The sequence below is a fragment of the Streptomyces tailanensis genome (assembly GCF_008386495.1).
GTDB lineage: Bacteria > Actinomycetota > Actinomycetes > Streptomycetales > Streptomycetaceae > Streptomyces > Streptomyces tailanensis.
This window is the reverse complement of the sequence record NZ_VTHJ01000019.1, coordinates 39775-96410: the sequence shown is the minus strand read 5'-3', so window position 1 is coordinate 96410 and position 56636 is coordinate 39775. Positions and strand designations below refer to the sequence as shown.

General features: G+C 69.9%; 51 protein-coding genes and 5 pseudogenes (1 of these 56 running past the window's edge). 18 read left to right on the top strand and 38 right to left on the bottom strand.

Annotation, left to right across the window (positions count from 1 at the left end; translation table 11 throughout):
• The 5 genes from F3T56_RS17935 to F3T56_RS17910 all read right to left on the bottom strand — a co-directional run.
• Positions 1 to 175: the start of an MBL fold metallo-hydrolase gene (locus F3T56_RS17935; RefSeq protein ID WP_149826178.1), read on the bottom strand. 632 nt of this gene lie to the left of the window's left edge; 175 of the gene's 807 nt are visible here — the first part of the coding sequence; its start codon is at positions 173 to 175; its stop codon lies beyond the left edge, outside the window.
• A 44-nt stretch (positions 176 to 219) separates the two neighbouring features.
• Positions 220 to 840, bottom strand: coding sequence for a DsbA family protein (locus F3T56_RS17930; RefSeq protein WP_149826177.1), 621 nt, complete (start codon positions 838 to 840; stop codon positions 220 to 222).
• A 165-nt stretch (positions 841 to 1005) separates the two neighbouring features.
• Positions 1006 to 1536 carry a MarR family winged helix-turn-helix transcriptional regulator gene (locus F3T56_RS17925; RefSeq protein ID WP_149826176.1) on the bottom strand — a complete coding sequence of 177 codons (531 nt, stop codon included), beginning with the start codon at positions 1534 to 1536 and terminating at the stop codon, positions 1006 to 1008.
• Between the two features lie 645 nt (positions 1537 to 2181).
• A complete protein-coding gene (locus F3T56_RS17915) occupies positions 2182 to 2832 on the bottom strand; it encodes an NAD(P)-dependent oxidoreductase (protein WP_149826175.1) in 651 nt (216 codons plus the stop codon).
• A 41-nt stretch (positions 2833 to 2873) separates the two neighbouring features.
• Positions 2874 to 3377: an allene oxide cyclase barrel-like domain-containing protein gene (locus F3T56_RS17910; RefSeq protein WP_149826174.1), complete on the bottom strand. Its 504-nt coding sequence runs from the start codon at positions 3375 to 3377 to the stop codon at positions 2874 to 2876.
• Between the two features lie 125 nt (positions 3378 to 3502).
• On the opposite strand from F3T56_RS17910, the gene F3T56_RS17905 reads away from it, so the two are divergent.
• The gene (locus F3T56_RS17905; RefSeq protein WP_149826173.1) at positions 3503 to 3940 is read left to right on the top strand and encodes a MarR family winged helix-turn-helix transcriptional regulator; all 438 of its coding nucleotides are present in this window, start codon (positions 3503 to 3505) and stop codon (positions 3938 to 3940) included.
• A gap of 79 nt (positions 3941 to 4019) precedes the next feature.
• Here the strand turns inward: F3T56_RS17905 and F3T56_RS47895 are convergent, their stop codons facing one another.
• Positions 4020 to 4535, bottom strand: coding sequence for a transposase (locus tag F3T56_RS47895; protein WP_246203674.1), 516 nt, complete (start codon positions 4533 to 4535; stop codon positions 4020 to 4022).
• Positions 4532 to 5182: a transposase gene (locus F3T56_RS47890; protein ID WP_484422099.1), complete on the bottom strand. Its 651-nt coding sequence runs from the start codon at positions 5180 to 5182 to the stop codon at positions 4532 to 4534. Before F3T56_RS47890 ends, F3T56_RS47895 begins: the two co-directional genes overlap by 4 nt.
• A 966-nt stretch (positions 5183 to 6148) precedes the next feature.
• Between F3T56_RS47890 and ltrA the strand changes: the two genes are divergently transcribed.
• Positions 6149 to 7513, top strand: a complete 1365-nt coding sequence (gene ltrA, locus F3T56_RS17895) for a group II intron reverse transcriptase/maturase (RefSeq protein ID WP_149826172.1) — start codon at positions 6149 to 6151, stop codon at positions 7511 to 7513.
• 322 nt (positions 7514 to 7835) lie between these two features.
• Here the strand turns inward: ltrA and treY are convergent, their stop codons facing one another.
• Both treY and glgX read right to left on the bottom strand, forming a co-directional pair.
• Positions 7836 to 10178 (bottom strand): malto-oligosyltrehalose synthase, encoded by a 2343-nt coding sequence (treY, locus tag F3T56_RS17890; RefSeq protein ID WP_149826171.1) that lies wholly within the window; start codon positions 10176 to 10178, stop codon positions 7836 to 7838.
• Positions 10179 to 10368: 190 nt separating this feature from the next.
• Positions 10369 to 12495 (bottom strand): glycogen debranching protein GlgX, encoded by a 2127-nt coding sequence (glgX, locus tag F3T56_RS17885; protein ID WP_149826170.1) that lies wholly within the window; start codon positions 12493 to 12495, stop codon positions 10369 to 10371.
• A gap of 263 nt (positions 12496 to 12758) precedes the next feature.
• On the opposite strand from glgX, the gene F3T56_RS17880 reads away from it, so the two are divergent.
• The 3 genes from F3T56_RS17880 to F3T56_RS17870 all read left to right on the top strand — a co-directional run bounded on the left by F3T56_RS17880 (position 12759) and on the right by F3T56_RS17870 (position 15338).
• Positions 12759 to 14006, top strand: coding sequence for an SAV2148 family HEPN domain-containing protein (locus tag F3T56_RS17880; RefSeq protein ID WP_149826169.1), 1248 nt, complete (start codon positions 12759 to 12761; stop codon positions 14004 to 14006).
• 127 nt (positions 14007 to 14133) lie between these two features.
• Positions 14134 to 14856 carry a 3'-5' exonuclease gene (locus F3T56_RS17875; protein ID WP_149826168.1) on the top strand — a complete coding sequence of 241 codons (723 nt, stop codon included), beginning with the start codon at positions 14134 to 14136 and terminating at the stop codon, positions 14854 to 14856.
• Positions 14853 to 15338, top strand: a complete 486-nt coding sequence (locus F3T56_RS17870) for a GNAT family N-acetyltransferase (RefSeq protein ID WP_149826167.1) — start codon at positions 14853 to 14855, stop codon at positions 15336 to 15338. Before F3T56_RS17875 ends, F3T56_RS17870 begins: the two co-directional genes overlap by 4 nt.
• Before the next feature lie 12 nt (positions 15339 to 15350).
• On the opposite strand, the gene F3T56_RS17865 is transcribed toward F3T56_RS17870, so the two are convergent.
• On the bottom strand, positions 15351 to 16214 hold the full coding sequence (locus tag F3T56_RS17865) for a phosphotransferase enzyme family protein (RefSeq protein ID WP_149826166.1): 864 nt from the start codon (positions 16212 to 16214) through the stop codon (positions 15351 to 15353).
• A 169-nt stretch (positions 16215 to 16383) separates the two neighbouring features.
• Here F3T56_RS17865 and F3T56_RS17860 point away from each other — a divergent pair, with 169 nt between their 5' ends.
• From F3T56_RS17860 to F3T56_RS17850, 3 genes are read left to right on the top strand one after another with little or no spacing between them, the layout of a single operon-like run.
• Complete coding sequence (locus F3T56_RS17860) at positions 16384 to 17286, top strand: carbohydrate ABC transporter permease (protein ID WP_149826165.1); 903 nt, start codon at positions 16384 to 16386, stop codon at positions 17284 to 17286.
• Positions 17283 to 18116, top strand: coding sequence for a carbohydrate ABC transporter permease (locus tag F3T56_RS17855; RefSeq protein WP_149826164.1), 834 nt, complete (start codon positions 17283 to 17285; stop codon positions 18114 to 18116). The genes F3T56_RS17860 and F3T56_RS17855 overlap by 4 nt, the downstream gene beginning before the upstream one ends.
• A complete protein-coding gene (locus tag F3T56_RS17850; RefSeq protein WP_149826163.1) occupies positions 18116 to 19399 on the top strand; it encodes an ABC transporter substrate-binding protein in 1284 nt (427 codons plus the stop codon). The genes F3T56_RS17855 and F3T56_RS17850 overlap by 1 nt, the downstream gene beginning before the upstream one ends.
• Here the strand turns inward: F3T56_RS17850 and F3T56_RS17845 are convergent.
• The gene (locus tag F3T56_RS17845) at positions 19390 to 20652 is read right to left on the bottom strand and encodes a hypothetical protein (protein WP_149826162.1); all 1263 of its coding nucleotides are present in this window, start codon (positions 20650 to 20652) and stop codon (positions 19390 to 19392) included. The two genes, F3T56_RS17850 and F3T56_RS17845, sit on opposite strands and share 10 nt — an antisense overlap.
• An 85-nt stretch (positions 20653 to 20737) precedes the next feature.
• Between F3T56_RS17845 and mgt the strand changes: the two genes are divergently transcribed.
• Positions 20738 to 21964 carry a macrolide-inactivating glycosyltransferase gene (gene mgt, locus F3T56_RS17840; RefSeq protein WP_425473585.1) on the top strand — a complete coding sequence of 409 codons (1227 nt, stop codon included), beginning with the start codon at positions 20738 to 20740 and terminating at the stop codon, positions 21962 to 21964.
• 22 nt (positions 21965 to 21986) lie between these two features.
• Positions 21987 to 22121, top strand: a pseudogene (locus F3T56_RS17835) (CDP-alcohol phosphatidyltransferase family protein); the annotation flags it as partial.
• A gap of 23 nt (positions 22122 to 22144) precedes the next feature.
• Here the strand turns inward: F3T56_RS17835 and F3T56_RS17830 are convergent.
• Together F3T56_RS17830 and tnpA are read right to left on the bottom strand one after the other, a co-directional pair.
• Positions 22145 to 23353, bottom strand: a complete 1209-nt coding sequence (locus tag F3T56_RS17830) for an RNA-guided endonuclease InsQ/TnpB family protein (protein ID WP_149826160.1) — start codon at positions 23351 to 23353, stop codon at positions 22145 to 22147.
• Positions 23350 to 23784 (bottom strand): IS200/IS605 family transposase, encoded by a 435-nt coding sequence (gene tnpA / locus F3T56_RS17825; RefSeq protein WP_425473584.1) that lies wholly within the window; start codon positions 23782 to 23784, stop codon positions 23350 to 23352. The genes F3T56_RS17830 and tnpA overlap by 4 nt, the downstream gene beginning before the upstream one ends.
• 155 nt (positions 23785 to 23939) lie before the next feature.
• On the opposite strand from tnpA, the gene F3T56_RS17820 reads away from it, so the two are divergent.
• Together F3T56_RS17820 and F3T56_RS17815 are read left to right on the top strand one after the other, a co-directional pair.
• Positions 23940 to 24488, top strand: coding sequence for a DUF1697 domain-containing protein (locus F3T56_RS17820; protein ID WP_149826158.1), 549 nt, complete (start codon positions 23940 to 23942; stop codon positions 24486 to 24488).
• 67 nt (positions 24489 to 24555) lie between these two features.
• Positions 24556 to 25146, top strand: a complete 591-nt coding sequence (locus tag F3T56_RS17815) for a TIGR03086 family metal-binding protein (RefSeq protein ID WP_149826157.1) — start codon at positions 24556 to 24558, stop codon at positions 25144 to 25146.
• A gap of 10 nt (positions 25147 to 25156) precedes the next feature.
• Here F3T56_RS17815 and F3T56_RS17810 read toward each other — a convergent pair whose 3' ends face one another.
• The 17 genes and pseudogenes from F3T56_RS17810 to F3T56_RS47885 all read right to left on the bottom strand — a co-directional run.
• Positions 25157 to 25894 carry a sirohydrochlorin chelatase gene (locus F3T56_RS17810; protein ID WP_149826156.1) on the bottom strand — a complete coding sequence of 246 codons (738 nt, stop codon included), beginning with the start codon at positions 25892 to 25894 and terminating at the stop codon, positions 25157 to 25159.
• 42 nt (positions 25895 to 25936) lie between these two features.
• Positions 25937 to 26857 (bottom strand): ABC transporter permease, encoded by a 921-nt coding sequence (locus F3T56_RS17805; RefSeq protein ID WP_149826155.1) that lies wholly within the window; start codon positions 26855 to 26857, stop codon positions 25937 to 25939.
• Positions 26844 to 27632 (bottom strand): ABC transporter ATP-binding protein, encoded by a 789-nt coding sequence (locus F3T56_RS17800; protein ID WP_149826154.1) that lies wholly within the window; start codon positions 27630 to 27632, stop codon positions 26844 to 26846. The genes F3T56_RS17805 and F3T56_RS17800 overlap by 14 nt, the downstream gene beginning before the upstream one ends.
• Positions 27633 to 27698: 66 nt before the next feature.
• Complete coding sequence (locus F3T56_RS17795; protein ID WP_149826153.1) at positions 27699 to 28802, bottom strand: aliphatic sulfonate ABC transporter substrate-binding protein; 1104 nt, start codon at positions 28800 to 28802, stop codon at positions 27699 to 27701.
• A gap of 211 nt (positions 28803 to 29013) precedes the next feature.
• Positions 29014 to 30342, bottom strand: a complete 1329-nt coding sequence (locus tag F3T56_RS17785; protein ID WP_149826151.1) for a sulfate adenylyltransferase subunit 1 — start codon at positions 30340 to 30342, stop codon at positions 29014 to 29016.
• A 2-nt stretch (positions 30343 to 30344) separates the two neighbouring features.
• A complete protein-coding gene (gene cysD, locus F3T56_RS17780) occupies positions 30345 to 31283 on the bottom strand; it encodes a sulfate adenylyltransferase subunit CysD (RefSeq protein ID WP_149826150.1) in 939 nt (312 codons plus the stop codon).
• Positions 31280 to 31816: an adenylyl-sulfate kinase gene (gene cysC, locus F3T56_RS17775; protein WP_149826149.1), complete on the bottom strand. Its 537-nt coding sequence runs from the start codon at positions 31814 to 31816 to the stop codon at positions 31280 to 31282. Before cysC ends, cysD begins: the two co-directional genes overlap by 4 nt.
• 38 nt (positions 31817 to 31854) lie before the next feature.
• Positions 31855 to 32610, bottom strand: coding sequence for a phosphoadenylyl-sulfate reductase (locus tag F3T56_RS17770; protein ID WP_246203673.1), 756 nt, complete (start codon positions 32608 to 32610; stop codon positions 31855 to 31857).
• A complete protein-coding gene (locus F3T56_RS17765) occupies positions 32607 to 32822 on the bottom strand; it encodes a hypothetical protein (protein WP_149826148.1) in 216 nt (71 codons plus the stop codon). Before F3T56_RS17765 ends, F3T56_RS17770 begins: the two co-directional genes overlap by 4 nt.
• Positions 32819 to 34510 carry a nitrite/sulfite reductase gene (locus F3T56_RS17760; protein WP_149826147.1) on the bottom strand — a complete coding sequence of 564 codons (1692 nt, stop codon included), beginning with the start codon at positions 34508 to 34510 and terminating at the stop codon, positions 32819 to 32821. The genes F3T56_RS17765 and F3T56_RS17760 overlap by 4 nt, the downstream gene beginning before the upstream one ends.
• A 124-nt stretch (positions 34511 to 34634) precedes the next feature.
• Positions 34635 to 34718, bottom strand: coding sequence for a putative leader peptide (locus tag F3T56_RS49735; protein WP_332836426.1), 84 nt, complete (start codon positions 34716 to 34718; stop codon positions 34635 to 34637).
• 116 nt (positions 34719 to 34834) lie between these two features.
• Positions 34835 to 35401: a GNAT family N-acetyltransferase gene (locus F3T56_RS17755; protein ID WP_149826146.1), complete on the bottom strand. Its 567-nt coding sequence runs from the start codon at positions 35399 to 35401 to the stop codon at positions 34835 to 34837.
• 46 nt (positions 35402 to 35447) lie between these two features.
• Positions 35448 to 36800: a hypothetical protein gene (locus F3T56_RS17750; RefSeq protein WP_149826145.1), complete on the bottom strand. Its 1353-nt coding sequence runs from the start codon at positions 36798 to 36800 to the stop codon at positions 35448 to 35450.
• A gap of 144 nt (positions 36801 to 36944) precedes the next feature.
• Positions 36945 to 38222: a helix-turn-helix domain-containing protein gene (locus F3T56_RS17745; RefSeq protein ID WP_149826215.1), complete on the bottom strand. Its 1278-nt coding sequence runs from the start codon at positions 38220 to 38222 to the stop codon at positions 36945 to 36947.
• Between the two features lie 294 nt (positions 38223 to 38516).
• Positions 38517 to 40163: an acyl-CoA dehydrogenase family protein gene (locus tag F3T56_RS17740; RefSeq protein WP_149826144.1), complete on the bottom strand. Its 1647-nt coding sequence runs from the start codon at positions 40161 to 40163 to the stop codon at positions 38517 to 38519.
• 116 nt (positions 40164 to 40279) lie between these two features.
• Positions 40280 to 41126, bottom strand: a pseudogene (locus F3T56_RS17735) (pyridoxal-phosphate dependent enzyme); the annotation flags it as partial.
• Positions 41057 to 41380, bottom strand: a pseudogene (locus tag F3T56_RS47885) (phosphopantetheine-binding protein); the annotation flags it as partial. The pseudogenes F3T56_RS17735 and F3T56_RS47885, both read right to left, overlap by 70 nt.
• 162 nt (positions 41381 to 41542) lie before the next feature.
• Between F3T56_RS47885 and F3T56_RS17730 the strand changes: the two are divergent.
• On the top strand, positions 41543 to 43546 hold the full coding sequence (locus tag F3T56_RS17730) for a zinc ribbon domain-containing protein (protein ID WP_216372970.1): 2004 nt from the start codon (positions 41543 to 41545) through the stop codon (positions 43544 to 43546).
• Position 43547: 1 nt separating this feature from the next.
• Here the strand turns inward: F3T56_RS17730 and F3T56_RS17725 are convergent.
• Positions 43548 to 44013, bottom strand: a pseudogene (locus F3T56_RS17725) (non-ribosomal peptide synthetase); the annotation flags it as partial.
• A 106-nt stretch (positions 44014 to 44119) separates the two neighbouring features.
• Between F3T56_RS17725 and F3T56_RS17720 the strand changes: the two are divergent.
• Complete coding sequence (locus F3T56_RS17720; protein ID WP_172638996.1) at positions 44120 to 45253, top strand: YihY/virulence factor BrkB family protein; 1134 nt, start codon at positions 44120 to 44122, stop codon at positions 45251 to 45253.
• A gap of 145 nt (positions 45254 to 45398) precedes the next feature.
• Positions 45399 to 46088 (top strand): helix-turn-helix domain-containing protein, encoded by a 690-nt coding sequence (locus F3T56_RS17715; protein ID WP_149826143.1) that lies wholly within the window; start codon positions 45399 to 45401, stop codon positions 46086 to 46088.
• Here F3T56_RS17715 and F3T56_RS17710 read toward each other — a convergent pair.
• A complete protein-coding gene (locus tag F3T56_RS17710; protein ID WP_149826142.1) occupies positions 46068 to 46469 on the bottom strand; it encodes a VOC family protein in 402 nt (133 codons plus the stop codon). The two genes, F3T56_RS17715 and F3T56_RS17710, sit on opposite strands and share 21 nt — an antisense overlap.
• A gap of 147 nt (positions 46470 to 46616) precedes the next feature.
• On the opposite strand from F3T56_RS17710, the gene F3T56_RS17705 reads away from it, so the two are divergent.
• Complete coding sequence (locus tag F3T56_RS17705; protein ID WP_149826141.1) at positions 46617 to 47276, top strand: hypothetical protein; 660 nt, start codon at positions 46617 to 46619, stop codon at positions 47274 to 47276.
• Between the two features lie 387 nt (positions 47277 to 47663).
• Positions 47664 to 47940, top strand: a pseudogene (locus F3T56_RS17700) (ThuA domain-containing protein); the annotation flags it as partial.
• Between the two features lie 2 nt (positions 47941 to 47942).
• On the opposite strand, the gene F3T56_RS17695 reads toward F3T56_RS17700, so the two are convergent.
• From F3T56_RS17695 to F3T56_RS17670, 6 genes are all read right to left on the bottom strand, one after another.
• On the bottom strand, positions 47943 to 49772 hold the full coding sequence (locus tag F3T56_RS17695; protein ID WP_149826140.1) for an alkaline phosphatase family protein: 1830 nt from the start codon (positions 49770 to 49772) through the stop codon (positions 47943 to 47945).
• 104 nt (positions 49773 to 49876) lie between these two features.
• Entirely contained in the window at positions 49877 to 50926 is a 1050-nt protein-coding gene (locus F3T56_RS17690; RefSeq protein WP_149826139.1) for a LacI family DNA-binding transcriptional regulator, read from the bottom strand.
• A gap of 122 nt (positions 50927 to 51048) precedes the next feature.
• Positions 51049 to 52653, bottom strand: a complete 1605-nt coding sequence (locus tag F3T56_RS17685; protein WP_149826138.1) for a glycoside hydrolase family 43 protein — start codon at positions 52651 to 52653, stop codon at positions 51049 to 51051.
• A complete protein-coding gene (locus tag F3T56_RS17680) occupies positions 52650 to 53612 on the bottom strand; it encodes a carbohydrate ABC transporter permease (protein ID WP_149826137.1) in 963 nt (320 codons plus the stop codon). Before F3T56_RS17680 ends, F3T56_RS17685 begins: the two co-directional genes overlap by 4 nt.
• Complete coding sequence (locus F3T56_RS17675) at positions 53612 to 54496, bottom strand: carbohydrate ABC transporter permease (protein ID WP_149826136.1); 885 nt, start codon at positions 54494 to 54496, stop codon at positions 53612 to 53614. The genes F3T56_RS17680 and F3T56_RS17675 overlap by 1 nt, the downstream gene beginning before the upstream one ends.
• A gap of 10 nt (positions 54497 to 54506) precedes the next feature.
• Positions 54507 to 55847, bottom strand: coding sequence for an ABC transporter substrate-binding protein (locus tag F3T56_RS17670; RefSeq protein ID WP_149826135.1), 1341 nt, complete (start codon positions 55845 to 55847; stop codon positions 54507 to 54509).
• 597 nt (positions 55848 to 56444) lie between these two features.
• On the opposite strand from F3T56_RS17670, the gene F3T56_RS46975 reads away from it, so the two are divergent.
• On the top strand, positions 56445 to 56636 hold a 192-nt coding region (locus F3T56_RS46975; protein ID WP_216372969.1), incomplete at its 3' end, for a hypothetical protein.

Below are 56636 nucleotides of genomic sequence, written 5' to 3'. Positions count from 1 at the left end.
TGGTCAGCTTCTTGCCCGAGTCGAGGATCTCGGCGGCCAGGCGGTGGCCGTCGGCCCGGGTGAAGGCGGCGTCGACCAGCAACGCCTCCTGCTCACCGGTGACGAGCGTGGCGGTCTTGTTCTTACTGCCGGCCGGGAAGTCGAGGTCGAGGACCTTGAAGGACAGGGTGCTCATGCGGGGCCTCCTGGAGGGGACGGAATTCAGTGGGTGGGGCGTGGTCAGGGCGCGGTGGTCAGGGCGGCCAGTCGCCGGTCGATCTCGTCGGCGGTGGCGTGGCCACGGGCCAGGACGGCGACTCGGTCGCCGTCGACGGCGAGCAGCGTAGGGAAGCCGGTGATACCCAGTTCGGCGGAGCGGTGGAAGTCGTCCGCCGCCGCGTCGTGCGCCTCCGGCGCGTCGAAGGCGGCGACGACGGCGTCGGCGTCCAGACCGGCCTCCTCGGCGACCTTCCGGTAGGTCGCGGGGTCGGAGAGGCTGAGGCCGTCGACGTAGAAGGCATGCTGGACGGCGCCGGCCAGTTCCGCCACGCGGTCGGGGGCCACCCGGCGCAGGGCTACGACGCCGCGCGCGGCAGCCTCGGAGTCCATCACGAACGATCCGTCGGCGATCAGCCGCTCGTAGCCCTCGCCGAACTCGGCGCCGGTCAGCTCGGCGATCTGGGCGTTGGCGCCCTGGACGTAGCCGAACTCGCGGATCGGCACCCGGCGTGGCCCGGTGAACAGGCCGCCGGAGACCACCTCGACCGGCAGCGCGGGATGACGGGAGACGGTCTCGCGCAGAGTTCCGGAGAACCCGTGCGACCAACCGCAGTAGGCGTCGAAGACGTAGACGAGCTTCATCGAAGGTCCCAGCAAAGGTGTGGCGCCCGCCGAACGCGAGCGATTCGTCTGAGAAAACAGTAACTGACGCGTCAGATATTTCTCTAGATATGTGACGCCCGCCACATCTCAGCCCTGCTGTCGGTGCATCAGTGAAGCCGCACGGCCGCAGCCCAGAGGGGCCGTTCAGGGCAGGCGGGGCAGCTCGTCCCGTGCGGAGTGGCTCAGGATCCGCAGGTCCTCGGCGAACCGTTCCCGGTCCTCGGGAGGCAGTGGCGCCAGGAAGTGACGCCGGATGTTCTCCACGTGCACCCGGGACGCCCGCACAGTGGTCTCTTCCCCCAACCGGGTCAGCCGTACCAGCCGCCCGCGCCTGTCACCGGGATCCTCGGCGCGCTCCACCAGCCCGGCCGCCTCCATCCGGTCCACCAGGCGCGTCGCCCCGCCTGTGGTCAGCACCTGCTCCTGGGCGATGGCCCGCATCGACAGCCCGGGATCGCCCGCCCGCCCGAGGATGAGCAGCACCTCGAACATCAGATGGCTGATGCCGCACTCCAGCTCCAGCGACCGCCCGAGGATGTACTCCAACCGGTTCGCCGCCCCCTGCAACCGCCCGAACGCCAGCACCAGCGCATTGTCCGCGGCCTCCTTCGGCGACGAGATCTCCGTCGGCTCTTCCACGTTCCCCCCACCCGACTGGTCCTCCACACCTTGCATCCACTGATCATGCCTCGCACGGACCTGGGCGCTCACCTCGCCGGAACACGTCAGTCACGGGCCGCCAGAACACACCGCCCAGGTGCACGGACAGGCCGACAAGCGGAAGATCCGGATCTTGTCGCCGGATGGCGAGGACGTCACGTTCCGCGTGGCGGGTTGATCCAGCAGCGCCAAGGCGCACACCTTGGCCCATACCTGCCGGGTGGACTCCGCCAGCCCCTACCTCGTACTGAGCCGCCGCCGAGGCCGCTGCGCGGCAGGCCGCGCAGCGGCCTCGGCGGCCGTCAGCGCCTGCTGTACGGCGTCGGTGGCGCCGGGCCGGCACGGTGCCGTCCTCGCCGGCCCCGTCGGCGGCCCGCTGAAGTGCCCCACCCACGGCGGTCGCCGCGCCTTCGGTATCCAGCCGGGCCTTCTTCGCCTGCTCGGCCTGTTCCTGGGCAGCTCGGGAGCTCTGCAGCAGCCGACGCAGCGCGGCGGCGTAGGGGTCGCCGGCCGTCTTCTGGCGCGGTTCGGCGACTCCGGTGACTCCACCGGTGCAGGCGAAGCGAGAGCAGCAGGCGCTTCACATCGGCCTGCTCGCGTCGCCTTGGCACTGCCGGTCAGCGTGACGTCGAACGGACGCCCTCGATCGAGAGGCGTCCGTCAGTACGCGACGGTGATGCGGCGACGGATCGCGGTGCTCTTCTCGGCCTCGTCGACCAGGGCGACCGCGTAGTCCTCGGCACTGATGAAGCTGGTGCCGTCCTCCGCGATCAGCAGGTCGTCGCCGCCGAGGCGGAAGGTGCCGGTGCGCTCGCCGGGGGCGATCTCGTCGGCCGGGGAGGCATACGTCCAGTCGAGGTCGGTCATCTCGGTGCGCAGTAGGCGCAGCACCTCGCGCTGGGCGAGCGACTCGGCCTTGTACATCGCGGGGAAGTCCGGGGTGTCGACCCGGTCCTGGCCCGAGGCGGTCTTCAGGCTGCCCGCCCCTCCGACCACCAGCAGGCGGTGTACGCCCGCGATGCGCAGCCCCTCGACCAGGGACTTGTACGTCGCCAGCAGCGGGGCGGCGGGGTCGGAGCCGTCGCGGGGCGGGGAGACGGCGGAGATGACGACGTCGTGTCCGGCAGCGGCCTGGGAGACCTTGCCCGGCACGGTGGCGTCCAGGGCGAGGACGGTCAGTGCCTGGTTCTCCGGCAGGGCGTCCGCACGGCCCGAGCGGGTGGCGGCGGTGACTTCGTGGCCACGGCCGAGCGCTTCCGCCGTGACGCGGGAGCCGATCATGCCGGTGGCGCCGATCAGGAGGATCTTCACAGGTGACTCCGTTCGTACTCGTTTCGTATGCGTGGGTGTGGTCAGCGCTGGATCTCGAAGGTGACCTTCGCCTGCTCCACCGTCTCCTGCACGACGCGCACCTCTCCGGAGGCGTTCTTGTACTTGCCGGTGCCGCCCGTGATGGCGAACCGCTCGTCGAAGACGGGTCCGGAGGCGGAGAGCTTCGCCGTGCCGGCCGTGGTGATCTTGCCGCCGGGCAGTTCGTAGACGAAGGTCAGCAGCTCGGCGGTGCGCGGCTTGGCGTGGGTGGAGACGCCGCCGAAGCTGCTGGTGCCCAGCTTGCGGCCGTCGCGGCCGGTGAGGTCGCCGGTCCCGATCAGCTGGTCGCCGAGGGCGGAGTCGGCCGGGGCGACGTCGACCATGTTGATCGCGGTGCCCTTCTCGACGGCCTCGATGGTGATCGTGCGGTGCCTGTGCGAGGCGGGGGTGGCGTCCGCCGAAGCGGGCGCCAGGGACAGACCGAGGGTGAGGGCGCCGGCCGTGGCGGCGGCGACACCGAACGCGGGGAGGGTGCGCTTGCTCATGATCGGGCTCCACGTGTGTGGGGGCGTACAGGGAAAAGTATCTGCTGAGGCAGACAATATATCTGTAGGTACAGATATTGCAACAGCAGCTTCTTCTGCTCTCGGCTTTCTGTCATCCTCATGGAGTGAACGAGCAACTGCTGAATGACGACGATGTGACGCTCTACGGCCTGTTCGTGGAGGCGTTCGCTCGCCTCAAGCCCCTCGTACACCGCGATCTGGGAGTTCCGGACACCTGGTTCGAGGTACTGCTGCGGCTGGGCCGCACGCCCGGGCACCGGCTGCGCATGACAGACCTGGCGGAGGCCGTGTCCTTCAGCTCGGGCGGCTTCACCCGGCTCGCCGACCGCATGGCGAACGAAGGGCTGATCCGCCGCGACCCCGACCCCACAGACCGACGAGCCGCACTCGCCGCACTGACCGACAAGGGCACCGAGGCGCTCGACCGCGCCCTGACCGCCCACGTCCGCCATCTCCGCAGCCACGTCACCGGACCGCTCTCGGCCCAGGACCGCCGCCACCTGGAGCGCATCCTGCGCACGCTCCGCGACGCCAACGAGTGAAGTTCCGCGCGGACGCGCAAACCCTCAGCTTGACTCTGTCGGGGATCTTGGATGGTCGGGCTCAGCTACCGAGGGTTCGCTAGGACTTCGGCCGGGGGATCTCGTTCTGATCCAGGAAGGTCTGGAAGGCGGTCGGCGGTCTCGGTGAAGAGTTTTCCTCGGTCACTGACCGGCCGCTGAGGCGTCCGATGTTCACGGCGATGGCCGTGAGTACGTGTTGCAGGTGGGCTTTCGGCCGCCCTCGGTAGCGGCAGCGGCGCATGCCGTGTCCGTGGGCGAACTCGTTGATGGTGCCCTCCACTCCGGAGCGGACCGCGTAGCGGGCCTTCCACTCGGTGGTCGAAGTCGATGTGGAGTCGTCCCGGTCGAAGCCTTCGTTCCTGCGGTGCTGGCGGGTGGGGTTGCCCGGCAGTGGCCCGCTGACGGTGACCTGGTGTTCGCGGGCGGCTCGTTCCAGGTGGACCAGCGAGGTGTAGCCGCCGTCGACCAGGTGCTCGGCAGGCAGCAGCCCGCGACGCGCCAGGCGGGTGTGGATGCCGGGCAGGGCCTGGCCGTCGTTCGTGGCGGCCGAGGTGGTGGCCACGTCCGTGATCACGTTGGCGCTGTCGTGGCACACGTCTCGGTGACATGCGCGGCGAACCCCTTCCAGCTGATGATGTGCCCATGACGGACGTAGCGCGCCGTGGTGTCGTAGGGGGAGACGATCGCCGACGAGGAGGGCGGCAGGCCGCCGTCGGCGGCGGTGCGCCAGCGCAGGCGGCCTGCCGCGTCGCGGTAGTAGTTCTGCACCACGATCTGCCGCAGCGCCTCGGCCTGCGGACCGGGCCGGTATCCCGGTCCGTGCCGGTGGAGGCGTTCCAGCAGTCGACAGGTGTCGTCGCCGGCGGCGAGGATCCTGGTCTTGGGCCGGGTGGGGTTCTTGCCCAGACGGACCGAACGGCCGTAGCGGCGCCCCCAGTCCTCGTCGACCAGGCCGGTCAACAGGTGCGAAGCGGTGCGGGCCACTTCTTCCAGCACGGCACGGACAGCCTCGGTGACCAGCTCCAGCCGGGTCAGGTCGCGCACTGCGGCCAGGACGTGGGTGGAGTCGGTGCGCCGCGTGGTGCGCTCGCGCACGAGTCCAGCCTCCTTCAGACGCGCGAGCGCCAGATCGAGTAGATGGTCGGCGCGGTCGTCCTGGGCGAGGCGCTCGCGGAAGTCGGCCAGGACGCCATGGTGGAAGCCGGGATCGTCCAGCTCCATCGCCAGGGCGTACTTGAAATCGATGCGGCAGCGGACCGCTTCCGCTGCCTGCCGGTCCGACAGGCCGAGCAGGCCTGCAGCACGCAGACGGTGGCCAGCTGGGCGGGCGAGATGCCGGGGCGTCCATCACGCGGGTACCAGCCCGCAAAGTCCTCGTCGCGCCACAGCCCGTCCAGCCGGTCTCTCACCCACATCGCCGTCGTACCGCCCGGATTGCTCGCCCGCGCGATCTGCGCGGTCAGAGACGGGACCTGCTCACCGGAACGGGGACGGAGCGACAACGGACACCTCGGCAACTGCATCGGCCTTCGAAACAGCACCGAGCATGCCCGCTGATCATGCTGGCACACCGGGAAACTCCAAGATCCCCGACAGAGTCAAGCGTACGTCCAGCAGTCCGGACGTCTTCCCAGCTCAGAAGGGATATGAACGATGTAACCGGGCGACAAGCTCAGGATAGCCAGCCGGTGGAAGTCCGGTCCGGGGAGACGCCAGGGTCCCCGGTAGCTGACTCCCGGCGTCACTTGAAATGGTGACGTCGAAGTGGAGTGACAAGCGCCCTTCGGGGGTGTGCAACCGGCCAGTCCGCAACATGAAGTGAAGCCTGCAGCGTCGTTATTTAAGCCCGCCGGAAGGCGGGACCAAGGAGGTGCCGAGCCTGTGCTTGTTCGGCGAAGGCCATGGAAGGCGATCTCGGACCTGGAGCGGTCGCCGAAGAACCTCCCGGCGTAAGGGGCGTGGAATGGTCGGACGGTTGTCCTGGGAACTGGAGAGGGCCTCCTCGGCCCCGCGAAGTGCGGTGCGGGAAGCGTGGCCCGCCTATAACCGGAAGAACCGGGAAGTGGCGGGTTGTCGAGAGGCAGTCGGAGGGGGCCGTAGTAGTGGTGATCGGCGGGACAACACAACCCGCCGGGAGCGAAGGGCCCCTGCTTCATCGATGCGTTTCGTGAACAGGGAGGGACCCGGGTGAGTGCCGTTTCGGCTAGTTCCATCCGCCGGGAGGAAGGCGCCGCGGGACCGGGTGGCCGTCCTCTGGACAAGGTCCGAGCCCTGCAGCGGACGCTCTACCGCTGTGCCGAGCAGGAACCCGAACGCCGGTTTCATGCCCTGTACTGCCATGTCCACCGCATGGACGTTCTTCGGCGGGCATGGGCCGAGGTGTGTGCGAACCGGGGAGCCCCCGGCGTGGACGGCATGACCGTCGACGCGGTGGCGGCCTCGGGGGTGGACGCGTTCCTCCAGGACCTGGCCGAGCAGTTGCGGACGTATACGTATCGTCCGTCGGTGCTGCGGCGGGTTGAGATTCCCAAGCCGGGGCGGCCGGGGGAGTTCCGGCCGCTTTCGATTCCCACCGTGGCGGACCGGGTGGTGATGACGGCCGCGAAACTGGTCATGGAACCGGTCTTCGAGGCGCAGTTCACCGAGGCGAGCTACGGATTCCGGCCGAAGCGGTCCGCGATCGACGCGTGCGAGGCCGTGCGCGTCGCGGCGAACCAGCGGCGGGAGTGGGTGTTCGAGGCCGATATCCGGGACTGCTTCGGGACGATCGACCATGACGCGCTGATGGCCCAGGTGGCCCGGCGTGTGGTGGACCGGCCGATGCTGAAGCTGATCCGGGCCTGGCTGCGGATGGGAGTTCTGGAGTGTGGGGTGACCTCTCCAACCGGGGCGGGAGCCCCACAGGGCTCACCGATTTCACCTCTGCTGGCGAACATCGCCCTGCATGTCCTCGACGAGGTGTGGCAGGACGAGGGCCGCCGGCTGGGAGTGCTGGTGAGGTACTGCGATGACTTCGTGGTCCTGTCGCCGACCAGCCAACGGGCTGAACTGGTCCGGGAGTTGGCGGCGAGGGTGCTGGAACGGCTCGGGATGCGTCTGCATCCCGAGAAGTCCGGGATCACCTGCCTCAGTTGGGGCGGGCGAGGCTTCGATTTCCTCGGTTTCCACCATCGGAAAGTCGAGTCGTGGAGATGGCGGGGCAAGTTCTGCTTGCAGCGCTGGCCCTCGGTCAGAGCGATGCGGGTGCTGCGGGACAAGGTCCGCGCGGCCACCGGACGCTCCAAGACCGAACGGCCGGTGGCCGCCGTGGTCGCCGACCTCAACCCCGTGCTGCGGGGCTGGGGTGCGTACTTCCGCAACGGGAACTCCGGGCGGAAGTTCAACGCGGTCGACGGCTATGTCCACGAACGGCTGGCGATCCTCGCCAGCCGGAAACACGGACTGCGGGGCCGGAACTGGGCCACCCGTTTTACCTACGGGTGGATCACCCGGCTCGGGGTCTACCGACTCACCGGAACCGTACGCAGGGCGGCAGCGCATGCCAGACGGTGAACGATGTCGGAAAGCCGTATGAGGGAGAACCGCACGTACGGTTTGAAGCGGCGGGGACTGGAAACGGAGCATCAGCCACCGCGCCAGTCCCCGACCCTACTCAGGGGGTGTGGTGAAAGTCCCGCACAGCACCCGCGGCGCCCGGCACGCTCCCCCACTCTCGGCTTCGCTCGAGCGGGGGGACCCCCCATCGAGGGCCTTCGTCCGGCACGCCGAGGGCACGCACCGGCTGTGACATCAGCCTCCCCCACTCTCGGCTCCGCTCGAGCGGGGGACCCCCCGCGGCGGGCGCGGGCACCGCACGGGACTTTCACCACACCCCCTACCCGGCGTCGACCCGCTCCAACAACGCCACCGGCAGCCCGTCGAACAGCTCCGCGACCCGCACCCGACCGGCGAACTCCCGCTCCCCACTGAGCACTTCGACCCATCGCCCCTCGGGCAGGACCAACCGCGTCTCCCCCCAACCCCCCGCCTCCGCGAGCCGCAGCGACAACCGCGTGACAGCCGTGACCACCGCCCCCGACCGCACGAACGCCACACAGTGCCCGGCCGCCGCCCCCTCGACCGCGAGCGGCGCATACGTCGCCGCGTCCCCGAAGACCTCGGGCCGCCGCCGACGCAGCCGCAGCGCGCCCGCCGTGAGCCGGAACTTCTCCGACTCCGCCTCGTCGTCCTCCCGGGGCGCGAAGGGCAGCCGATTGTCCGGATCCACCAGCGCCCGGTACTCACCCTCCGTCCCCTGGTAGACGTCCGGGACCCCGGGCATGGTCAACTGCACCAAGGCCACGCCCAGCACATTCGCCCGCACATGAGGCTCCAGGGCGTCCCGAAGCCCCTCCGCCACCCGCGTGTCCACCGCCGGCCCCCGCCCGACGAAGTCGGCCACCGCACGCTCGTACGCCGGGTTCTGCTCGGTCCACGAGGTGTGCAGCCCCGCCTCCCGCACATGCTTCAGCAGCGCCCCCTGGAGCCGCTCCTCCGCCGCGGGCCCCAGTCCGAACGCCGTCTGCCACGCCGCCCACGCCACCTGCGGATCCGGCACACCCGCACCGTCCCGCGTCACCTCCGCCAGCACGTCCGCCCACCGCCCCGGGCACTCGCTGAGCACCGCGATCGCCGCCCGCACATCCGCGCTGCGCTTCGTGTCGTGCGTCGACAACACCGTCCCCGTCACCGGCCAGTCCCGCTGCACACGCGCGCAGTACGCGTGGAAGTCCGCCGGCGACACCGCCGGACTCCCCGGATTCCCGCCCACCTCGTTCGCGCTCAGCAGCGGCACATAGCGGTAGAACGCCGTGTCCTCCACCGACTTGGCCCGCAACGCCGACGACGTCTGCGCGAACCGCGCCCGGAACTCCCCATGCCCGTCCCCGTCCCCGAACCGCCCCAGCAGCAGATCGCGTACGACATCCACCGACCGCGCCTCCTCGGACACCACGAACGCCGTACGCGCCTCGGCCGCCGCCTCCTCGGTGACGACCAGGGAGGCGTCCTGGGAGACGTACGGCCGATAGACCTCCATCCGTACGAGGAGTTCGCACAGCGCGGTACGCAGCGCCCACGGCGCATGATCGCGCAACGCGAGCTCGGGGGAGCGCTCGCACAACCGGTGCGCCACCCGGGTGAGCCGGCCCACCTCCGTGGCCAGCTCATGCGTCAGCACCCGGTACGCGGCCCGCCGCACCGTCGACTCCCAGTGCCCGCCCCGGTCGCCCTGCGCGTCCGTGAACCGCCGATACTGTCCCAGCAGCTCCCCGGCTCCCGCCGGATCCACGAACAACCCATCCACCTGCCGCAAAGCGTCGTACCCGGTGGTCCCCGCCACCGGCCACGCCGCCGGCAGCGCCTCACCCTCCGCCAGGATCTTCTCGACGACCGTCCACCGCCCACCCGTGGCCTCATGCAACCGCCGCAGATACGCATCAGGATCGGCGAGCCCATCAGGATGATCGATCCGCAGCCCGTCGATCACCCCCTCCTCGACCAGCCGCAGAATCTTCGCGTGGGTGGCCTCGAACACCTCCGGCTCCTCCACCCGCACCCCGATCAACTCCGAGATGCTGAAGAACCTCCGGTAGTTCAACTCCGTACGCGCCAGCCGCCACCACACCGGCCGATACCACTGCGCGTCCAACAACTGCGGCAACGGCAGCTTCTCGGTCCCCTTCCGCAACGGGAACACATGCTCGTAATACCGCAGTTCCCGCCCATCGACCACGAACTGCTCGGCCTCACCACCGAGCGGCCCCCCGAGCACCGGCAACAACACCCGCCCGCCGCCCGCCTCCCAGTCGATGTCGAACCACCGCGCGTACGCCGACCCAGGCCCCTCGCGCAGCACCTCCCACAGGGCCCGGTTGTGCCGGGGGGCCATGGCCATGTGATTCGGCACGATGTCCACGACGAGCCCAAGCCCGTGCTCCCGCGCGGTCCGGGCCAGCCCCCGCAGCCCCTCCTCACCGCCGAGTTCCCCCCGCACCCGCCCGTGATCGACCACGTCGTACCCGTGCGCCGACCCGGGGACGGCCTCCAACACGGGGGAGAGATGCAGGTGCGAGACCCCGAGCGAGGCGATGCACGGCACGGCAGCCGAGGCAGCGGCAAAGGGAAAGGAGGGCTGAAGCTGAAGCCGATAGGTGGCGGTAGGCACGACAGGCGTCATGCAGACCTACGTACCCGCCGAACGGCGGTTGGAGCGCCTGGACACGCAAGGACGCTACTGGCTTTTGAGGGGCGCAGCCCCGAAAGGGGCGCGGGGCCGTATCGATTTGCGGCTCCGCCGCGTGGGCGCGACCAGCCACAAACGACCCGCAGCCAGCAACGTACCGACGCCCCTACGGCGAACAGCGCGCTCACGCCGGCCGCTGCAACACCGCCATGCTCCTGTCCACCAAGGTCACCCGATCCCCAGCCTGCACCTTCGGCCCATCCTCAGGCACCGGATCCCCAGCCCCCGTATCCACCACCACCTGCCACTGCCGCCCATGGTTCACCGGAACCACAAACTCAAGCGGCAGCGCAGACGCATTGACCATCAACAGGAACGAGTCATCCGCGATCCGCTCCCCCCGCGCCCCCGGTTCGGAGATCGCGTTCCCGTTGAGAAACACACTCAACGCGCCCGCCTGCCCCGAGTCCCAGTCCTGCCGAATCATCTCTCGCCCCTCGGGTGTGAACCACGCGATGTCGGACAGCTCGTCATGCGTCCCCTCCACCGGCCGCCCATGAAAGAACCGCCGTCGCCGAAAAACGGGATGGTCCTTCCGCAGCCACACCATCGCGCGCGTGAAGTCGAGCAGGTCACCGAATACGCCGTCGTCGTCCTCGGAGTCCTCGGGCCAAGGAACCCAGGACACCTCGTTGTCCTGGCAGTACGCGTTGTTGTTGCCGCCCTGCGTCCGCGCGAACTCGTCCCCATGGCTGAGCATCGGCACGCCCTGCGACAGCATCAGCGTGGCGATGAAGTTCCGCATCTGCCGGACCCGCAACGCCAGCACATCGGGGTCGTCGGTCTCCCCCTCGGCCCCACAGTTCCAGGACCGGTTGTGGCTCTCGCCGTCCCGGTTGTCCTCCCCGTTCGCGTGGTTGTGCTTGCCGTTGTAGGAGACGAGGTCCCGCATGGTGAAACCGTCGTGGCAGGTCACGAAGTTGATGGAGGCGAGCGGGCGCCGCCCGTCGTCCTGGTAGAGGTCGGAGGAGCCGGTCAGCCGGGACGCGAACTCCGCGAGCGTGCGCGGCTCGCCCCGCCACAGGTCTCGTACGGTGTCGCGGTACTTGCCGTTCCACTCCGTCCACAGCGGCGGGAAATTGCCCACCTGGTAGCCGCCCTCGCCGACGTCCCAGGGCTCGGCGATCAGCTTCACCTGGGAGACCACCGGGTCCTGCTGCACCAGGTCGAAGAACGACGACAGCCGGTCCACCTCGTGGAACTGCCGGGCGAGGGTGGCGGCGAGGTCGAAGCGGAAGCCGTCGACGTGCATCTCGGTCACCCAGTACCGCAATGAGTCCATGATCAGTTGCAGGACGTGCGGGGACCGCATGAGCAGCGAGTTCCCGGTCCCGGTCGTGTCCATGTAGTAGCGGGGGTCGTTCGTGAGCCGGTAGTACGACGCGTTGTCGATGCCCTTGAACGACAGCGTCGGCCCCAGATGGTTGCCCTCGGCGGTGTGGTTGTAGACCACGTCGAGGATGACCTCGATCCCGGCCTCGTGCAGCGCCCGTACCGCCGACTTGAACTCCAGCACCTGCTGCCCGCGGTCGCCCCAGGAGGCGTACGCGTTGTGCGGGGCGAAGAAACCGATCGTGTTGTAGCCCCAGTAGTTGCTGAGGCCCATGTCGACCAGACGGTGGTCGTTCACGAACTGGTGAACCGGCATCAGCTCCAGCGCCGTGACGCCCAGTTCGGTCAGGTGCTCGATGATCGCGGGGTGGGCGAGCGCCGCGTACGTGCCGCGCAACTCCTCGGGGAGCCCCGGGTGCCGCATGGTGAGGCCCTTGACGTGGCCCTCGTAGATGACGGTGTGGTGGTACTCGGTGCGCGGCCGCCGGTCGTCGCCCCAGTCGAAGTACGGGTTGACCACGACCGAGGTCATCATGTGCGGCGCCGAGTCCAGGTCGTTGCGCTTGTCGGGCGCCCCGAAGTGATAGCCGTACACCTCCTCGCCCCACTTCACGGAGCCGCTGATCGCACGCGCGTACGGGTCGAGGAGTAGCTTCGCGGAGTTGCAGCGCTGCCCCCGCTCCGGCGCGTACGGGCCGTGCGCGCGGAAGCCGTACCGCTGCCCGGGCATCACACCGGGCAGATACGCGTGCCGTACGAACGCGTCCGTCTCGCGCAGTTCCACCGCCGTCTCGGAGCCGTCGTCGTGCAGCAGACACAGCTCGACTCGGTCCGCGGCCTCCGAGAAGACCGCGAAGTTCGTGCCGGCGCCGTCGTACGTGGCACCGAGTGGATACGCCTGTCCAGGCCAGACCTGCATGGATACGACTCTTCCAGTTGTCGCGCGCCGCCGGGGCCCACTTCGCGGGGAGTCTCCCCCGAAAGTGATGGAACCACCACTCCCTTCTGCCCAGGGCCATGAACCGGCTCACCCCCGACGCGGTGGCAAACCGGAACAGCCGGGACACGTGCGGTAGTTGGGAAACGACCTGTCCATCGGGCTGCACCGTCGGCCGCTCGCGGAGTACCCTTCCTTGATCGTTGAGTAGGGGTGACCTCGGGGGAGCGGAAGGCGGTGCGTGGGTGGGCTCGGGAGGGCTGGAGTTGCCTCCTGGTGACGCGGGCGATACGGGTCACGAGGGGAACTCCACAGATGTCCCACCCGGCGCGGTGTCCCTGGCACGGCCGATGGAGATGGGTTCCATCGGTCCGGAACTGGACTGGAACGCCGACGCCTGGCTCGAGGTGCGTACGCGCGCCCAGCGGGCCGGCCGCGCCTATATATGGCTGAACCTGGTGGAGCAGCGGCTGCGCGCGGTGGTGGCCGCCGTGCTGCGGCCCATCTACGAGCCCGTCCACGGCGACGACTGGGTGGTCGCCGCCGCCGGTCCCGCCGGACAGGAGTGGGTGCAGCGCGCGGTCGCGGTACGCGAGGTCAGCCGCCGCAAGGGCTATCTCCTCGACCCGGCCGACGACAACGTCCTCAGCTTCCTCACCCTGCCCCAGCTGCGCGAGCTGATGGTGCAGCACTGGCCGTGCTTCGAGCCGTACGTCGACGAGCGGCGCGACGTGGAGCTGGCGCTGGACGAGCTGGAGGTCACCCGGAACGTCGTCTCCCGCAACCGGGCCCTGTCCGAGGCCGTCCTCGCCCAGGCCGAGCGGGCCTCGGCGAAGCTGCTGGAGATTCTTGGCGCGGGCAGCGACGTCCCCTCCGCGCGCCGGCTGCCCGTCGACGCGGTCGAGGACCTGGTGGGGGACCGGTACGCGGACGTCGTCGGCGTCCACCCCGACCGGGTCCGGCTGCTGCGGCAGTTCCCCGCCGAGGACCTCTTCGGCGGCGCCCGCCGCCTCGACGCCATCGGCATAGGGCTGAACCTGCTGGTGCAGAACTTCTCCGGGCGACGGCTGGTTCGCCTCGCGGAGTCCGGCTGCCGGGTACGGCTGCTCTTCCTCAACCCCGCGTCCAGCGCGGTGAAGCGACGCGAACGGGAACTCGGCATAAAGCGGGGCGAGTTGAGCCGTGCCGTCGAGATGAACATCCTGCACATGCGCCGGGTCCGCTCCCGGCTGCGCGACCCCGGCGCCTTCGAGATCCAGGTCTTCGACGAGACCCCTCGTTTCACCGCGTACTTGGTGGACGGCGACGGCTCGGACGGAGTCGCGGTCGTCCAGACCTATCTGCGGCGGACGCGGGGCATGGAGGCGCCGGTACTGGTGCTGCGCGGCGGCCACCGGGTACTCAAGGCGGACGAGAACGGCGAAGTCGGGCTTTTCGATACGTACCGTGAGGAGTTCGAGGTGGCGTGGGCGGACTCGAGGCCGGTGTCGTGAGGGGTGTGGTGACCTGGGCCGAGCCCGGTTGTGGGGCGGCTAAGCGGAATGCGCTCCTCTGATTGTCAGTGGGGCATGGGAGGGTGGTGGTCACTGGGGGAAAGCACCACCAAGAAGGGGGGCCAGCATGGGTTGGCACCGGCAGCTGCTGATCGGCTTCGACCTGGAGACGACCGGGACGGATCCGCGCGAGGCGCGCATCGTCACCGGGGCGGTGATCGAGGTCAAGGACGGGGAGCCGGTCGGACACCGGGAATGGCTCGCCGACCCGGGCATGGAGATCCCGGCCGAGGCCGTCGCGGTCCACGGCATCACCAACGCCCGCGCGGCGGCCGAGGGCAGACCGGCCGACCAGGTCGCCGACGCGATCGCGAACGTCCTCGTCTCCCACTGGAAGACAGGTGTCCCGGTGGTGGCGTACAACGCGGCCTTCGACCTCACCCTGCTCTCCGCGGAGCTGCGCCGGCACGGTCTGCCGTCCCTGAGCGACCGCCTCGGCGGCCTCGCCCCGGCCCCGGTCATCGACCCGTACACGATCGACCGCTCCGTCGACCGCTACCGCCGCGGCAAACGCAACCTCGAAGCGGTCTGCGCCGAGTACGGCGTCTCTCTGGACGCCGCTCACAACGCCTCGGCCGACGCGTTGGCGGCCGCGCGGCTGGCCCGAGCGATAGCCGAGCGCCATCCGAAGGTCGCCGCCCTGGGCCCCGCCGAGCTGCACCGCCGCCAGATCGACTGGTACGCCGAATGGGCCGCCGACTTCCAGGCCTTCCTCCGCCGCAAGGGCAACCCGGACGCGGTCGTGGACGCGACCTGGCCGCTGCGCGAGTTGGAGGACGAACCGGTATGACGACCACCGAGATCTCCCTCCGCGAAGTGCGCGACAGCGACCTGCCGTTCTTCTGGAGGCACTCGTCCGATCCCGAGGCGCAGCGGGTCGCCGCTTTCACCGGTGAGTACCACTACGACCGGGGCCTCTTCGACAGCCACTGGGCGGGGATCCGCGGCAACCCCGAGGTACTGACGCGCACGGTGGTCGCCGACGGCGAGGTCGTCGGCCACGCCGCGGTCTTCGGCCCGCCGGACGAACGCGAGGTCACGTACTGGATAGACCGCGTCCACTGGGGCAGAGGCATCGCCACGGCCGCCCTCACCGCACTGATCGACCTCGTGCCCACCCGCCCACTGCATGCCCACGCGGCCGCTGACAACACCGGCTCGATCCGCGTCCTGCGGAAGTGTGGCTTCGTCATCACCGGCCAGGACCGGGGCTTCGCCCTGGCCCGCGACACCGAGATCGATGAAGTGGTGCTCATACTCCAGGCCGCTTGAGCCGGGCCCCGCTCAGAACGGATACCAGCGGACCCTCTCGTCCCCGTCGCGCAGCGAGGCGACACGGCGTTCGAACTCGGCCAGCGCCTTGGGGTTGCTCGGCGCGTGCTGGGCGACCCATGCGCAGCTGGCCGTCTCACGGGCACCCCGCAGGACGGAGCAGCCCTCCCAGGCGCGGACGTCCCAGCCGTACGTGGCGGTGAAGATGTCGTACTCCTCGGCCGGAAGCCCGTAGCGGTCGTGGGAGAGCGCCATGACGACGAGGTCGTGTTCCCGCAGGTCGCCCGAGAAGGTCTCCAGGTCGACCAGCACCGGGCCGTCGGGTCCGACATGCACATTGCGGGGCAGCGCGTCGCCGTGAATGGGCCCCGGCGGCAGCTGCGGGACGAGGGCGGCCGCGGCCGCCGCGAAGCCGTCGCGGCGTTCGCGGAGGTAGGCCGCGTCCGCCGGGTCGATCGCGTCGCCGGCGAGGCGCAGCCAGCGCTCCACACCGCCCAGCAGTTCACGGTGGGGCAGGGTGAAGGGAGGGGTGGGGAGAGCGTGGACCAGCCGAAGGAGTTCGGCCAAATCGCGGGGGCCGGCGGGGCGTACGGAGTCGGGCAGGCGGTGCCACACCGTCACCGGGTGCCCCTCGACGAGCAGTGCTTCCGACTCGGCGGCCCGTACCGCCGGGACACCTGCCTCGGCGAGCCAGACCGCGATGCGCAGTTCACTGCGGGCCCGGTCGAGGAGCTCGGCGTCGCGGCCCACCTTGACGACCAGGTCACCGGCGGCGAACACCGCGTTCTCACCCAGGGCGAGCAGCCGCGCGCCCCCGGCCGCACCGGGCAGCACATCGGCCGCGACCAGAACGTTCCGCGCCCGCGCCTCGTCCATCCTTCGCCTCCGAGTCCGTACGACCGACACCCCTCACCGGGGCGTCAGGTTCACGCCATACGTCGGCCAGTCTCGCATTCGCACAGGTCGGACGATGTGCGCGGTGCCTTGACGCCCCCTCACGCCCTCAGCACCATGACGGGGGCCGCCTGCCGAAGGAGCGGATTGCATGACATTGGCGACCGCGACGCCCCGGCGGCGCCTCCTCGACCACGGCGCATGGTTCCTGGTGCTGCCCGCCCTGCTCCCGATCCTGGTCCTGAGCGTGGGCCCGTTGCTCTACGGGATCGCCCTGGCGTTCACCGACGCCCAGTCGGGCCGGACCGAACCCACCCAGTGGATCGGCACCCTCAACTTCCGGGACCTGCTGCACGACACCCTGTTCTGGGAGTCCTTCCGGATCGGCCTGCTGTGGGCGGTCGGGGTGACCGTGCCGCAGTTCCTGCTCGCGCTCGGCCTCGCCCTGCTTCTCAACCAGAAGTTACGGCTGCGCTGGCTGGCCCGGGCCCTCGCCATCGTTCCGTGGGCCATGCCCGAGGTGGTCGTCGGCATCATGTGGCGGCTGGTCTACAACCCCGACGCGGGCATCCTCAACGAGACCATCCGAGACATCGGCCTCGGCGACGGCCGCGACTGGCTGAGCGGGCTGGCGACCGCCCTGCCCGCCGTCATAGTGGTCGGCGTCTGGGCGGGCATGCCCCAGACCACGGTCGCCCTGCTCGCCGGTCTGCAGAACACGCCGCGCGAACTGCACGAGGCCGCCGCGATGGACGGCGCGGGCGCCTGGCGGCGCTTCCGCACGGTCACCTGGCCCGCCATCAGACCCATCGCCCTCGCGATCACCGCCCTCAACTTAATCTGGAACTTCAACTCCTTCGCCCTGGTGTACGTCCTGACCAGCGGTGGCCCGGGCGGCCGCACCCGCCTGCCGATGCTCTTCGCGTACGAGGAGGCCTTCCGCTACGGGCAGTTCGGATACGCGGCGGCGATGGGCTGTGTGATGGTCGCGGTGATCTCGATCATCCTCGCGTTCCATCTGGTCGGCCGGCTGAGGCGGGGTGATGACGGATGAGGACCAGCAGGACAGTCAGGCTGGGCCAGTACGTGGCACTCCTCGCGTATCTCGTCTTCCTCGCCTTCCCCTTCCTCTGGCTGATCTCCACCGCCTTCAAACCGGCCCGCGAGCTGGGCAGTCTGCACCCCACCTGGATCCCGCAGAACCCGACCCTCGCCAACTTCCGGCAGGCCTTCGACGAGCAGCCCCTGCTGGACGCCGCGCTCAACTCCCTCGTCGCGGCGCTCGGCGCGGCCGTGGTCGCCGTACTGATCGCGACCCCGATGGCGTACGTCATGGCCCGGCACCGTACGACGCTGTCGCGGATGGCGACCGGATGGGTCGTGGTCAGCCAGGCGTTCCCGTTCGTGCTGGTGATCATCCCGCTGTTCCTGGTGCTGAAGAATCTGCGGCTCATCAACTCCGTGCCCGGCTTGATCATGGTGTACGTCGTGTGGGCGCTGCCGTTCGCGCTGTGGATGCTCGTCGGATACGTACGGGCCGTGCCCGCCGAGTTGGAGGAGGCGGCGGCGGTCGACGGGGCCGGGAAGGTGCGGACGCTGGTGTCGGTGACGGCACCGCTGCTGGCGCCGGGCATCGTGGCGACGGCGCTGTTCGCGTTCATCACCGCGTGGAACGAGTTCTTCTTCGCGCTCGTGCTGCTCAAGACACCGGAGAAACAGACCCTGCCAGTCGTCCTCACCCACTTCATCGGCGCGGAAGGCGTGGCCGACCTCGGCCCGCTGGCCGCGGCGGCGTTCCTCGCGACGCTGCCCTCGCTGGTCGTCTTCGCGATCATCCAGAAACGGATCACGGGCGGCATGCTCGCCGGGGCGGTGAAAAGCTGATGCGCACACGATGGCTGATCGCGGCCCTGCTGCTGTGCCTCCTCGCCACCGGCTGCACCGGCGACGGCGACGGCTCCGACGACGGCCGCGTCACCCTCCGCTTCCAGTCCCTCGCCTGGCAGGAGGAGTCCGTCGAGGCCAACAAGGACCTGGTCGCGGAGTGGAACGCCACCCACCCGGACGTCAAGGTCGAGTACGTCCAGGGGACGTGGGACAGCGTCCACGACCAACTGCTCACCTCCTTCGAGGGCGGTGAGGCGCCGGACATCATCCACGACGCCTCCGACGACCTCGCGGACTTCGCGTACGGCGGCTACCTCGCCGATCTGCGCGAGCTGCTGCCCGAGCGGCTCAAGTCGGACATCCCGCAGCACAGTTGGGAGACGACGACCTTCGGGGACGGCATCTACGGGGTGCCTTTCCTCCAAGAGCCACGGGTCCTGATCGCCAACGCCACGTGGCTCCGCGAGTCGGGCGTGCGCATCCCGACCCCCGACGACCCGTGGACGTGGGAGGAGTTCCGGGAGGTGGCCGAGGAGTTGAGCGGCGACGGCAAGTACGGCGTCGCCTGGCCGCTGAAGGAACCGGTGTCGGCGACGCTCAACCTGTCGCTGTCGGCGGGCGGGCAGCTGTTCCAGCGGGACGCGGACGGCAAGGTCGAGGTCCGTTTCGAGGCCGCCGACGCGGTCGTACCGAAGACGGTGCACGACGAGGTGAACACCGACGAGAGCGCGTCGAGTACCACGCTCGGCATGAGCGGCTCCGACACCCTGCCCGGCTTCTTCGGCGGCAAGTACGCGATGGTCCCGCTCGGCTTCTCGTACCGCCAGCAGATCGTCCAGCAGGCACCCAAGGGCTTCGACTGGCAGGTGCTGCCCGCCCCGGCAGGCGCCGACGGTCTCGCCCAGGGCGTCAGCCCGCAGACCCTCTCCATCGCCGAGGACAGCCCGCACAAGGAGGAGGCCGCCCAGTTCGTCGACTTCCTCCTCCGCCCCGAGAACATGGTCCGCCTCGCCCTCGGCGACTGGATGCTCCCCACCGGCACCGAGGCCCTCAAGGACCCCGCCCTGCGCACCACCGAGCACGACTGGGCGACCGGCACGGCTCTCGCCGAACACCTCCGCTCCGCCCCCGCCCAGTCCATACGCGGCTACCCGGAGTGGAAGGACAAGGTGGCGACCCCCGCCTACCAGGAGTACTACAGCGGCGCCATCGACCTCGACGAACTGCGCGAACGGCTGGAGGAGGACGGGAATCTGGTGCTGGCCCGGTATCAGCGCTGAGCGGCACGCAGGGCCAGAGCCTCCTGGAAGTCGGGGTGTGCCTCGGCGAACCGCTGACCCGCTGCCAGAGCGCTCGCCCGGTCGAACAGCGCTCGGGCGAGCTGTGCGCTGCCGGCCGCCGCATCCGCGGCGTACAGCCTGCGGGCCAGCGCCACACCCTCCTCGAACAGCGGCAGCACGGGCTCCAGGAAGAGATAGCCGCGCCGGTGCACGGCGTGCAGTGCGGACCGGACCGTCAGCCGGCGGTGCGCCAGGACGCGCTCGGCGAGATCCGCGTCCAGAGCCGGCGCGTCCACGGCGGCGCGCAGCGCGGGCAGTTCGGCGAAGTAGCGCTCCCGGACATCGGGCGTCGTCTTCCCGATCTCCGCGCCGAAAGCCGGGGCGCAACGGCCAGGCGCCGGCAGTTCGGGGGCACGGCCGGACAGCCCGAACAGGACCGCCCAGTACGGGTACAGATAGGCACCGGGGCTGAGGTCACCGCTCGCGGCGAACCCCGCCAGCAGCTCCCCGACCTCGTCGTACGCGGCCGAGGCGGCCTCGAACTCCCCGTACCCGTCCAGCAGTTCCGCGAGCCGGAGCAGGGCGAAGAACAACAGGGACCGGGTTGTCCCCCGGGCGGAGAATTCGCTCTGCTCCATCTCGACCAGCTCTCGCGCGGCGGCCTCGGCCATGTCCCGCATCCCGGCCGCCTCCGCCTCGGCCATCCATTCGAGCACGGCCCAGGCGGCGCCTCCGCTCCGCGACCCGTACGGCCGGGCATGGCGGACGATCTCCTCGTGCAGCTCGGCGGCCTCACGGTGCCGGCCCTCCTCGGCCAGGGCCCGCGCCCACAGTTCCAGGGCGTCCCCCACCGGAGCATCCGGATCGGTGTCCAGCGCACGACGAGCGAGCCCCGCCATCTCCTCGCGCAGCGCCAGCCCCTCAGCACGTCGACCGAGTACGAACAGGTGGTGCTGGAGGGGCTCCAGTGCCTTGAGCAGCACCTCCGTACGCATCGGATCGGACCCGTCCAGCGCGTAAGCGGCCTCCGCCGCCTCCTCGAACAACGCGAGCCGCGCCTGCGGCAGTTCGTCGAACACGTCGCCGTAGCCGAGATCTACCAGAGCCCGCGACAACCGGGGCAGATAGGTCGCCGGACTCACCCGGGCCAGCACCCGGTACGCCTCGACCGCCTCCCGCGGTGTTGGTCTGCCGGAGCTCAGCAGCACGTTCCTGGCCCGCAGCACCGCGTCCTGATCCACGTCCCCGCTCATCGTCCCCCCGTCTGTCATCCGGCTCGCCTGTCACCCGACCGCGCCCGAACGTTTATACGGCATCCGGTGTTCATGGGGGCGGTAAATGGGTTGCACGAGACGTCTCGTCTCGCGTAAGTTCGCCGTCATGACCTCCCACATCGCCATGTTCTCCATCGCCGCCCACGGCCACGTGAACCCGAGCCTCGAAGTGATCCGGGAACTGGTCGCCCGCGGGCACCGCGTCACGTACGCGATTCCGCCGGCCTTCGCCGAGAAGGTGGCCGAGACCGGTGCCGAGCCGAAGCTCTGGCGCTCGACATTGCCCGGCTCCGACGCCGATCCCGAGGCATGGGGGAGCACGCTCCTCGACAACGTGGAGCCCTTCCTGAACGATGCGATCCAGGCCCTGCCGCAGCTCGTCGAGGCGTACGAGGGCGACGAACCCGACCTCGTGCTGCACGACATCACCGCCTACCCGGCGCCCGTCCTCGCCCGCCGCTGGGGCGTCAAGGCCATCTCGCTCTCCCCGAACCTGGTCGCCTGGAACGGCTATGAGGAAGAGGTCGCCGAGCCCATGTGGGCCGAGCCGAAGAAGACGGAACGCGGCAAGGCGTACTACGCCCGGTTCCAGGCATGGCTGGAGGAGAACGGGATCACCGAGCACCCCGACCCGTTCGTCGGCCGGCCCGCCCGTTCCCTCGTCCTGATCCCGAAGGCGCTCCAGCCGAACGCCGACCGGGTCGACGAAAGCCGCCACACCTTCGTCGGCGCCTGTCAGGGCGACCGTGCGGCGCAGGGTGACTGGCAGCGACCGGCGGACGCGGAGAAGGTCCTCGTCGTCTCGCTCGGATCGTCCTTCACCAAGCAGCCCGACTTCTACCGCGCGTGTCTGAAGGCCTTCGGTGATCTGCCGGGCTGGCACATGGTGCTCCAGGTCGGCAGGCACGTCGCCCCGGCGGAGCTGGGCGAGATCCCGGCCAATGTGGAGGTGCGGGACTGGGTGCCGCAGCTCGCCATCCTCAAGCAGGCCGACGCGTTCATCACCCACGCGGGCGCTGGAGGCAGCCAGGAAGGACTCGCCACCGCCACGCCCATGGTCGCCGTACCGCAGGCCGTCGACCAGTTCGGCAACGCCGACATGCTCCAGGCGCTCGGCGTCGCCCGTCATCTGCCCATGGAGGAGGCGACGGCCGAGACCCTGCGCGAGGCGGTTCTCGCCCTCGTCGACGATCCCGAAGTGGCCCGCCGGCTGGGGGAGGTACAGCGGGAGATGGCGGGGGAGGGCGGCACCCGACAGGCCGCCGACCTCATTGAGGCGGAACTTCGGTAACGGCCCTTAACAGCAGGGGGTGCTCCGCCACATCAACTCCCTGGAGACCTTCAAGGTCCGCCACACCATGCGCAAGCAGATCAAGGCCCGGCTGCGGGCGGCCCGCCGCGCCGAGAATGAACGCGAACTCGCCTTCGTGACTCCACCCACGCGTGAACGCGCGGGCTTCCTGTGTCGTGGCTAGGCCGCGTCGCAGAGGGCCAGCCCGGCCCTGTCGAGGACGTTCAGGGCACCGACGTGGTCTGCGTTGGCGGTCATCCCACACGCGGTGCACTGGAACTTCGCTTGGGTGGTGCGGTTCTCCTTCGCGACGTGCCCGCAGGACGGACAGGTGCGGGAGGTGTTGCGGGGGTCCACCGCGATGACGGTCCGACCGGCGCTTTCAGCCTTGTTGGCGAGGATCGCGAGGAACACCCCCCAACCCGCGTCGAGGATGCTGCGGTTGAGCCCGGCCTTCGCGGCCCGCTGGTTGGGGAGGAAGACGTTTTGCCGATCGGGGTCGGGTTTCGGCTTGGGGCTACGGGTCATGCCCGCAGTGTTCAGCCGCTCGTGCGCGATCGTGTCGTGGTCGCGCACGAGGGTGAGCGCGGCCTTGTGCGCGTGGTCCAGGCGCTGGCGCCGGATCTTCGCGTGGATCTGGGCGACCTTCCGGGCGGCGGCGCGGTGCGCCTTGGTGCGTCGCTTGGTTCGCTTGGGGAACGTCGCCAGCTGCCGCTGGGCTTCGGCGAGTTCCTCGGCCGCCGCTTCGAGGAACCGCGGGTTGGGCACGTGCTTGCCGTCCGACGTGGTCAAGAAGTGCGTGACGCCCATGTCGATGCCGACGACCGCGCCCGTGGCGGGCAGCGGCTGGGTGGGGACCTCGTCGCAGGACAGGACCACGTACCAGCGGCTGGCCTCTCGCTTCACTGAGATCGTCTTGATCTGGCCGCGCACGGTGCGGTGCTGGTGGACCCGGACGTGCCCGACGCCCTGGAGGCGGACGCGGGTGTGGGGGTCCTGCGGGGTGGAGTCCCAGCGGCAGCCGTCGCCGTCCCTGGGGAAGGTGACGGTGTCGAAGTGCCCGACACCTTTGAAACGCGGGTACCCGGGCGTCTGCCCGGCCTTGGCACGGCGGAAGAACGCCTGGAACGCCTTGTCCAGGCGGCGCAGGGTGGCCTGCTGGCTGGAGCAGGACCAGCGGCCCTGCCGCTCGGGGTCGAACGCCCGGATCTCGCGGAGCTGGGCGGACTGGTCGCCGTACCGCACGGTTGTCTTCGAGGTGTGCCGGTAGGCGTCCCGCCGTTCCTGGAGGGCGCCGTTGTACAGGGCGCAGTGGTCCCGCAGTATTTCCCGCAGGGCCTGCTCTTGGCGGACGGTGGGGCGCAGGAGGAACTTGTGCGCGCGGATCATGTGCCGTCCTCCCGGCTCTTCTTCCGGGGGCGTTCCCACTGGGTGTCGATGTACCGCTGCACCGCCTGGGCCGAGACCGCACCGACCGAGGCGGCGAAGTACGACGACGACCACAGCGTGGGCATCCGCGACTTCAGGTGCGGAAACTCCTCCCGCAGTGCGCGCGAGGTGAAGCCCTTGAACTGGTTCGCCACGTACGAGGCCGACGACTTCGGGTCGTGCTTCACGGACAGGTGGACGTGGTCGGGCATCACTTCCAGCGCCACGATCTTCCACCCCCGTTCGTCGGCCTTCTGTCGGATCAGCTCCTCCAGGCGTACCGCGACCCGGCCATCGAGGACCGGACGGCGGTACTTCGGGCACCACACCACGTGCAGCCCGAGGTCGTATACACCGCCGGAGAACTGGCGAACCTTCCTGGTCACGGCCACACGATCACTATACACACGTGACAGGTCTAGTGATCTAAGGGGCGGTGCGGGTCAACAGTGCAGACGCGTGCACTAAGGTCAGAGCGATCCAGAGAAGCGATTCCCCAACCCGCCACAGCGGCGCGTCCACTCGCCAGATATCGGATGATGTCGGTATGACGACGTACGCGGCGCTGTTGCGCGGAATCAATGTGGGCGGCAACAAGAAGGTCCCGATGGCCGACCTCCGCGCTCTGCTGGACGGCCTGGGATACGACGCGGTGGCCACCTACCTCCAGAGCGGCAACGCCGTCTTCACCGCCGACCGCGGCGACGAGGACTCCCTCGCGGCGGAGATCACGGCGGCCATCGAGAAGCGCTTCGGCTTCACCGTCGACGTCCTGGTCCGCGACCACGCCTACCTGGAAGCGGTACGCGAGGCCTGCCCGTTTCCGGCGGCGGAGCTGGAGGGCAAGCAGCTGCACGTCACGTACTTCTCGGAGGCCGTGACGCCCGACCGCTTCTCCGCGATCGACCAACAGGCCTTCCTGCCCGAGGAGTTCAAGCTGGGCGACCGCGCCCTCTACCTCTACGCCCCCGAGGGCCTGGGCCGTTCCAAGCTCGCGGAGACCCTTGCCAAGCCGCGCCTGACCAAGGGCCTGATCGCCACCTCCCGCAACTGGAACACGGTGGTGAAGCTGGCGGAGCTGACAAAGGCCGGCTGAGGCGCGCCTCCCGAGGGCGTCGCGTTTGTTCAAGAACCCGGCGCGCGCCGTCCCTAGCGTGAGGCACATGAAGAACCACGACTCGTACCCGTACATGGTCGAATGCGCCGCCGAGGCGGCCCGCGTCGCCCGCGGTGTCACGGCGGCCCAGCTCCCCCTCCCCACCCACTGCGGCGACTGGGACGTCCGGGCCCTGGTCAACCACTGGGTCCTCTACACCTCGCACGGCCTCGAACACCGAGCCCTACGCAAGCCCCTCCCCGAGGAACTGACCAAACGGGACTTCACCGCCGACCCGGACTGGGCCGAGGCCTACGCCGCCCAACTCGACCACGCGGTCGCGGCGTGGGCCGACCCCGCGACGTGGGAAGGCGAGATCGACCTGGGCATGGGCGCGTTTCCGGCCGCCGACCTCGCCGGCATGGTCATCAAGGAGATGGCCGTCCACGGCTGGGACGTCGCCGTCACCACCGGCCAGGATTTCCATGTATCGGAGAACGCCGCCCGCTTCGTCCTCGACGTCGTCGAAACCCACGCCGACCTCTACCGCCAGTACGACGGCTTCTCCGACCCGGTACCCGTACCGGCCGACGCCCCGGTGTTCGACCGGGCGCTGGCATCGAGCGGCCGTGACCCGCGACAGCGCGCGGCGCACTGAGGGCCCGGCTTCAGGCCCCCACCACCACGCGCACCGGAACCGACGCCTCGTCGTACCGTCGCAGCAGTACCCGCGCCACCTCCGGTGCCGGGCCCAGCACCTCGCCGAGGACGTCCGCCTCGGCGGCGCCCCGGGCGATGCGGTCCGGGAGGAAGCCCGGGGCAAGGACGTACGGCGCGACGGCGACTTGTTCGCAGCCGAGGGCGCGGAGTTCCCGTACGGCGTCCTCGGTGCGCGGAAGGGAAGCGGAGGCGAACGCGGGTCGCACGGCGCACCAACCGGTGTGCCACCACTCCCGCGCGATGTCGGCGATCACCGCGATCGCCTCCGGGTCGGTGGACCCCGCCGAGGCCAGTACGACCCCGGTCGAGGACTTGTCGGCGGGGCTCAGCCCCGCCTCGTACAGACGGTGTTCGAGGGCGGAGAGCAGCAGCGGGGAGGGGCCGAGGACCTCCGCCTGGCGGATGCGCAGCTGCGGTGGCGCGTCCCGCAGGACCGCCGGGATGTCCGCCTTGGCGTGGAAGGCCCGGGTCAGGAGGAGGGGCAGGGCCACTACGTCCCGTACGCCCTCCGCCGCCAGGTTCTCCAGTACGCCCTGTACGGACGGGATGTTGAAGTCCAGGAAGCCGGTCTCCACGCGCAGCCCGGGGCGCATCGCCCGTACCCGCCGTACGAGGGCGTGCACGGTCGCGGCGTGCCGCGGGTCGCGGCTGCCGTGGGCGATGACGAGGAGGACGGGACTGCGCATGGGGTCGACTCTCTCTCCCAGCTCTCTCAGTAGGTCACATGCTCAGCGGTTCACCAGCAGACCGCGGCTGCGCAGGACCCACCGCTCCAGCGGGCTGAAGATCAGCAGGTCGATGGCGATACCGACGATCAGGATGAGGACGATGGCGAAGAAGACCTGGGACATGCTGCTGTTGGTGCGGCCCGCCTCCAACAGCTGGCCGAGGCCCGTGCCCATGTCCGGTGCCTTCGCGATGATCTCCGCGGCCATCAGCGAGCGCCACGAGAACGCCCAGCCCTGCTTCAGGCCGGCGACGTAGCCGGGCAGCGAGGCGGGCATCACGATGTGCCAGGTGCCCTTCAGCCCGGTCGCGCCCAGAGTGCGGCCGGCCCGCAGGAACAGCGGGGGCACCTGGTCGATGCCGGAGACCAGGCCGTTGGCGATGGAGGGGACCGCGCCGAGCAGGATCACCGCGTACATCACCGACGGCTCCAGGCCCAGCCAGATCACCGCGGGCGGCACCCACGCCACCGACGGCAGCGACTGCAGACCGGAGAGGATCGGGCCGAGCGCCGCCCGGACGATCCGTACCCGGGCCACCAGCAGACCGAGCGGCGTGCCGATCACCAGGGCCAGCAGGAAGCCGAGCAGACCGCGCGAGACGGACGTCCAGATGTACTCGTGGAGCGTGCCCTGCAGCCAGGACTGCCGCAGCTCCTCCCACACCGCGGACGGCGCGGGCAGCTTGTAGGTCGGGGTGACCTCCGCCCAGACCAGCAGCTGCCAGACCACCAGCACCAGGGCGACGGCGACGACCGGCGGCAGCACCTTCTCGACGAGGACCTGCCGGAGTGGCGGGCGCCCGGTCTGCACCGACTCCAGCGCGTCGAGGCCCGCCTCCAGACCGGCGAGGTCGTCGGAATCCTTCCCGGAACCGGAACCGGAACCGGGAGCGGCGTCGGCCGTGGTCTCAGTGCTGGCCATGGCGGCGGATCTCCTTGCGCAGTTCTTCGGTGATCTCGACGGAGAGCTCCGCCACGGCCGTGTCCTCGATACGGCGCGGCTGCGGAATGCCCACCGTCCACTCGCGGGCCACCCGGCCGGGGCGTGAGGACAGCAGTACGACGCGCTCGGCGAGCCGTACCGCCTCGCGCACGTTGTGCGTCACGAACAGCACCGACAGCTTCGTCTCGCTCCAGATGCGGGTCAGCTCGTCGTGCAGCACGTCACGGGTGATGGCGTCGAGCGCGGCGAACGGCTCGTCCATCAGCAGCAGCTTGCTCTCCTGGGCCAGCGCGCGGGCCATGGCGACGCGCTGGCGCATACCGCCGGACAGCTCGTGGACGCGCTTGCCGTACGCGCCCTTGAGCCGGACCAGTTCGAGCAGGGCCTCGGCCCGCTCGCGCCGCTCGTTCTTCGGAACCCCCCTGAGCTTCAGGGCGAGCTCGACGTTCTTGCCCGCGGTCAGCCAGGGGAACAGGGCGTGCTCCTGGAACATCAGGGCCGGACGCCCGTCGGTCGTGATGCTGCCCGCGCTCGGCCTGTCCAGCCCGGCCACCAGGTTGAGCAGCGTCGACTTGCCACAGCCCGAGGCACCCAGGAGGGTGACGAACTCGCCCGGAGCGACATCGAGGCTGATGTCGTCCAGGACGAGCTGCTGCCCGGCGGGCCCGGCGAAGGACTTCGAGACATGCTCGATACGGGCGGCGTGCTCGACCGCGATAACGCTGTCGGCGGCCTTGGCGAGGGCGGTTGCCATGGTCGTCACCTCCTGGGAATCACTGGGAACTGATCGGACTGTGCGGTTGCTCGTGCGTGTGCGTGGTCATTTGACGCCGAGCCCGGCGTCGTCGACCTCGGACTCACCCGCGGACTTGAGGACCTTGTTCAGCGGCGTCAGGTCGTAGATGCCGTCGAGCTTCGGCTCCTCCAGCAGACCGGCCTGCACGGCGTGGTCCGCCTCGGTCTGCAAGGTCGACGCCAGCGGGTCGTCGAGGAACTGGATGGACTCCCACGCCGGGTCGAGCACATCAGCCGGCAGCGCCTTGCCGGAGTCCGCCTTGAGCTGGGCGTTCGCCGACGCCTTCGCCTTGTCGGGGTTGGCGGCGATCCACGCGTTGGTCTTCACCGAGCCCCGCAGCACGGCCTCGACGACCTTCGGGTACTTCTCCAGGAAGTCCTGCCGCACGATGATGTTCGTGATCACGAACTTCTTGTCCGGCCACAGGTCCGCCTCGTCCAGCAGCACCTTCGCGCCCTCGGCGACCAGCTTGGACGCGGTCGGCTCCGGCACCCAGGCGCCGTCGACGGAGCCGGACTTGTAGGCGTTCGGCGCGATGGCGTTGTCCGTGCGGACCACCGACACATCGCCCTGGCCGCTCTCGGCGTCGACCTTCCAGCCCTGCTCCGCGATCCAGTTGAGGAAGGCCACGTCCTGCGTGTTGCCCAGCTGCGGGGTGGCGATCTTCTTGCCCTTGACGTCCTTCAGGGTCTTGATCTTGTCGGGATTGACAACGAGCCTGACCCCGCCGGACGCCGAACCGCCGATGATGCGCAGGTTCGTACCGTTGGCCTTGGTGTAGCCGTTGATCGCCGGCGAGGGGCCGATCCAGCCGATGTCGATGGACCCGGCGTTGAGCGCCTCGATCTCCGAGGGGCCCGCGTTGAAGGCCGTGTACTTGGCCTCCGTGGCGCCGAGCTCCTTCTGGAAGAACCCCTGGTCCTGCCCGACCAACGCGGTCGCGTGGGTCAGATTGCCGAAGTAGCCGATCCTCACGGCGTCGAGACCCTCGATCCTCTCGGCGCCGGCGGCGATCCGCTGCCTGGCGTCGCTCTTGGCCTGGGAGCCGTAGCCGCAGGCGGCGAGCGTGAGCAGGGGGAGCGCGGCGAGGACCGCGAGGGTACGGCGTACGGCGGGTGTGACAGGCACGGGAGGGGTTCCTCTCGTAAGGCCCGGCGGTCACGGTCTTTCAGGTCGTGGCCGGGAGATCGGCAGGTCGTCGTCTACGGCGGGTGCGCGGGCCAAGCCCGTACGGCATCACGCACATCGGGCGACTCCGCCCTGCCCGCTGCCGAGGGCGCCGCTGCCGACCCGGCCGCCCTCCTTCGCGAACGTCGCGTAGTAGTCGAGGGAGTTCATGTCAGAAGTCCCACCCGTCGTCCTCGGCCTCGTCCTTGACGGGCTCCGGGGAGGCGAACGACTCGCCGACCATGCCGGCGGTCAGCGTGGTGCCGTCGGCCGGGTCGATCAGGATGAAGGAACCGGTGCGGCGGGAGTCGGCGTACGAGTCGACCGGCAGCGCCTCGGCGGCGCGGATCTTCACCCGGCCGATGTCGTTGGCGACGAGGTGCCCGGGGTGCGGGTGCAGGGACAGGTCGTCGAGCGTGAGCCGCGACGGGATGTCCTTGACGATCGCCTTGACCGTGCGCGTGCCGTGCTTGAGCAGCACCCGGTGGCCCACCGTGAGCGGCTGGTCGGCGACATGGCAGACGGTCGCCTCGATGTCCTGCGTGGTCGCGGGCGCGTCCTTGCTCGGCACGATCAGGTCACCGCGCGAGATGTCGATGTCGTCCTCCAGCAGGAGCGTCACCGACTGCGGGGTGTAGGCCGCCTGGACCGGCTTGCCGAGCAGGTCGATGCCCGAGACCTTCGTCGTACGGCCGGAGGGGAGCACCGTCACCGGGTCGCCGACCCGGAACGTACCGGCCGCGATCTGACCCGCGTACCCCCGGTAGTCCGGGTGCTCGGCGGTCTGCGGACGGATCACGAACTGCACGGGCAGCCGGGCGTGGCAGTGCGCCATGTCGTGGCTGACCGGCACGGTCTCCAGGTGCTCCAGGAACGTCGGCCCGCCGTACCAGTCCATGTTCGCGGACGGCTCCACCACATTGTCACCGGCCAGCGCCGAGATCGGGATGGAGGTGACCTCGGGGACGCCCAGCTCGGTCGCGTACGCCGTGAACTCCTCGGCGATCGCTGCGAAGACCTGCTCCTCGTAGCCGACGAGGTCCATCTTGTTGACGGCGAGGACCACGTGCGGGACGCGCAGCAGCGCGGCGATCGCGGCGTGGCGGCGGGTCTGCTCGACGACACCGTTGCGGGCGTCGACGAGGATCACCGTCAGCTCGGCGGTGGAGGCACCCGTCACCATGTTGCGGGTGTACTGCACATGGCCGGGCGTGTCGGCGAGGATGAACCGCCGCTTGGCCGTGGCGAAGTAGCGGTACGCCACGTCGATGGTGATGCCCTGCTCCCGCTCGGCCCGCAGACCGTCGGTGAGGAGCGCCAGGTCCGGGCCCTCCTGGCCACGGCTCGCCGAGGCGCGCTCCACGGCCTCCAGCTGGTCGGTGAGGATCGACTTGGAGTCGTGCAGCAGCCGGCCGACGAGCGTGGACTTGCCGTCGTCGACCGAACCGGCGGTCGCGAAACGCAGAAGGGTCGTCTCGGTGAGTTCCGTGGTCGTGCTCATGCTTAGAAGTACCCCTCGCGCTTACGGTCTTCCATCGCGGCCTCGGACATCTTGTCGTCGGCGCGGGTCGCGCCCCGCTCGGTGAGCCGGGAGGCGGCAATCTCGGCGATGACCTGATCGAGGGTCACCGCGTCGGAGTCGACGGCACCGGTACAGGACATGTCGCCCACGGTCCGGTAGCGGATGAGGCGCTTCTCGACGGACTCGCCGTCCTTGGGGCCGCCCCACTCGCCGGCGGTCAGCCACATGCCGGCCCGCTGGAACACGTCACGCTCGTGCGCGAAGTAGATGTCCGGCAGCTCGATGCCCTCGCGGGCGATGTACTGCCAGACGTCCAGCTCGGTCCAGTTGGAGAGCGGGAAGACGCGGACGTGCTCGCCGGGCGCGTGGCGGCCGTTGTAGAGCTGCCACAGCTCGGGCCGCTGGCGGCGCGGGTCCCACTGCGAGAACTCGTCCCGCAGGGAGAAGACCCGCTCCTTGGCGCGGGCCTTCTCCTCGTCCCGGCGGCCGCCGCCGAAGACGGCGTCGAACTTCTCCGTCTGGATCTTCTCCGTCAGCGGCACCGTCTGGAGCGGGTTGCGGGTGCCGTCGGGGCGCTCCTTGAGGACCCCGCGGTCGATGTAGTCCTGCACGGAGGCCACATGCAGCCTGAGGCCGTGCTTCTCGACGGTCCGGTCGCGGTAGTCGATGACCTCGGGGAAGTTGTGCCCGGTGTCCACGTGCAGCAGCGAGAAGGGGATCGCCGCGGGGGCGAAGGCCTTCAGCGCCAGGTGCAGCATGACGATGGAGTCCTTGCCGCCGGAGAAGAGGATCACCGGCCGCTCGAACTCGCCCGCCACCTCGCGGAAGATGTGGACGGCCTCGGACTCCAGCGCGTCCAGGTGCGAGAGGACGTACGGAGTGCCGGTCTCCTCGGAGACGGTGGCGACGGTCGTCGTCATGCCAGACCCCTCTCGGTGAGCAGCTTGTGGACCAGCGCCGCGGACTCCCGCACCGTCTGGTCCTGCGACTCGATGCGCAGATCGGGGTTCTCGGGCGCCTCGTACGGGTCGTCGACCCCGGTCAGCCCGGAGATCTCACCGGCGGCCTGCTTGGCGTACAGCCCCTTCACATCGCGTACGGAGCACACCTCGACCGGCGTGGCCACATGCACCTCGATGTAGGCGGCGCCGCTCGCGTCGTGCCGCTTGCGGACGGCCTCGCGGCTGTCGGCGTACGGCGCGATGACCGGCACCAGCGCCTTGACGCCGTTACGGGCGAGCATGTCGGCGAGGAAGCCGATGCGCTGCACGTTGGTGTGCCGGTCGGCACGGCTGAAGCCGAGGTCGGCGGTGAGGAACTCACGGATCTCGTCGCCGTCGAGCACCTCGACGAGGTGGCCCTCCTCGCGCAGCAGGCCCGCGAGCTCGTACGCGATGGTGGTCTTGCCGGCGCTCGGCAGACCCGTGAGCCAGACGGTGGCTCCGGTCGTCACTTTGTTCTCCTGGTTCGTCACAGGCACAGTGATGGCGGTCACAGGTGCAGTCCGCACTCGGTCTTGGCACTGCCCGCCCAACGGCCGGCACGCGCGTCCTCGCCGTCGGCGACACGGCGGGTGCAGGGGGCGCAGCCCACGGACGTGTAGCCGTCCATGAGCAGGGGGTTGGTGAGCACTCCGTGCTCGGCGACGTAGGCGTCCACGTCGTCCTGGGTCCAGCGCGCGATCGGGGAGATCTTGACCTTGCCGCGCTTCTCGTCCCAGCCGACCACAGGGGTGTTCGCCCGGGTCTCGGACTCGTCGCGGCGCAGGCCGGTCGCCCACGCGTCGAACCGGGTCAGGCCCTCTTCGAGCGGCTTGACCTTGCGCAGGAAGCAGCACAGGTCCGGGTCGCGGTCGTGCAACTTGGGCCCGTACTCGGCGTCCTGCTCGGCGACCGTCTGACGCGGGGTGATCGTGAGGACGTTCACATCCATCACGGCCTCGACCGCGTCCCGGGTGCCGATCGTCTCCGGGAAGTGGTAGCCGGTGTCGAGGAACACCACGTCCACACCGGGCCTGGCCCGGGAGGCGAGGTGCGCGACCACGGCGTCCTCCATGGAGGAGGTCACACAGAAGCGCTTGCCGAAGGTGTCCACGGCCCACTGGAGGATCTCAAGCGCCGAGGCGTCCTCCAGATCACGGCCGGCCTGCTCGGCGAGCGCCTTGAGCTCCGCACGCTTCGCCGCCTCGGGGTCGGCCGGGTCCTCGTCGTCCAGGGATGTGTCCGAATCCGCCTGAACGGTCGTCATATGTGATCCCCTCCGCTGTCGGCTCGTTGCAGCCCCCGGGCGAGCAGCCCGAGGAACTTCAACTGGAAGGCTCGATTGCAGGCTCCGCATTCCCACGCGCCTCCCCCACGCTCGGCTGCGCTCGCGCGGGGGGACCCCCATCCCTCTTCGTTGGGGCGCAGGTCCTCGTCACCGCAGTAGGGGCAGTAGAAGGGGGCGGCCCGCTCGCTCACGACAGTGCCTCCTCGCTGGCCCGGGTGACCCAGGTGGCGAACCGCTCGCCGTCCTCGCGCTGCTCCTGGAACCGCTTCAGGACGCGCTCGATGTAGTCGGGCAGCTCCTCGGAAATGACCTTCAGGCCACGCACCTTGCGGCCGAACCCGGCCTCCAGGCCGAGCGCGCCGCCCAGGTGCACCTGGAAGCCCTCGACCTGCTCGCCCTGGTCGTTGAGGACGAGCTGTCCCTTGAGACCGATGTCCGCCACCTGGATACGGGCGCAGGCGTTCGGACAGCCGTTGATGTTGATGGTGATCGGCTCGTCGAAGTCCGGGATCCGGCGCTCCAGTTCGTCGATCAGCGAGGCGCCGCGCGCCTTCGTCTCGACGATCGCGAGCTTGCAGTACTCGATGCCGGTGCAGGCCATCGTGCCCCGCCGGAACGGGGAGGGCTTGGTGGTGAGGTCCATCGCCTCAAGACCCGCCACGAGCGAGTCGACCTGGTCCTCGGTGACGTCGAGCACGATCATCTTCTGCTCGACGGTCGTACGGACCCGGCCCGAGCCGTGCGCCTCCGCGAGGTCGGCGATCTTCGTGAGCGTGGTCCCGTCGACACGGCCGACCCGCGGGGCGAACCCGACGTAGTACCGGCCGTCGTTCTGCTGGTGCACACCGACGTGGTCGCGCCAGCGCGCCACCGGCTGGTCCGGGGCGGGGCCGTCGATCAGCTTGCGCTTGAGGTACTCGTCCTCCAGCACCTGACGGAACTTCTCCGTGCCCCAGTCGGCGAGCAGGAACTTCAGGCGAGCGCGCGTACGCAGGCGCCGGTAGCCGTAGTCACGGAAGATCGAGATGACGCCCTCGTAGACGTCCGCGACCTCGTCCAGCGGCACCCACGTGCCGAGCCGCTGCCCGATCTTGGGGTTGGTGGACAGACCGCCGCCGACCCAGACGTCGAAGCCGGGGCCGTGCTCGGGGTGGCGGACACCGACGAAGGCGATGTCGTTGATCTCGTGCGCCACGTCCAGCAGCGGGGAGCCGGAGATCGCGGACTTGAACTTGCGGGGCAGGTTGGAGAAGTCCTTGTTGCCGACGATCCGCCGGTGGATCTCCTCCATGGCCGGGGTGCCGTCGATGATCTCGTCCGCGGCGATCCCCGCGACGGGCGAGCCGATGATCACACGGGGCGTGTCACCGCAGGCCTCGGTCGTGGACAGTCCCACGGCCTCCAGCCGCTCCCAGATCTCGGGGACGTCCTCGACCCGGATCCAGTGGTACTGCACGTTCTGCCGGTCGGTGATGTCGGCCGTGCCCCGCGCGAACTCCTGCGAGATCTCACCGATCACCCGTAGCTGCTGGGTGGTGAGCCGACCGCCGTCGATGCGCACCCGCAGCATGAAGTACTCGTCGTCCAGCTCCTCCGGCTCCAGGATCGCGGTCTTGCCGCCGTCGATCCCGGGCTTGCGCTGGGTGTACAGCCCCCACCAGCGCATCCGGCCGCGCAGGTCGTTGGGGTCGATCGAGTCGAAGCCGCGCTTCGAGTAGATCGTCTCAATGCGTGTCCGCACATTGAGACCGTCGTCGTCCTTCTTGAACTGCTCGTTGCCGTTCAGCGGGGTGAAGTGTCCCGCGGCCCACTGTCCTTCGCCACGGTGACGGCTCACCTTGCGGCGGGGCGTGGCGGAGTTCTGCGGGGTGGCGGCCATGGTTGTACGTCCTTCGGGACAGGCGGGAAGCGGCTCTTACCTGCGCGCGTGCATATGGGCATACGTGCGCGACGTTGCGCGGGAGAGGAGATGCGAGGAACGGGAAGCGGCAGTGCTGCGGGTCTCAGCTCGCCGGACACATGGCGCTGGAGACGCGGCCGAGGTCGACGTGCCGCCGACTCACCAAGGCAATTCCAGTTCCAGACATGACGGAAGCGTGGCACGGCTCTTTAGACTCAGTCCACCATCATCCACATTCCGGACAGAGATGTCTCGCATGCCGAGACGGTGTGATGTGCGTCATGGTCGCTCCGGGAATGATCCCTAGGCCCCCGGCCAGGGTCCCGGCGTGGCCACGTCCGCCTCCTCCGTCACCTTGGTGTCGAACAGCTTGAAGCCCCGCCGCAGGTAGTTGCCCATGGCGTGCTCGCCGTCCCGGGTGCAGGTGTGGAGCCAGACCCGCTTGGTGGGCGGCAGCCCCGGCCGGCGGTCGGCGAGGTCCCAGGCCCGGGCAGTCGCGTACGACAGCAGATGCCCGCCGATGCGCCGGCCCCGGAACGCGGGGATCAGCCCGAAGTACCCGATCTCCACCACACCGTCGTCCTGCGGCTCGAACTCCACATATCCCGCGGGCGTGCCCCGGTCGTACGCGACCCACGTCTCCACTCCGGGCCGGTCCAGGTGCTCCTGCCAGCGGGCGTACGACCACGACAGCCGGTCGACCCAGCGGATGTCGCCGCCGACCGAGGCATAGAGGAACCGGCTGAACTCGGGGGAGGGGACCTCGGAGCGGACGATATGGACGTCGTCGCCGTCGGGGGCGGCGGCGGGGAGGAGGTCGCTCGGGGACGTCTGCTCCAGGGACCACGTGGTGACCGTGCTGCTGCTCATGAGGTCAGAAAATCATGAGGCTCGGCCCGCTTCCAAGGCGGGTGGCTCAGCCCAGCGCGTTGTCGACCTTCGCCAACCTCACCGCGTACAGCACGCGCGCCGGGATCGGATCGGTGAGCGTCCACACCTCGCCGGTCACCGGCGAGTACGAGAGGGAGGCGGTGTGCCGCCCCCAGCAGGCGTACGCCTTGCTCCCCGCGTCGTCTCCCGTGCACTTGGCGGCCCGCGCGCCGTCCTCGTCCTGACGCCACAACGAGCCGCGCACCTCTCGGTCCCGGCCGTCCTGAGCGACATACCAGTCGCCCTTGTGAGAGAGGACACCCTGGACGCCCGCGGACTCCGTCTCGTACGCCTGGACCGCGTCGACGTCGCTCCGGGCCCCGGTGGTGGTGAGCAGACCGGCGCGCTCGGGGGTGATGTCGAGGTCGTAGCGCCAGACGCGGGCGGGCTCCTCATGGCTCGGCCGGAACCACTCACTCGCGACCACGCTGGGGGGCGTCGACGTCCGGTCGAGCGAGAGGGAGCCGAAGCAGGGCACCCCGTCGTTGTCGCGCGCGTCACAGCCGCCGCCGGACGACGGGCTGTACGAGGCGGCCGCCGGCAGCACGTACCGGTAGTGATGGGCCGACCAGCCGTCGCCGACCCTGCCGATGGCATCGCTGTCGGTCACATCCGCACGGAGGAAGTTGCGGAGGTCGAAGACATAGAGGGAGTCGTCCTGCCGTCCGGTGCTCTCGGAGCTCCGCGCGGTGACGATCAGCTTGTCCTCGTACCAGGCCATACCGCCGAGCCCGGAACGCACGGCCTCGAATCCGTCGCCGTCGGCCTTCGGGACGACGAGGAGGGTCCACCGGTAGGTGAGGTTCGCCGGATCGCTCGCGTCGACGAAGGCGACCCTGGCGATGCCTTCCTCGTCCGCCCCGTCGGCGGCGGTGCGCTCCGTGTGCGTCCACCCGGAGGCGATGACCCGGTTGTCGCGGGAGGTGGTGACGGACTGGGGCAGCCACTTGTCGTTGACGGCGTCGCCGGACTCCCAGCAGTACGCGCGGGCGACCGCTGGCTCGACGGGCAGGGCGGCCTTCTCGGTGTCGTAGCAGTCGGCCTCGGTGCGCATCGTGTGGTTGGCGCTGCGCAGCACCTCGTCGACACCGACACCGCCGCCCATCTCCGAGGCGAGCGAGTCGAGGGCGGTCTCGTCGACGAGGCTCTCGCGCAGCTGGAACTCACGTAGTTGGGAGGAGGAGGTGATTGAGGACAGGGCGCCCGGCGTACCGCTCCCCGCCGCCTGAGACGTGCTGATCAACGTGGCCGCCGCCGTGAGCGCCAGCGCGGTCCCCGCCAGAGAGGCACGCAGCGCGCGCCCTCTCCTCTGTCGACGGTGCCTGCCGCGGTGCTTCATACAACCAACCTCCCGGGATGGCGCGGGCCAACTGCCTCCCGTCATCAGGACCTTGACGGAGGGGTAGGTGGGGTGGCCTGGAAGGGATGCTACGTCAGTGGGCCACGTGTCACCCCGCCGACGCAGGAAATACAGGGAGATCCCTCACACCGAGGCCGCTCGGGCGCGTACCACTCCCGGTGCCACCGAGTGCGGCAGCAGGTCCAACGGGCTTTCAGGGAGGAGGACTTCGACCTTGGCGCGTTCGGTGAAACGGTACGGCCGGTGGTCGAGGAAGGCGCCGAGGTAGCGGCGTACACGGGACATCTCGGCGCGGACGGTGACGGTGCGGGAGGGGTCGCCGAACATGTCGTCGGCCAGGGCGGAGGCGCTGCGGCCGCCGCGGTGGAGGGCGAGGAGGTAGAGGAGTTCGGCGTGGCGGGGGGTGAGGCCATGGGTCCAGGAGCCGGTGCAGCCGGCGACGGTGACGGTCCAGCGGCGCGGGTGCGCGAGGTCGAGGGTGATGTGGGTGGCGGTGGAGGCGGGGGGCGGGTCCGCGGTAGGGCGTATCAGCCAGCCGGAGGGGAGGGGTTCGACCCAGCAGAGGCCGAGGGTGGGCAGCCAGCAGCGGCCCGGCGAGACGGGATCGGGCAGGGCCAGGCGGTTGGTGTACGGCATGCCGGTGACCGTGGCCGTCCAGCCGTCCCTGTCGACGGCGATCGCGCGGCCGTCGATGCGGGCCAGCACCGGGGCCGCCACCGCCCGCAGTTGTTCCAGCGAGGTCAGGTGGAGGTCACGCAGACGGGCCTGGGCGAGTTTGGCGACCGAGTCCACCAGCGCGAGGGTGGAGGGGTGCAGGGTCTCCAGGGGGCCGCTGATGTCCACCGCGCCGAGGAGCCGGCCGTCGCGCGGGTCGGTGATGGGGGCTCCGGTGCAGGTCCAGGAGTGCAGGGCGCGTACGAAGTGCTCGGCGGAGAAGACCTGTACGGGCCGGCGGGACACGAGCGGGGTGCCCACACCGTTGGTGCCCACCGTCTCCTCGCGCCAGTCCGCGCCGATCCCGAGTCCCTGCCCGTCGGCCTTGCGGAGCACCGCCGTGCTGCCCTCCCGCCACAGCACCCGGGCGTCGGCGTCCGCGACCATCATGATGTGCTGCGCGGTGTCCGTGAGGGCCAGCAGGCCTTCGCGCAGGACCGGCAGTACCTGGCGCAGCGGTGATGTCTGGCGGCGGTGCTCCACCTCGTCGCGGCTGAGCAGGTCCGCCCGGAAGTCGTGGTCGGGGTCGATCCCGCTGTGCAGCATGCGGTCCCAGGACTCCCGGATCGCCGCGCGCGGGGCGGGTCTGGGACGTCTGTCGGGGTCGGAGAGCGCGGAGGCGCGTACGTCGCTGAGTACCCGTGCCGCACGGGCGGCGTCCGTGGCGGTGAGCCGCGTGACATCCATCGGCGAGTGCGCCACTCGTTCCTCCCCTTGGTGCGGGTTTCATAGTCTGCCGCTCCTCGGCCACGGAGGGGCACACTTCGGCCACAGAACGCAGACGACTTGCAACCCCCTGCAACCCTGGCGAACGGCCGTGTGGTCCTTGACACTTGTTCAACGTCGCCCCAGTGGGGCGTGCGCTCCGATCATCGGGGCCGGACAGGACGGGGGTGGTGCCGTGTCGGCGCAGCACCACTCCCGTGCCGTACGACTCCTGTGCCGTACCACTCGAAAGAGGTCACTCGGGCCGGCCGGGGCTCAGTGCACCGGGCGTGCCCGTTCCACCACGGACGCCAGGTCCAGTGTGTGCGGCAGGGTTCCGAAGGCCGAGCCCCAGTCGCCGCCCAGTCGGGAGGCGCAGAACGCGTCGGCGACGGCCGGGGGTGCGTACTGGACGAGGAGGGCGCCCTGGAGAACGAGGGCGAGGCGCTCCGCGAGGCGGCGGGCGCGGGCCTCGATGCCGTCGAGGTCGGCGAGTTCGGTCAGCAGGTTCTTGATGGCGCCGTCGAGGCGGTGGTCGGCGCCGCGGGCGCGGCCGACCTCCCTCAAGTAGGCGTCGAGAGCGCGCGGTTCGCGCTGAAGGGCGCGCAGCACGTCGAGGGCCTGGACGTTTCCGGCGCCCTCCCAGATCGAGTTGAGCGGCGACTCGCGCAGCAGACGTGGCATGCCGGACTCCTCGACGTAGCCGTTGCCGCCGAGGCATTCGGAGGCCTCCACGACCGTCGGGGTGCTGCGCTTGGTCACCCAGTACTTGGTGATCGGCACCGTCAGGCGCAAAAACGAGCGCTCGCTTTCGTCGTCCCCAGCCTCAGCCGCGTCGTACGCCGCCGCCAGCCGCATCGCCAGCGTCGTCGCCGCCTCCGACTCCAGCGCCAGATCCGCGAGGACGTTGCGCATCAGCGGCTTGTCGATCAGCTTCGCGCCGAACGCCTCCCGGTACGCGCAGTGGTGCGCCGCCTGCGCCACCGCCTGCCGCATCAGCGCGGCGGCGCCCAGCGCGCAGTCCATCCGGGTCGCGGCCACCATCTCGATGATCGTCCGCACGCCCCGGCCCTCGTCCCCGACCCGCCGGGCCCACGTCCCCGCGAACTCGACCTCGGCGGAGGCGTTCGACCGGTTGCCCAGCTTGTCCTTGAGGCGCTGGATCCGGAACACGTTGCGCGTGCCGTCCGCCAGCGCCCGCGGCACCAGGAAGCACGTCAACCCGCCCGGCGCCTGGGCGAGTACCAGGAAAGCGTCCGACATCGGTGCCGAGCAGAACCACTTGTGCCCCGTCAGCTCGTACGTCCCGTCCTCCGCGAGCGGCCGTGCCGCCGTCGTGTTGGCGCGTACGTCGCTGCCGCCCTGCTTCTCCGTCATGCCCATCCCGAAGAGGACACCGGCCTTCTGCGCCGCGGGCCGCAGATCCTCGTCGTAGACCATGGCCGTCAGCCGTGGCTCCCACTCGGCGGCGAGCGCCGGGTCGGTGCGCAGGGCGGGCACCGCCGCGTGGGTCATGGACAGGGGGCAGCCGTTGCCCGCCTCGGCCTGGCTCCAGACCAGGAACCCGGCCGCGCGTCGCACGTGCCCGCCGGGCCGCCCCCAGGCCGCCGTGAGCCCGGCCGCCACGCCTTTGCCGAGGAGCCGGTGCCAGGACGGGTGGAACTCGACCTCGTCGATCCGGTTGCCGTACCGGTCGTGCGTGCGCAGCTTCGGGGGGTTCTCGTTGGCCAGCCTGGCCCACTCCTGCACCTGCGCGGAGCCCGCCGAGCGCCCGAGCCCCGACAGTTCCGCGCGCGCTTCCTCGACGAGGCCGGCGGCCAGATGCCGCTCGACCGCCTCTACCAGGACCCGGTCGGTGGTGAAGGCGTCATAGCCCACCAGCGGCGGAGCCTGATTGGTCACTGCATGGGTACCGGCTGCCATGCCTGGAACCTACCTCCCCAGGGACGGAGCGGGGCACCCGTAGCGGGTGGGTATGTGCCCGAGAACGAGGCACACGGCCGGCCCCACACGGGACCGGCCGTTACGTGACGGTGTTGTCAGACCGGTGCCGCCAGCTCCCCCGTCCCCAGTTCCCCCGTGCCCCACTCGTCCGCCCCGAGGAAGGCCTCCCCGTACTGCTCCAGCGGCCAGCCCGGCCGGTAGATGGTGTCGAGGTAGCGTTCGCCCAGGTCGGGGGAGAAGGCCACGGCGGTGAGGTCGGGGGTGCCGTGGCGGGTGAGCCAGTCGGTGGCGCCGCTGACGACCGTCCCCGTGGAGCCGCCGAACAGGAAGGCGTCGGGCCAGGCGGTGGCAGGCCCGGACCGTGTCGGCCTCCTCTACGCGGACGACGTCGTCCACGCAGGACGGGTCGAGCAGCGCCGGCGTCACACTGGTGCCGAGGCCCGGGATCATCCGGCGGCCGGGTGCCCCGCCGAAGGCGACCGAGCCCACGCTGTCCACCGCCACGATCCGCACCCGGCGCCGCCGTTCCCAGAACCAGTGCGCGCAGCCCATCAGCGTCCCGGAGGTGCCGACCCCCACGAACAGCACGTCCAGGCGCGGGAACTGCCGGGCGATGGCGGGCGCGGTGGTGCGGTAGTGCGCCCGCCAGTTGGCCTGGTTGGAGTACTGGTCGAGCCACACGTACCGCTCGTCGGCGGCGCACAGCGCGCGTACGTACGCGATCCGGGCGCCCAGGAAACCGCCGGCCGGGTCCGGCTCGGTGATGACGTGCACCCGGCTGCCGAGGGCCTCGATGAGCCGTCGGGTCTGCGGATTGACGCGGGAGTCGGTCACACACAGAAACCGATAGCCCCGGCTCGCCGCGATCATGCTCAGCGCGACGCCCAGATTGCCGGACGAGGACTCGACGAGGGTCGAGCCCGGCCTGAGCCGTCCGTCTTGAGGGACACCGCCCGGTCCAGGGCGATGGCGAGCTTCACCGCGGACAGTGAGGTGCCGCCCCGGTCGAAGAAGTGGTCGTGACGGCCGACCTGCGCCCGTGGCACACCGAGCACCTCGGCCCACGAGGCGGCCAGCCGCTGCTCCGTCGGCGTGACCGGCCGCGCCCCCGACTCGCCCTCCACGGCGTCGAGTCGCTCGGCCACCGCCGTGAGCGTGCGCCGGTCGGTCTTGCCGTTGGCGGTCAGCGGCAGGGTGTTTAGCAGTTGACCGATTGGTCTGAGGATCCTGGTTTCTCCTGGGTCTTGGGGTGCGGGGCTGGTGGGGCGTACGGGAGTGCGTAACCCGTATGGGGGTTTGATCGTTGATGCGATGGTCGGGTCGGGTCGGGGCTTCGGGGCGTGTGAGGGGGTGGCAGGGTGCGGCGGAAGGTGGAGCTGGGCGCAGGGGAAGTGCAGCAGATCGCTGCGGCCTGTGCCCGTGGGCTGCGGGGTGTGGACACGGTGACCGGGGAGCAGTTGAGCGAGGTGGCCCTGGTCGAGCGGGCGGGCTGGCTGACCGGCCTCGTCGAGGCCCTCGCGGCAGGCGTGGTGCGGGAGCACTGGAACCAGGCCGACCTGGCCCGACTCGCCTCCGGTGTCGATCAGTCGGGGGCAGGTCTGCCGTCGCAGTCGTGGATGGCGTTGCGGCGGCTCGGCTGGGCGGTGGCCGTCCCTGTGGGTGTGTATGTGCCGGACCGGGTGGTGCGGATCGCGCAGGAGCAGGCCGGACGGGTGCTGCGCTCCGCCTGGTGGCGGGCCGAGATCACCGCCGCACTGCTGGCCACCTGGCCCGCCGACCCGGCCCGGCGCGGTGAGGCGGAGTGGCAGGCGCTGCGGGCCGCCCTGCCCGATGGTGGGATGGTGGCGTCGAGTGTGCTCCTTGCCCGCACCCGGCAGATCACCGACTTCCACACCCGCCACCACCGGATGCCCGCCGGTCTTACCGAGTGCGAACCGCCGCCCGGCGGCGGATCGCAGATCGTCCTCGCGGCCGTCGACAAACAGCTCGCCACCCTCGAGCGCTGCCCGGAAAATCCCTTCCGCCACGGGGTGTTGACCGTGCGGCTTCCGACGCGTCCCGATCCCGCATCGCGGGCGGACTGGCATCCGGTGCGGATCCGTTTCCGCCTGCCACCCCACGTGCCCGCCCACGCCGTGCTGTGCGCGCCCACCCTGCGCGTACGGCAAGGGCGGCTGCTGCTCGACGTGCCTTATGCGCTCGCGGTCCCCAAACCGGAACGGGCCGGACACCAGACCGCAGTGGCCTTCGACTGGGGTTTGAACACCCTGCTCACCGGCGGCACCCTTCGCCTCACCGGCGAAATCCAGCCCCGGGTGCTCACCGACGGACACCCGCTGTCCTTCCGCGCCGCCGGAGTCCTCGCCAAGAGTGACCGGCTGCGCCTGATCGGCGAGCACATCGGCGCCCGCATCGACCGACTGCGGATCCTGATCGCCTCCCGGCAGGAGCGCGGGATGCGCCCCAGCCCCTGGCTGGCCGGGAAGCTCGCGGTTCTGGAGTCGGAGCGGGAGCGGGTCGCCCGACGGCGGACCCGGCTGAACGCGGCCCTCGCCAGAGCAGCCGCCCGTTTCATGGTGGATCACGCGATTGCGGCCGGGGCGAGCGTCATCTACCTCGAAGACCTCCGCGACATGGAAGCCTGCGGCAAGGGCCGCAGCCTCAACACCCGCCTGTCGCAGACGGTGCGCGGTGCGATCGTCACCCATGTCCGCCACATCGCCGCCGCCCTGGGTATCGCCGTGGTGATCGTGCCGCCACGGGAGACGTCGAAGTGCTGCCCGCGCTGCCTGACCGCGTTTCGCCACCACAAGGCGCCCAACAATCGGGCGGCGGGCTGGGCGTGGGCGACCTGTCCCAACGAAGCGTGCGGGTACAGCACCGGCCGGGACAACGCCGCCTGGCAGCGCATCGGGGCCCGCGGCCTGACCCACCAGCACAAGACCAGTCTCGACCGTACCCGCGAAACCTTCGTGATCCGTACGGTGGTCGAGGCCCTGGACCAGGCCAGCCGGGTCCAGCACCAGACCCGGGACCGCACCAAGAGCGGCCCCACGAACAGACGCCCTGTGCCCGGGAAGCGGCGCAGGGTCCCCGCCCCACCCGGCGCCCCGCCAGGTGGAAAGCGTCCGGCGGGGCGGAACCCCACGCACCCGACACACTCCAGCCAGGAGCGGACACGGCAGCAGGGACCGACGACAATCGGCACCCCCGACCGGCCACACCGGCCGGACGGGGCCAGACTCGGGGCCGGCTTCCACCGCCACGCCCACACCACCCCCGTCCGAAGACGGCCGTGGCCGAGTCACCCTCCCAAACGATCCCGGACACCCGGGATCACCCAGGAAACCCAAGCCGATTAGCGACGCTCTCGCGCCAGTGGAACACCGACGGCGCCATGTACGCCGGCAGCGAGGCCGCGAGCCGCTCCCGCAGCACCTCACCGGCGAGCGGCCGCCCGGAGTGGAACGCCACCAGGTGCGCGCCCTTGGCGACCACCACCGCGCCGTCGCGCACGCCCTCGACCCGCAGCAGCGCGTTCTCCACTTCGCCGATCTCGATGCGGAAGCCGCGCACCTTGACCTGGGTGTCCCGGCGGCCGAGGAACTCCAGCTTGCCGTCGGGCCGCCAGCGCCCGTGGTCCCCGCTGCGGTGGAGCCGCTCGCCGGGGCGGTACGGGTCGGTGGTGAAGGCCCGCCGGGTGCGCTCGGATCAGGGAGAGGTGCTCGTCGACGACGTACACACGGACGTTGCCGACCGGACGGCCGAGCGGCACCCGGTCCCCCTCCGGAGCCCGGTGCATCACCTCGTGGTTGGTGTCGTCCGACGTCCCCCGTGACGCGGTCGGAGGGAAGGGAGCGGCGCAGGCGGGACCTGCCGCCGGTCAGCGGCACCGGGAGGTGAGGACGGCACGCGCGGACGGATACCTTTAGGGCGTGCAGCCAGCAAGTCAGTCACCCCAATCACCCTCGGGCCACGAGAGCCCCCATGGGCGTCTCCATCGCGCGCGTGCCCTCTACCGGAACGTCTCCAAGCGCAGGACCGCCTGGCTGCTCCTGAAGGACACCGTCAACTCCTGCATCGAGTACCGCATCCTGGGCCTGGCCGCGGAGGCGGCGTTCTTCACCCTGCTCTCCGTGCCCCCGCTGCTGCTCAGCATGATCGGCCTGCTCGGCTACGTCGACGACTGGACCGGCGCCGACACCATCGCCAGCCTGGAGCTCAACCTCCTGGAGGCCTCGCGCACCGTCCTGTCCGACAAGGGCGTCGCCCAGATCGCGCAGCCGATCCTGGACGACGTGATGAAGGGCGGCCGTCCCGACGTCATCTCCATAGGCTTCCTGTTCGCCCTGTGGTCCGGCTCCCGCGCGGTGAACGTCTTCATCGACACCATCACCGTCATGTACGGCCTCGACGGCGTCCGCGGCATCGTCAAGACCCGCCTCATGGCGTTCCTGCTCTTCATCGTGGCCCTGCTCATCGGTTCGATCGCCCTGCCGCTGATGGTCGCGGGGCCGGATGCGGTGGTCCGCATCGTGCCGTGGTCGGCGACCGTCGTCCAGGTCCTCTACTGGCCCGTTGTGATCGTCCTCTCCATCGTCTTCCTGACGACGCTGTACCACGTGTCGGTCCCGGTCCGTTCCCCGTGGGTCGAGGACGTCCCGGGCTCCCTCGTCGCCCTCGGCATGTGGGTCCTCGGCAGCTTCCTGCTCCGCATCTACCTCACCAACACGGTCGAGGGCGCGACGATCTATGGCTCCCTTGCGGCAGCCGTGGCCGTTCTGCTGTGGATCGGGGTTTCCGCCTTCGCGGTGCTGGTCGGCGCGGCCGTCAACGCCGCGATCGACCGTGTCTGGCCGGCTGCCGCGACGGCCGCGGCGCGCGCCGCGAATGAGCGCCTCCGTGAGGAGCAGGCCGCCGAGTACGTGGCCCGTGCGGCCGCGGCGCGCTCGTACGATCCCGAGGATCCCGATATGCCGTCCGAGTTTCCGGAGCGGTGGTCGCGATTTTTGCCGCCGGAGGATGTGACGTCGAGGCTGCGGTCGCCTGTGAAGAAGGGGGACGAGTAGGGGCGGGCGCCTTTTAGCTCGGGTGGTGCGGTTTTTGGCGACTGCGGGTCGTTGGTGGTTGCTCGCGCCCACGCGGCGGAGCCGCATATCGACACAGCCCCGCGCCCCTGAGATGAGCGGCGGTCTTAGGCGTAGCCTCGTCCATGTGTACGTCGAAAGGGCTTCACGGTTGTCCGGGGCGGTGGTGTGGACCAACACGCCACCCAGGGGCGGCACAGGGCTCGTGTTGCCCGACGGGTGCATGGATCTGCTCTGGAACGACGGGCGGCTGTTGGTCGCCGGCCCCGACACCCGGGCGCACGTCGCCGAGGGCGCACCCAGTCGGTGGGCCGGAATCCGTTTCTGCCCCGGCACCGCGCCCACGTTCCTCGGTGTGCCCGCGCACGAGTTGCGGGACCGGCGGGTGGAGCTGGCGGATCTGTGGCCCGTCTCGCTAGCGCGGCGGCTCACCGCCCGTGTGAACGCGGCCGTCGACCCGGCGAGCGGTCTCGAAGAAGTGGCGCTGGAACGGGCGGACAAGGTCGACGGCCCTGATCCTCTGCTACGGCGGATCGTCGCCGCCCTCGACGCCGGTCGCCCGGTGGCCACCACCGCCGATGAACTCGGCCTCGGTGCCCGGCAGTTGCACCGCAGGTCGCTCGCAGCTTTCGGGTACGGGCCCAAGACGCTGGCCCGGGTGCTGCGGCTGCAGCGGGCGCTCGCGCTGGCGCGTGGCGGGGTGCAGTTCGCCGACACGGCCGTCCGGGCCGGGTATGCCGACCAGGCCCATCTGGCGCGTGACGTGAGGGAGTTGGCGGGGCTGCCGCTCGGTGAGCTACTCGGTGGCGGACGGTAGCGGCGCGAAGAGGTCCACGCCGTTGCCGTCGGGGTCGTGCACCACGGCGTACCGCTGGCCCCACACCGCGTCCCACGGCTTGAGCTCACCGTGGTACCCGGCGGCGACCAACTCCTCGTACACCGCGTCTACTTCGGCGGGACTGTCGCACCGCAGGGCCAGCGAGGCGCCGCCGCCCTTCCCCGGCTGCCACTCGGGGAAGAAGGAACGCACGGTCTCCTCGGTGTCGAGCATCAGCCGCAGCCCGCCGGGCAGTTCGGCCTCGGCGTGCGGCAGGCTCTCGGCGCCCTCGGGGAAGGCGAAGCCGAGACGGCGGTAGAAGGTGACGGAGGCGGCCATGTCCGAGGCCACCATGCCTATCGCATCGAGTCGTGGAGTCATGAGGCCACCGTAGGCAGGCCCGCGGCGGCCCGTCTTGAACGAATCGGACACCCCCGTACGATCGCTCGGCGTCTCGTGATGTGGGACTCTCGGGAGAACGGACCCTTGGGCTCACCTGTGGAACAACTGTGCGGCAGGATGTAGGCCATGTTCCGTACCGCGCGCGCTCTGCTGCCCCTGGCGCTGCTGCCGCTGCTGCTCACGGCCTGCGGGACCGAGAAGGTCGTGGTCGCGGGCCGTGAGCCCCTGGCGCCGCCGCCGGACCGGGCCGAGCTCCAGGCCCGTGCCGAGGCGATGGGCTTCGCCCCCGGGCTCGTCTACGTCACCGAGGCCCCCGGCTTCACGCTCGCCCGGCAGTCGGTCGGCGTGTACGGCGGCGACGGCTTCTCCGCCGCCTACTGGTCCCGGCGGAACAGCGCCCAGCTCCTGCTCCTCGTCGACCGCGGCACGATGACCGCCGAGAGCTGCCCCGGGCAGCCGCTCGGACAGGGCACGGGCGGCACGGTCACGTGTCAGCGGGACGGGGACGTCTGGTACCGCACCTCGCCGGGACAGCACGAGTACGCCGTGCCGGAGAAGGACCACGTCGTACGGGTCAGCGCCGTCGCGGCCGCCGTCGACCGTGCCGTGCTGCGCTCCGCCGCCCTGGCCGCCCACCGCCCGACCGACGCCGAACTCGCCTTCCTCCTGCCACCCCCGCACCACGGCAAGCCCCCGCCCCCACCCCACGGCATCCCGATCGGGCGCGGCGACCTGCCCCCGGTGGGAGACGGAGCACCTCGCAACGAGGTGGGAGCCTCGGGCTGATCCCCTGAGATCCGAAGATTTCGGTCCTTGGGGTCGGCCCGGTCCCGGAAACAGACTGACCAGTCTGATGAGCGATCCGTAGTGTTCCTGTGGCAGACTGCCACGCGCACGCCCGGCGCCCAGGCGACGTCGGGCACCCTCCTCGGTCCGATAGCTGTGCAGGCTGGACCGACCAGCGTCCGGAGGGACGTGCCACGCGGGCCAATCGCTTCGGTGACCGGCACCAGGGCACGAAGGCGTTCGGCGTGCGTCGGGCATTTCACCACACCCGAACCCTAGTACTGCAACGGTGCAGTACTGGGTTGCTCCAGGGATCCCTAAGCCGGGCAGAGACGCTTGGATCATGCCCTCGGACCGCATCCTCGTGTACTCCCGCACGACCGCCTACCCGCCGTACACCACCTGCCGCCCGTCTGGGAGTTCACGGACGAGTGGTACGACTTCCGCGCCAGTCCCCGCGGTTCGGTGCGCGTGCTCGCCCGCGCCGACGAATCCTCGTACGAGGGCGGCGAGATGGGTGAGGACCATCCCCTGGTGTGGTGCAAGGAGCAGGGCGCCGGCCGGGTCTTCTACACCGCCCTCGGACACGCGGCGGAGGCGTACCAGGACCCGGACTTCCTGGCGCACCTGCGGGGCGATCGCCTGGACGACCGGGCCCTCGTAGACCTACGGCGTACCGCCCGGCTGTGGCCCGAACGCCGTCATGAAGCGGTCGCGGAACTTGTCCATCCGCCAGACCGGGGTGTCGGCGGCCGGCTTGAGGCCGTCGACCCAGCCCCAGTCGGAGATCTTCTCCAGCACCTCCGGGTCCTGGGCGACGATCGAGACCGGCACGTCGTGGCTCGGGTTGTCGCCGGTGACCGTCTTGTTGGGCTGGTGGTCGCCGAGGAAGATCAGGACGGTGTCCTTCGAGCCGTACTTCGCGACGTGGTCGACGAGGCTGGTCACCGAGTACTGGATGGTCTTGCGGTACTCGTCGCGGACGTCCGACGGGTCCTTCCAGACCTCCTTGGGGTCCTTGCCCTCGGCCTTCTGGAGGGAGTGGTAGACCGAGCCGTCGCCGATCTGATCCTCGGGGATCGTCCGGGGGATGGGCGCCCACGGGTTGTGACTGGAGGTCAGGATGATCTCCGCCATCATCGGCCCCCGGCCCTCCTTGCCGTGCTCCAGCTCCTCGAAGGCCTTCAGGGTGTACTGGTCGGGCATCGTCGACCAGCTGAACTTCGGTCCCTGGTAGCCGAGTTCGTCGGAGTCGTAGATGTGGTCCAGGCCGAAGTACTTGCCCTCCGGCCACGCCATCTGGGTGCCCGGCACGATGCCGACCGTGCGCCAGGCCCCGGTGCGGCGGAACGCCTCCGTGAGGGTGAGGCGGTCGCTCGCGACGAGGTTGTTGTAACGCGACTGGTTCTTGATCCACAGGCCGGACAGGAACGTGGAGTGGCCGAGCCAGCTGCCGGCGCCGGTGATGGGGGAGCGCAGCCAGCCGCTCTGGGCCGCGTACCCGGCCTCCTTCAGCTCCTCCGTCTTCTGCGCGAGCGTCTCACCCAGCGGCTCGCCCATCTGAGGGTCGTCGATCGCGGAGCGGCCGTAGCTCTCGATGAACGTGATCAGGACGTCCTTGCCGCGCAGCCCCGTCAGCAACTGGTCCGGCGGTACGTCGGCGAAAGCGTCGACCGCCGCCTGCTTCTCGAACGCCTCCCCGTCCTTCAGCCCCACACGCACCGCCTCGACCCGGTTCTCCACCAGGGTCGCCGCGCTGTGCGAGGCCAGCGGCACGTCGCCGATCTCCAGGGTCAGCGTCGAGCAGGTGATCCAGGCGGTGCCGAGCACCAGCAGCGTACGGCTCGCGGTCTGCCGGTTGCGCACCATCAGCCGGCTGATCCGTATGACCGCCAGCGTCATCAGAACGGGCAGGGCGAGCGCCAGCACGACGACCCCGACCGTGGCGGCCTGAGCGACCGCACCGCCGAGCGAGTCCTTCATGAACGACTGGGCGTCGTCCAGCAGGATCCAGTCCAGCACCAGGTCGAACGGCCGGTCGAGGGTCCAGTACGACCCCATGTCCAGCACCTTGACGATCACCAGCAGTCCGAGCACCACCCCGACCACGACCGCTGCCACGCGCCGCGCCCTCGGCGGCTGTACGAGCAGCAGCGCGGCCACGAGGATCCCCTCCGCCGGGATCCGCAGAAAACGCCCGAACTCGATCTCGGTGACGTCGTTCGGCACGAGCAACGCGAAGAGGACGAGGGCGAGGGAGAGCCCGGTGACGCTCCAGGCCACCGCACGCGCGGCCTTGGGGTGCCTGGTACGCCAGCCGGAGGGGGTCGGGGGTTGCTCGGACTCGGACTCGGGCTCTGCTTCTGACTCGGGCTCGACCTCGGCCTTCTCCGCTTCCCCTGGGGCCGCTTCCTCCGGGTCCGTATCCTCCGGGGCCGTTTCCTCGTCCGGTGCCGGTGCCGGTCCCGGAAGCTGCGGAGAGTGTATGTGCGACAACCCGAAGGTCCTTCCCTGTGGAGCATGTGGAGCTCAGTGCTGGTGACACCGCCGGCGCACCCGTACGGCCATCTCTATGCGTACGGTCGCACGACGCCTACCGTTCACCCGAACTCAGGTCCACCGCAACCACGTGTACTGGCCCGCTCCACCAGTCGCGTCGACAACTCCGTGCGCGTGCTCTCCGGTTGCTCGCCCTCCATCATCCGTACGAGCAGGTGCAGTGCGGTCGAGGCCATTTCGGAGAGCGGCTGGCGGACCGTGGTCAGGGCCGGTGTCGCCCAGCGGGCCTCGGGAAGGTCGTCGAAACCGACGACGCTGATGTCGTCCGGCACCCTGAGCCCCCGCTCGGCCAGCGCCTCGTACACACCGAGCGCCATCCTGTCCGAGCAGACGAACACGGCGGTCGGCGGCTCGGGCAGGTCGAGCAGCTGGTGCATACGGCCGTGGGCGGCGGTCTCGACGAAGTTGCCGTAACGGACGTACTCCGGCCGGAACGGGATCCCCGCGGCCGTGAGCGCCGAGCGGTAGCCGGCGACGCGGGCGCTGCTGCACATCTTGCGCCGGTACCCGGCGATCACGGCGATCCGTTCGTGCCCCAGGGCCAGCAGATGCTCGGTGGCGGTCATCCCGCCCTGCCAGTTGGCCGCGCCCACCGACACCACGCCCGGCGGCGGTTCGAGTACGGGGTCGATCAGCACGAACGGGATGCGGTGCTGGGCGAGCCAGGAGTACTGGGCGGGAGACAGTTCGGCCAGGTTGAACAGCACCCCCGCCGAGCCCCGGGCCGTCAGCTTGTCGAACCAGCCGCGCTCGGGACGGCCGCCCCGGGTCCGGGTCAGCCCGGCCGAGACCACCAACTCGAGCCCGGCGTCGTGTGCCGCCTGCTCGACACCGTGCAGCACCGCGCCCGACCAGGAACTGTCCAGTGAGTGCACCACCAGGTCGACCATGCGCGACGGCTTCGACGCCTCGAACCTGGGCCTGCGGACATAGCCGAGCCGGTCCAACGCCTCGGTGACCCGGCGCCTGGTCTCCGGGGCCACGTCCTCCCGGCCGTTGACCACCTTCGAGGCCGTCGGCACGGACACCCCGGCCTCGCGCGCCACCACCGCCAGCGTCGGCCCGGCCGTCGCGCTCCCGCCACGCACCATCGCGACTCCACCTCTCAGGCCCCGTCCCGAGGGCCGGTGAAATTTTCGAATAGCAAGCGCTTCCTACGGTAAGGCCAACTCAAGACGGCGGGAAGAAGCGGTGATTCAAAGGATCACTTGGCTCAAAACTTTCGAAACCTCGAACACAGTCGGAACTCGCTGAAGTCCGCAGTGAAGGTGGCGTTGACGAGGTCCTGGGCGTGGATGCCGGCGAAAGCGCCCGTGAAGCGCAGCTTGGAGCCGTAGTCGTCGGAGAGGCGGCTGAAGTCCAGGACCGGTCCGACAGGCGTACGCTGGCCGTCGCGGAGGTACCAGAAGCGGGCGTCGGCGCCGTCGACCGTCGCTCCCAGCGTGATCGGCTGCCCTGGCTCGACCTCGACGACGGCCACCTGCCGGGCGCCCTCCTCGTCGCTCTCGACCAGGCTGAGCACAGTTCGGCCGCCGTCACGCCATTGCTGGCCCCGCTGGGGTTCGCCCTCCGGCTCGGCCCAGGTCAGGTCGAGGGTGAGGTACGACGTGGTGTTGTACCAGAGCAGCAGACCGGCGGCCTCGGTGAAGGACCGGGGGTTCGCCTCGACCGTCACCTCCACCTCGGCCCGGTGCTCGGTGAGCCGCTGGGCCAACAGGCTCTGGTCCCACAGCGATTCGGGACCCTGCCGCCCACGCAACCGGATCCAGCCGGGCCGGGCGCCGGTGTCGGCCCAGGACGCGTCCGCCTCCGCCCGCAGACTGCTCCACGGCCAGGCCAGGGAGCCGTCACCTTCAGAGGGCGTCGGTGCGGGCGCCGCGCCCGTGACCGTCGGCACCTCCACCTCGACCGCCGGATGCCAGCCTCCCTGCCGCAGCCGGGGCCAGCCGTCGTCGTCCCAGGTCACGGCCTGGACGGCGGTCTCCCGGCCCAGCGGGCAGCGCATGCCGTGCTCGGTGTGCAGCGGCCGGGCGGCGAGGTGGCTCAGGAACCACTCACCGTCCGGGGTCTCCACCAACTCGGCGTGGCCGGCCTTCTGGAGCGGCACCTTCGGGTCGTCCCGGGTCGTCAGCAGCGGCAGATCATCCAGCTCGTACGGACCCGTCAGCGCACGGGCGCGTGCGACCCGCACCCCGTGCTCGAAGCCCGTACCGCCCTCCGCCAGCACCAGGTAGTACCAGCCGTCGCGCACCAGCAGCTTCGGGCCCTCGATCAACTTGTCGTGCTGGAGCAGCAGATGGGTCCGGCCCACCGGGCGCAGCGTGGCCCGGTCCAACTCCGTCAGGACGATGCCGGCGAACCGCTTGCCGCCCGGGCGGTGGTCGCTCTGCATGTTGAGCAGCCACAGCCGGCCCTCATGATGGAAGAGGGCGGGGTCGAAGCCGTGGCTCGCGACCCGCCTCGGCGAGGTCCACTCCCCGTCCACTTCCGAGGCCGTACTGACGTACGTGTCCAGGTCGAAGTACCGCGTGCCGACCGACCGCACGATCGTGTACACGACCCAGAAACGCTCGCCGTCCCAGCTCAACGACGGCGCCCAGATGCCCGCCGAGTCGGGGACGCCCGTCAGGGAGCCGTCCGGGACCGCGCCGCGTACATGGCCGGCGTACTCCCAGGTCGCCAGGTCCCTGGAGCGGTGCAGCGGGATCGTCGGGAACCATTCGAACGAGCTGGTCGCGACGTAGTACCAGTCGTCGACGCGGATCAGCGAGGGGTCCGGGGCGAAGCCGCGGATGACGGGGTTGTGGGCCACGGTCACTTGAGTGCTCCCATCGTGACGCCGGACCGCCAGTAGCGGCGCATCGCGACCATCATGATCGCCATCGGGATGATGGACAGCAGCGCGCCGGTCAGGACGAGGCTGGTCAGGTCGATGCCGGACTCCGACCGCTTGCCGGTCCAGTTGTACAGGCCCAGGTTGAGGGTCCAGTTCTCCTGGCCGCGCAGCACGGTCAGGGGGAGGAAGAACGCGTTCCAGGTGTTGACGAAGGCGAGCAGGAACACCGTCGCGCCGCCCGTGGTCATCATCCGCAGCACGATGCTGAAGAAGATCCGCAGCTCACCGGCGCCGTCGATACGGGCCGCCTCAAGCAGTTCGAACGGGATGGTGGCCTCGGTGTAGACCTTGGCCAGATACACGCTGAACGGGTTGATCAAGCAAGGGATCAGCATCGCCCAGGGGGTGTCGACCAGGCCGATCTTCGAGAACATCAGGTACAGCGGCAGCGTGAGCAGGGCGATCGGGATCAGGAACGAGCCGACCACGGCCGCGAAGACCACGCCACGACCGGGGAAGTCGAAGCGGGCGAGGCCGTAGCCCGTGGCGAGGGCGATGAGCGTGCCGCCGAGGGAGCCGACACCGGCGTACAGGAACGAGTTGGCGGTCCAGCGCAGGAAGATGCCGTCCTCGTACGTGAACACCTGCTGCAGGTTCTCCCACAGGTGGAAGTCGGAGAACCACAGGCCGTTGCTCTGGTACAGGCCGACCCGGTCCTTGGTCGCGGCGATGATCAGCCAGTACACCGGGAACAGGCTGTAGGCGCTGGCCAGGACCAGACCGAGGAGGACGAACCGCTGCCCGCCCCGTGAACGGGCAGCGGGGTCCGGTCGGGTGCGCCGGCGGACGGTGCCCCCGCGGGACGGCTCGGAAGCGGTTTCCGCGCCGCTCTTCTTGCCGCTCTTCTCGCCGTTTTCCTTGATGTTTTCCGTCAGCGCCATCAGTCCGCCTCCCTCGAGGTCAGCCGGTAGAAGAGGAAGGACGCGACGCCGAGGAACAGGGCGAGCAGCACCGACAGGGCCGCGGCGTAGTTGTAGTTGGCGGCGTTGAACGCCTGGTTGTAGATGATCATGATCGGGGTGAAGCTGTCACTGATCGTCTCAGGGGTCACATTGCGGAACAGCGCGGGCTCGTTGAAGATCTGCAGCATCTGGATGATCGACAGCAGCGCGGTCAGGACGAGCGCGCCGCGCACGAACGGGACCTTGATGCTCAGCGCGATCCGGAGCTCCGTGGCACCGTCAAGGCGCGCGGCCTCGAACAGCTCGCGGGGCACGCCCTGGAGCGCCGAGTAGATGATCACCATGTTGTAGCCGATGCCGTGCCAGGTCAGCAGGTTGCCGATGGCCGGCCACACCATCGAGGGGTCGAAGAAGTTCCAGTCGAACCCGAACAGCTCGCCGAGCGGAGTCAGGGGACCCACCTCGGGGCTGTACAGGTTGATCCACACGATGGCCGCGACCACGCCGGGGATCATGTACGGGACCAGCAGCATGATCCGGAACCGGCCGGCCACCTTCGAGGTGACCGCGTCCAGGAAGAGGGCCAGCACCAGGCTGATGATCAGCATGAACGGGATCTGGACGCAGGCGAACAGCACCACCCTGAGGATGGAGGTCATGAACGCCGAGTCGGTCAGGCCCTGCTGGTAGTTCTCCAGCCCGACGAACTCCGTGGTCGCGCCGCCGAGCCCCAGCCCGGACTGCCTCTCCAGGAACAGCGACTGGTGGATCGCGTAGCCGATCGGAAGCAGGTAGAGAAAGACGAAGCCGAGCTGGAAGGGCACCGTGAACGCGGCACCCTTCCAGCGCAGTGAGCGAATCATCGGGTCTGCCTCAGCCCTTGACGTTGATGCCGCGCTGCTTCAGGTCGTTGACCGTCCACTCCTGCATGTGTGCGAGGAGGTCGGTGACCTTCTGCTTCTTGCTGACGACCGCGGCCCACTCGTCCTGCATCTCCGTGAACATCGCGGTCCAGTTCGGGCCGAAGGTCCAGTCGCTGGTGACGGTGCCCAGGCTGTCCGTCACGATCTGCTTCGCCGGCTCGTAGTTCTTGCCGAGCAGCTTCTCCGAGATCGCCTCGGAGACGTACGACTCGCTGTCGGCCAGCGCCGGCATCACACCGCTGCCGGTCTCCGGGCTCGCCATGGTCTTGACCGCACCGGTGTCGGTGGACATCCACATTGCCGCCTCGGCGGCCTGCTCCTTGTTCTTGCACTGCTCCGACACCAGCGTCAGGTTGCCGCTCTGGTTGGTGCCGGCCGGCGTCTTGGGCCCCTCGCCCTTGAAGGTCGGCCAGGGGGACAGCGCCCAGTCGCCGAAGGACTTGGTGAAGTTCTGCACCATGCCGGACATCTGCCAGGTGGAGATCTGCCGGGTCGCGGTGCCGCCGTTGTCGTAGTTGCGCTGCACGGCCGCGTAGTCGGCGAACGAGAGCTTGGAGTTCAGGTCGTTGTCGACGATCTCCTGGATCACCTCGGCCGCCTTGAGGGTGCCCTCGTCCTGGAAGTTCACCACCCAGGAGTCGCCCTCGACGGAGTACCAGTGCGCCCCGGCCTGCATGGCGAGCACCTCCAGGGTGCTCGGGTCCTCACCGGCGTAGTTGGTGATCTTGATGTCGTGCTTCTTCAGTTCCTTGCCCGCGGCGATGAAGTCGTCCCAGGTCTCGGGCGCCTCCAGGCCGTACTTCTTGAAGATGTCGGTGCGGTAGATGGTGAAGGCGGGCGCCGAGGCGGTGGGTACGCCGTAGACCTTGCCCTGAACCTGGCCGACGGCCCACGAGCCGGGGTTGAACTTGTCCTTGCTGGACTCGACGTACTGGGTGATGTCGGCGAGGGCGCCCTGCGAGACCCAGCTCGTGACGTATTCGCCGGTGTTCTGCAGCAGGCAGGGAGCGTTGCCGGCCTTGACGGCGTTGGTCAGCTGCTTCTGCATGGTCAGCTGGTCGGTGACCTTGGTGTACTTGAGCTGGACGTCCTTGTGGCTGGCGTTGAACGCCTTGACGACGGCTTCCTGGCCGTTGGCCCAGCCCCAGAAGTCGAGGGTGACCGGACCCGAGGAATCGGCGGAGGAGTCGTCAGTGGAGTCGGATCCGCCACATGCGGAGAGCAGACCTGTGAGCGCCACACCCGCGACAGCGATGCGGGCGAACCTTCTCCGGGGGCTGATGGAGTTCATCGTACGGTCATCCTTCGAGACGTAGACGAGCGCGGAGGCTGGGAAAGAGCGAGGGGCGGCTCGGTGGGGCGACGGCGAGCGAGGCGGACCGTCAGCTCGCGTCTCGGGACCCCTGCGGAAGGCGTAGTAAACGGTTGCTGTGAAACGTAGGTGGCCAGATCGACTCACGCAAGAGTGCGAAGAGAAATTGTTACGCGGGCTTGTCTGTGGGGTTGCGAGGAGATGTGGGTCGCTGAGATCGGGGAGGGTGAAGGACGTGCAGGTCAGGGTAGGGGTGGGCGGCGCGAAGGCCGCCGCGGGGGTGGGGTTCGCGGCGGCCTCGGGGCCTGAAAACGCTTACGTAACACTACTCATCGCGCGTGGCCAGGCGCCTCCGACGGGGGGCGGGTGGGACCGTACGACCATCGAGGGTGGGGCGGGTTCGAGGGAGTGATTGGCAGATCAGTCCCAGCGGGGATGCCGTAAATGGAGCAAAAGGGGCGTGTTGCTGGGACGGATCTGCCAATCGCCGCGGGCGGGTCGAACCCCCGACCGCGTCCTGCTCGCTGCCCCGGCCGGTCTGTCATCCATCGCGCCGCGAGGAGGCCCGACGCGGCCGTGAGCGCGGCGGCGGCGATGATGGAGGCGATCAGGGCCGGGTGGGTCATGGTCGTGCCGTTGGCGGATTCGCCCCACCTTCGCCTCGCCCATACGTCGCAAGCCGGACATTTCGGCGGGACGGAACTGCCCATTGCCGAGCGCCAAATGCCCGGGCGTCGCCCGGCCGGCGCGCCCGGGCGCCGGCCAGGT

Coding starts and splice junctions, on each gene's coding strand:
- F3T56_RS17770 (WP_246203673.1), bottom strand. CDS start 32,610: ATGACGACCGTTCAGGCGGATTCGGACACATCCCTGGACGACGAGGAC.
- F3T56_RS17830 (WP_149826160.1), bottom strand. CDS start 23,353: ATGATCCGCGCGCACAAGTTCCTCCTGCGCCCCACCGTCCGCCAAGAG.
- F3T56_RS17690 (WP_149826139.1), bottom strand. CDS start 50,926: ATGGTGCGTGGCGGGAGCGCGACGGCCGGGCCGACGCTGGCGGTGGTG.
- F3T56_RS17755 (WP_149826146.1), bottom strand. CDS start 35,401: ATGAGCAGCAGCACGGTCACCACGTGGTCCCTGGAGCAGACGTCCCCG.
- F3T56_RS17705 (WP_149826141.1), top strand. CDS start 46,617: ATGTTCCGTACCGCGCGCGCTCTGCTGCCCCTGGCGCTGCTGCCGCTG.
- F3T56_RS17815 (WP_149826157.1), top strand. CDS start 24,556: ATGAAGAACCACGACTCGTACCCGTACATGGTCGAATGCGCCGCCGAG.
- F3T56_RS17760 (WP_149826147.1), bottom strand. CDS start 34,510: ATGGCCGCCACCCCGCAGAACTCCGCCACGCCCCGCCGCAAGGTGAGC.
- F3T56_RS17750 (WP_149826145.1), bottom strand. CDS start 36,800: ATGAAGCACCGCGGCAGGCACCGTCGACAGAGGAGAGGGCGCGCGCTG.
- F3T56_RS17670 (WP_149826135.1), bottom strand. CDS start 55,847: ATGAACTCCATCAGCCCCCGGAGAAGGTTCGCCCGCATCGCTGTCGCG.
- mgt (WP_425473585.1), top strand. CDS start 20,738: ATGGGTTGCACGAGACGTCTCGTCTCGCGTAAGTTCGCCGTCATGACC.
- F3T56_RS17860 (WP_149826165.1), top strand. CDS start 16,384: ATGACATTGGCGACCGCGACGCCCCGGCGGCGCCTCCTCGACCACGGC.
- F3T56_RS17845 (WP_149826162.1), bottom strand. CDS start 20,652: ATGAGCGGGGACGTGGATCAGGACGCGGTGCTGCGGGCCAGGAACGTG.
- F3T56_RS17870 (WP_149826167.1), top strand. CDS start 14,853: ATGACGACCACCGAGATCTCCCTCCGCGAAGTGCGCGACAGCGACCTG.
- F3T56_RS17785 (WP_149826151.1), bottom strand. CDS start 30,342: ATGAGCACGACCACGGAACTCACCGAGACGACCCTTCTGCGTTTCGCG.
- F3T56_RS17680 (WP_149826137.1), bottom strand. CDS start 53,612: ATGGCGCTGACGGAAAACATCAAGGAAAACGGCGAGAAGAGCGGCAAG.
- cysD (WP_149826150.1), bottom strand. CDS start 31,283: ATGACGACGACCGTCGCCACCGTCTCCGAGGAGACCGGCACTCCGTAC.
- F3T56_RS17740 (WP_149826144.1), bottom strand. CDS start 40,163: ATGGCAGCCGGTACCCATGCAGTGACCAATCAGGCTCCGCCGCTGGTG.
- F3T56_RS17875 (WP_149826168.1), top strand. CDS start 14,134: ATGGGTTGGCACCGGCAGCTGCTGATCGGCTTCGACCTGGAGACGACC.
- F3T56_RS49735 (WP_332836426.1), bottom strand. CDS start 34,718: ATGTCTGGAACTGGAATTGCCTTGGTGAGTCGGCGGCACGTCGACCTC.
- F3T56_RS17805 (WP_149826155.1), bottom strand. CDS start 26,857: ATGGCCAGCACTGAGACCACGGCCGACGCCGCTCCCGGTTCCGGTTCC.
- F3T56_RS17865 (WP_149826166.1), bottom strand. CDS start 16,214: ATGGACGAGGCGCGGGCGCGGAACGTTCTGGTCGCGGCCGATGTGCTG.
- glgX (WP_149826170.1), bottom strand. CDS start 12,495: ATGCAGGTCTGGCCTGGACAGGCGTATCCACTCGGTGCCACGTACGAC.
- F3T56_RS17855 (WP_149826164.1), top strand. CDS start 17,283: ATGAGGACCAGCAGGACAGTCAGGCTGGGCCAGTACGTGGCACTCCTC.
- F3T56_RS17675 (WP_149826136.1), bottom strand. CDS start 54,496: ATGATTCGCTCACTGCGCTGGAAGGGTGCCGCGTTCACGGTGCCCTTC.
- F3T56_RS17910 (WP_149826174.1), bottom strand. CDS start 3,377: ATGAGCAAGCGCACCCTCCCCGCGTTCGGTGTCGCCGCCGCCACGGCC.
- F3T56_RS17810 (WP_149826156.1), bottom strand. CDS start 25,894: ATGCGCAGTCCCGTCCTCCTCGTCATCGCCCACGGCAGCCGCGACCCG.
- F3T56_RS47890 (WP_484422099.1), bottom strand. CDS start 5,182: ATGGAGCTGGACGATCCCGGCTTCCACCATGGCGTCCTGGCCGACTTC.
- F3T56_RS17745 (WP_149826215.1), bottom strand. CDS start 38,222: ATGGATGTCACGCGGCTCACCGCCACGGACGCCGCCCGTGCGGCACGG.
- F3T56_RS17925 (WP_149826176.1), bottom strand. CDS start 1,536: ATGCAAGGTGTGGAGGACCAGTCGGGTGGGGGGAACGTGGAAGAGCCG.
- F3T56_RS17710 (WP_149826142.1), bottom strand. CDS start 46,469: ATGACTCCACGACTCGATGCGATAGGCATGGTGGCCTCGGACATGGCC.
- F3T56_RS17820 (WP_149826158.1), top strand. CDS start 23,940: ATGACGACGTACGCGGCGCTGTTGCGCGGAATCAATGTGGGCGGCAAC.
- treY (WP_149826171.1), bottom strand. CDS start 10,178: ATGACGCCTGTCGTGCCTACCGCCACCTATCGGCTTCAGCTTCAGCCC.
- F3T56_RS17800 (WP_149826154.1), bottom strand. CDS start 27,632: ATGGCAACCGCCCTCGCCAAGGCCGCCGACAGCGTTATCGCGGTCGAG.
- F3T56_RS17930 (WP_149826177.1), bottom strand. CDS start 840: ATGAAGCTCGTCTACGTCTTCGACGCCTACTGCGGTTGGTCGCACGGG.
- F3T56_RS17850 (WP_149826163.1), top strand. CDS start 18,116: ATGCGCACACGATGGCTGATCGCGGCCCTGCTGCTGTGCCTCCTCGCC.